The 54082-nt window shown below is 64.3% G+C and carries 60 protein-coding genes and 1 other RNA gene (1 of these 61 cut by a window edge); 27 read left to right on the top strand and 34 right to left on the bottom strand.

Annotated elements, in window-relative coordinates:
* The 6 genes from recJ to LGR44_RS20220 all read right to left on the bottom strand — a co-directional run.
* Positions 1-730 carry the 5' end (the start) of a single-stranded-DNA-specific exonuclease RecJ gene (gene recJ, locus LGR44_RS20245; RefSeq protein ID WP_226742531.1) on the bottom strand. The gene continues 1082 nt to the left of window position 1, outside the view, so the window shows 730 of its 1812 coding nt (coding positions 1-730); its start codon is at positions 728-730; its stop codon lies beyond the left edge, outside the window.
* Positions 731-755: 25 nt separating this feature from the next.
* Positions 756-1217, bottom strand: a complete 462-nt coding sequence (locus tag LGR44_RS20240) for a GNAT family N-acetyltransferase (RefSeq protein WP_226742530.1) — start codon at positions 1215-1217, stop codon at positions 756-758.
* Positions 1218-1311: 94 nt separating this feature from the next.
* Entirely contained in the window at positions 1312-2310 is a 999-nt protein-coding gene (glpX, locus tag LGR44_RS20235; RefSeq protein WP_226742529.1) for a class II fructose-bisphosphatase, read from the bottom strand.
* A gap of 57 nt (positions 2311-2367) precedes the next feature.
* On the bottom strand, positions 2368-3690 hold the full coding sequence (locus LGR44_RS20230; protein WP_226742528.1) for a homoserine dehydrogenase: 1323 nt from the start codon (positions 3688-3690) through the stop codon (positions 2368-2370).
* Between the two features lie 96 nt (positions 3691-3786).
* Positions 3787-5007: an LL-diaminopimelate aminotransferase gene (locus LGR44_RS20225; protein WP_226742527.1), complete on the bottom strand. Its 1221-nt coding sequence runs from the start codon at positions 5005-5007 to the stop codon at positions 3787-3789.
* Between the two features lie 41 nt (positions 5008-5048).
* Positions 5049-5426, bottom strand: a complete 378-nt coding sequence (locus LGR44_RS20220) for a hypothetical protein (protein WP_226742526.1) — start codon at positions 5424-5426, stop codon at positions 5049-5051.
* Between the two features lie 120 nt (positions 5427-5546).
* Between LGR44_RS20220 and LGR44_RS20215 the strand changes: the two genes are divergently transcribed.
* Positions 5547-7343, top strand: coding sequence for a PHA/PHB synthase family protein (locus LGR44_RS20215; protein ID WP_319004873.1), 1797 nt, complete (start codon positions 5547-5549; stop codon positions 7341-7343).
* A gap of 77 nt (positions 7344-7420) precedes the next feature.
* Here the strand turns inward: LGR44_RS20215 and LGR44_RS20210 are convergent, their stop codons facing one another.
* Positions 7421-8740, bottom strand: coding sequence for an OmpP1/FadL family transporter (locus LGR44_RS20210; RefSeq protein ID WP_226742524.1), 1320 nt, complete (start codon positions 8738-8740; stop codon positions 7421-7423).
* Between the two features lie 389 nt (positions 8741-9129).
* Here LGR44_RS20210 and LGR44_RS20205 point away from each other — a divergent pair, with 389 nt between their 5' ends.
* Positions 9130-10020, top strand: a complete 891-nt coding sequence (locus LGR44_RS20205; protein ID WP_226742523.1) for a fumarylacetoacetate hydrolase family protein — start codon at positions 9130-9132, stop codon at positions 10018-10020.
* 163 nt (positions 10021-10183) lie between these two features.
* Positions 10184-10861: a protein-L-isoaspartate(D-aspartate) O-methyltransferase gene (locus LGR44_RS20200; RefSeq protein ID WP_264196672.1), complete on the top strand. Its 678-nt coding sequence runs from the start codon at positions 10184-10186 to the stop codon at positions 10859-10861.
* Here the strand turns inward: LGR44_RS20200 and LGR44_RS20195 are convergent.
* The 7 genes from LGR44_RS20195 to rplM all read right to left on the bottom strand — a co-directional run bounded on the left by LGR44_RS20195 (position 10854) and on the right by rplM (position 15508).
* Positions 10854-11051, bottom strand: coding sequence for a hypothetical protein (locus tag LGR44_RS20195; protein ID WP_226742521.1), 198 nt, complete (start codon positions 11049-11051; stop codon positions 10854-10856). The two genes, LGR44_RS20200 and LGR44_RS20195, sit on opposite strands and share 8 nt — an antisense overlap.
* Positions 11052-11115: 64 nt before the next feature.
* The gene (gene argC, locus LGR44_RS20190) at positions 11116-12075 is read right to left on the bottom strand and encodes an N-acetyl-gamma-glutamyl-phosphate reductase (RefSeq protein WP_226742520.1); all 960 of its coding nucleotides are present in this window, start codon (positions 12073-12075) and stop codon (positions 11116-11118) included.
* 244 nt (positions 12076-12319) lie between these two features.
* Positions 12320-12832, bottom strand: a complete 513-nt coding sequence (locus LGR44_RS20185) for a hypothetical protein (RefSeq protein WP_226742519.1) — start codon at positions 12830-12832, stop codon at positions 12320-12322.
* Positions 12829-13647: a c-type heme family protein gene (locus tag LGR44_RS20180; RefSeq protein ID WP_226742518.1), complete on the bottom strand. Its 819-nt coding sequence runs from the start codon at positions 13645-13647 to the stop codon at positions 12829-12831. The genes LGR44_RS20185 and LGR44_RS20180 overlap by 4 nt, the downstream gene beginning before the upstream one ends.
* Positions 13644-14309 (bottom strand): cytochrome c3 family protein, encoded by a 666-nt coding sequence (locus tag LGR44_RS20175; protein WP_226742517.1) that lies wholly within the window; start codon positions 14307-14309, stop codon positions 13644-13646. Before LGR44_RS20175 ends, LGR44_RS20180 begins: the two co-directional genes overlap by 4 nt.
* A 253-nt stretch (positions 14310-14562) precedes the next feature.
* Positions 14563-15039: a 30S ribosomal protein S9 gene (rpsI, locus tag LGR44_RS20170; RefSeq protein WP_226742516.1), complete on the bottom strand. Its 477-nt coding sequence runs from the start codon at positions 15037-15039 to the stop codon at positions 14563-14565.
* A 4-nt stretch (positions 15040-15043) separates the two neighbouring features.
* The gene (gene rplM, locus LGR44_RS20165; RefSeq protein ID WP_226742515.1) at positions 15044-15508 is read right to left on the bottom strand and encodes a 50S ribosomal protein L13; all 465 of its coding nucleotides are present in this window, start codon (positions 15506-15508) and stop codon (positions 15044-15046) included.
* A gap of 284 nt (positions 15509-15792) precedes the next feature.
* Between rplM and LGR44_RS20160 the strand changes: the two genes are divergently transcribed.
* Positions 15793-16437 (top strand): glutathione S-transferase family protein, encoded by a 645-nt coding sequence (locus LGR44_RS20160; RefSeq protein WP_226742514.1) that lies wholly within the window; start codon positions 15793-15795, stop codon positions 16435-16437.
* Between the two features lie 35 nt (positions 16438-16472).
* On the opposite strand, the gene LGR44_RS20155 is transcribed toward LGR44_RS20160, so the two are convergent.
* Positions 16473-16910, bottom strand: a complete 438-nt coding sequence (locus tag LGR44_RS20155; protein ID WP_226742513.1) for a PaaI family thioesterase — start codon at positions 16908-16910, stop codon at positions 16473-16475.
* 51 nt (positions 16911-16961) lie between these two features.
* Between LGR44_RS20155 and LGR44_RS20150 the strand changes: the two genes are divergently transcribed.
* Entirely contained in the window at positions 16962-17489 is a 528-nt protein-coding gene (locus LGR44_RS20150; RefSeq protein ID WP_226742512.1) for a CoA-binding protein, read from the top strand.
* A 72-nt stretch (positions 17490-17561) separates the two neighbouring features.
* Complete coding sequence (locus tag LGR44_RS20145; RefSeq protein WP_226742511.1) at positions 17562-18845, top strand: O-acetylhomoserine aminocarboxypropyltransferase; 1284 nt, start codon at positions 17562-17564, stop codon at positions 18843-18845.
* A 38-nt stretch (positions 18846-18883) separates the two neighbouring features.
* Here LGR44_RS20145 and LGR44_RS20140 read toward each other — a convergent pair whose 3' ends face one another.
* Positions 18884-19558 carry a ParA family protein gene (locus LGR44_RS20140; RefSeq protein ID WP_226742510.1) on the bottom strand — a complete coding sequence of 225 codons (675 nt, stop codon included), beginning with the start codon at positions 19556-19558 and terminating at the stop codon, positions 18884-18886.
* Between the two features lie 471 nt (positions 19559-20029).
* On the opposite strand from LGR44_RS20140, the gene LGR44_RS20135 reads away from it, so the two are divergent.
* Positions 20030-20440, top strand: a complete 411-nt coding sequence (locus tag LGR44_RS20135; protein ID WP_226742509.1) for a DUF1236 domain-containing protein — start codon at positions 20030-20032, stop codon at positions 20438-20440.
* Between the two features lie 64 nt (positions 20441-20504).
* On the opposite strand, the gene LGR44_RS20130 is transcribed toward LGR44_RS20135, so the two are convergent.
* Complete coding sequence (locus tag LGR44_RS20130; protein WP_226742575.1) at positions 20505-21548, bottom strand: COX15/CtaA family protein; 1044 nt, start codon at positions 21546-21548, stop codon at positions 20505-20507.
* Positions 21549-21706: 158 nt separating this feature from the next.
* Here LGR44_RS20130 and LGR44_RS20125 point away from each other — a divergent pair, with 158 nt between their 5' ends.
* A complete protein-coding gene (locus LGR44_RS20125) occupies positions 21707-21916 on the top strand; it encodes a DUF2842 domain-containing protein (protein WP_226742508.1) in 210 nt (69 codons plus the stop codon).
* A 28-nt stretch (positions 21917-21944) separates the two neighbouring features.
* Here LGR44_RS20125 and LGR44_RS20120 read toward each other — a convergent pair whose 3' ends face one another.
* The 5 genes from LGR44_RS20120 to LGR44_RS20100 all read right to left on the bottom strand — a co-directional run bounded on the left by LGR44_RS20120 (position 21945) and on the right by LGR44_RS20100 (position 26504).
* The gene (locus LGR44_RS20120) at positions 21945-22133 is read right to left on the bottom strand and encodes a hypothetical protein (RefSeq protein ID WP_226742507.1); all 189 of its coding nucleotides are present in this window, start codon (positions 22131-22133) and stop codon (positions 21945-21947) included.
* A gap of 121 nt (positions 22134-22254) precedes the next feature.
* Positions 22255-22617: a hypothetical protein gene (locus LGR44_RS20115; protein ID WP_226742506.1), complete on the bottom strand. Its 363-nt coding sequence runs from the start codon at positions 22615-22617 to the stop codon at positions 22255-22257.
* Positions 22618-22794: 177 nt separating this feature from the next.
* On the bottom strand, positions 22795-23838 hold the full coding sequence (locus LGR44_RS20110) for a response regulator (RefSeq protein WP_226742505.1): 1044 nt from the start codon (positions 23836-23838) through the stop codon (positions 22795-22797).
* A 13-nt stretch (positions 23839-23851) separates the two neighbouring features.
* The gene (locus LGR44_RS20105; RefSeq protein ID WP_226742504.1) at positions 23852-25996 is read right to left on the bottom strand and encodes a sensor histidine kinase; all 2145 of its coding nucleotides are present in this window, start codon (positions 25994-25996) and stop codon (positions 23852-23854) included.
* A gap of 1 nt (position 25997) precedes the next feature.
* Positions 25998-26504: a molybdopterin-dependent oxidoreductase gene (locus LGR44_RS20100; protein ID WP_226742503.1), complete on the bottom strand. Its 507-nt coding sequence runs from the start codon at positions 26502-26504 to the stop codon at positions 25998-26000.
* A gap of 509 nt (positions 26505-27013) precedes the next feature.
* Here LGR44_RS20100 and LGR44_RS20095 point away from each other — a divergent pair.
* Positions 27014-27433, top strand: a complete 420-nt coding sequence (locus tag LGR44_RS20095; RefSeq protein WP_226742502.1) for a BA14K family protein — start codon at positions 27014-27016, stop codon at positions 27431-27433.
* Between the two features lie 163 nt (positions 27434-27596).
* On the opposite strand, the gene ssrA is transcribed toward LGR44_RS20095, so the two are convergent.
* From ssrA to LGR44_RS20080, 3 genes are all read right to left on the bottom strand, one after another.
* Positions 27597-27926, bottom strand: a transfer-messenger RNA (tmRNA) gene (gene ssrA / locus LGR44_RS20090).
* Between the two features lie 26 nt (positions 27927-27952).
* Positions 27953-28627, bottom strand: coding sequence for an RraA family protein (locus LGR44_RS20085; RefSeq protein WP_226742501.1), 675 nt, complete (start codon positions 28625-28627; stop codon positions 27953-27955).
* 9 nt (positions 28628-28636) lie between these two features.
* Complete coding sequence (locus LGR44_RS20080; RefSeq protein ID WP_226742500.1) at positions 28637-29860, bottom strand: aminotransferase-like domain-containing protein; 1224 nt, start codon at positions 29858-29860, stop codon at positions 28637-28639.
* Positions 29861-30094: 234 nt separating this feature from the next.
* Here LGR44_RS20080 and LGR44_RS20075 point away from each other — a divergent pair, with 234 nt between their 5' ends.
* On the top strand, positions 30095-31045 hold the full coding sequence (locus tag LGR44_RS20075) for a cyclase family protein (protein WP_226742499.1): 951 nt from the start codon (positions 30095-30097) through the stop codon (positions 31043-31045).
* Positions 31046-31109: 64 nt separating this feature from the next.
* Here the strand turns inward: LGR44_RS20075 and LGR44_RS20070 are convergent, their stop codons facing one another.
* The 3 genes from LGR44_RS20070 to LGR44_RS20060 are packed head-to-tail and all read right to left on the bottom strand — an operon-like array spanning position 31110 to position 33813.
* The gene (locus LGR44_RS20070; RefSeq protein WP_226742498.1) at positions 31110-32192 is read right to left on the bottom strand and encodes a D-TA family PLP-dependent enzyme; all 1083 of its coding nucleotides are present in this window, start codon (positions 32190-32192) and stop codon (positions 31110-31112) included.
* Positions 32193-32203: 11 nt separating this feature from the next.
* Positions 32204-32665 (bottom strand): RidA family protein, encoded by a 462-nt coding sequence (locus tag LGR44_RS20065; RefSeq protein WP_226742497.1) that lies wholly within the window; start codon positions 32663-32665, stop codon positions 32204-32206.
* A 14-nt stretch (positions 32666-32679) separates the two neighbouring features.
* Positions 32680-33813 carry an amidohydrolase/deacetylase family metallohydrolase gene (locus LGR44_RS20060; RefSeq protein ID WP_226742496.1) on the bottom strand — a complete coding sequence of 378 codons (1134 nt, stop codon included), beginning with the start codon at positions 33811-33813 and terminating at the stop codon, positions 32680-32682.
* A gap of 228 nt (positions 33814-34041) precedes the next feature.
* Here LGR44_RS20060 and LGR44_RS20055 point away from each other — a divergent pair, with 228 nt between their 5' ends.
* The 14 genes from LGR44_RS20055 to LGR44_RS19990 all read left to right on the top strand — a co-directional run bounded on the left by LGR44_RS20055 (position 34042) and on the right by LGR44_RS19990 (position 46835).
* Positions 34042-35607 carry an ABC transporter substrate-binding protein gene (locus tag LGR44_RS20055; RefSeq protein WP_226742495.1) on the top strand — a complete coding sequence of 522 codons (1566 nt, stop codon included), beginning with the start codon at positions 34042-34044 and terminating at the stop codon, positions 35605-35607.
* A 66-nt stretch (positions 35608-35673) separates the two neighbouring features.
* Entirely contained in the window at positions 35674-36615 is a 942-nt protein-coding gene (locus tag LGR44_RS20050) for an ABC transporter permease (RefSeq protein ID WP_226742494.1), read from the top strand.
* 2 nt (positions 36616-36617) lie between these two features.
* A complete protein-coding gene (locus tag LGR44_RS20045; RefSeq protein WP_226742493.1) occupies positions 36618-37466 on the top strand; it encodes an ABC transporter permease in 849 nt (282 codons plus the stop codon).
* A gap of 2 nt (positions 37467-37468) precedes the next feature.
* Positions 37469-38467, top strand: coding sequence for an ABC transporter ATP-binding protein (locus tag LGR44_RS20040; RefSeq protein ID WP_226742492.1), 999 nt, complete (start codon positions 37469-37471; stop codon positions 38465-38467).
* The gene (locus tag LGR44_RS20035) at positions 38464-39441 is read left to right on the top strand and encodes an ABC transporter ATP-binding protein (protein WP_226742491.1); all 978 of its coding nucleotides are present in this window, start codon (positions 38464-38466) and stop codon (positions 39439-39441) included. The genes LGR44_RS20040 and LGR44_RS20035 overlap by 4 nt, the downstream gene beginning before the upstream one ends.
* Entirely contained in the window at positions 39438-40406 is a 969-nt protein-coding gene (locus LGR44_RS20030) for a MurR/RpiR family transcriptional regulator (protein WP_226742490.1), read from the top strand. Before LGR44_RS20035 ends, LGR44_RS20030 begins: the two co-directional genes overlap by 4 nt.
* Before the next feature lie 40 nt (positions 40407-40446).
* On the top strand, positions 40447-40620 hold the full coding sequence (locus LGR44_RS20025) for a hypothetical protein (protein ID WP_226742489.1): 174 nt from the start codon (positions 40447-40449) through the stop codon (positions 40618-40620).
* Positions 40621-40743: 123 nt separating this feature from the next.
* Positions 40744-41106, top strand: coding sequence for a hypothetical protein (locus LGR44_RS20020; RefSeq protein WP_226742488.1), 363 nt, complete (start codon positions 40744-40746; stop codon positions 41104-41106).
* Positions 41107-41558: 452 nt separating this feature from the next.
* The gene (locus tag LGR44_RS20015; protein WP_226742487.1) at positions 41559-43151 is read left to right on the top strand and encodes a phospholipase D family protein; all 1593 of its coding nucleotides are present in this window, start codon (positions 41559-41561) and stop codon (positions 43149-43151) included.
* A gap of 387 nt (positions 43152-43538) precedes the next feature.
* Positions 43539-43979: a hypothetical protein gene (locus LGR44_RS20010; protein ID WP_226742486.1), complete on the top strand. Its 441-nt coding sequence runs from the start codon at positions 43539-43541 to the stop codon at positions 43977-43979.
* 216 nt (positions 43980-44195) lie between these two features.
* Positions 44196-44348, top strand: a complete 153-nt coding sequence (locus tag LGR44_RS20005) for a DUF3309 family protein (RefSeq protein ID WP_226742485.1) — start codon at positions 44196-44198, stop codon at positions 44346-44348.
* A 336-nt stretch (positions 44349-44684) separates the two neighbouring features.
* Positions 44685-45116: a superoxide dismutase family protein gene (locus LGR44_RS20000; protein WP_226742484.1), complete on the top strand. Its 432-nt coding sequence runs from the start codon at positions 44685-44687 to the stop codon at positions 45114-45116.
* Between the two features lie 291 nt (positions 45117-45407).
* Positions 45408-45641 (top strand): DUF6894 family protein, encoded by a 234-nt coding sequence (locus LGR44_RS19995; RefSeq protein ID WP_226742483.1) that lies wholly within the window; start codon positions 45408-45410, stop codon positions 45639-45641.
* 426 nt (positions 45642-46067) lie between these two features.
* A complete protein-coding gene (locus LGR44_RS19990; protein WP_226742482.1) occupies positions 46068-46835 on the top strand; it encodes a Crp/Fnr family transcriptional regulator in 768 nt (255 codons plus the stop codon).
* A gap of 21 nt (positions 46836-46856) precedes the next feature.
* Here LGR44_RS19990 and LGR44_RS19985 read toward each other — a convergent pair whose 3' ends face one another.
* Positions 46857-47648 (bottom strand): Crp/Fnr family transcriptional regulator, encoded by a 792-nt coding sequence (locus LGR44_RS19985; RefSeq protein ID WP_226742481.1) that lies wholly within the window; start codon positions 47646-47648, stop codon positions 46857-46859.
* 188 nt (positions 47649-47836) lie between these two features.
* Entirely contained in the window at positions 47837-49375 is a 1539-nt protein-coding gene (locus LGR44_RS19980) for a Do family serine endopeptidase (protein WP_226742480.1), read from the bottom strand.
* Positions 49376-49730: 355 nt separating this feature from the next.
* Between LGR44_RS19980 and LGR44_RS19975 the strand changes: the two genes are divergently transcribed.
* From LGR44_RS19975 to LGR44_RS19965, 3 genes are read left to right on the top strand one after another with little or no spacing between them, the layout of a single operon-like run.
* Positions 49731-50444 (top strand): PRC-barrel domain-containing protein, encoded by a 714-nt coding sequence (locus LGR44_RS19975; protein WP_226742479.1) that lies wholly within the window; start codon positions 49731-49733, stop codon positions 50442-50444.
* A 28-nt stretch (positions 50445-50472) separates the two neighbouring features.
* Entirely contained in the window at positions 50473-51261 is a 789-nt protein-coding gene (locus LGR44_RS19970) for a PRC-barrel domain-containing protein (RefSeq protein WP_226742478.1), read from the top strand.
* A gap of 56 nt (positions 51262-51317) precedes the next feature.
* The gene (locus LGR44_RS19965) at positions 51318-51764 is read left to right on the top strand and encodes a PRC-barrel domain-containing protein (RefSeq protein ID WP_226742477.1); all 447 of its coding nucleotides are present in this window, start codon (positions 51318-51320) and stop codon (positions 51762-51764) included.
* A 9-nt stretch (positions 51765-51773) separates the two neighbouring features.
* Here LGR44_RS19965 and LGR44_RS19960 read toward each other — a convergent pair whose 3' ends face one another.
* The 4 genes from LGR44_RS19960 to LGR44_RS19945 form a co-directional block, all read right to left on the bottom strand.
* Positions 51774-52133: a DUF1236 domain-containing protein gene (locus LGR44_RS19960; protein ID WP_226742476.1), complete on the bottom strand. Its 360-nt coding sequence runs from the start codon at positions 52131-52133 to the stop codon at positions 51774-51776.
* Between the two features lie 27 nt (positions 52134-52160).
* Positions 52161-52751 (bottom strand): PRC-barrel domain-containing protein, encoded by a 591-nt coding sequence (locus LGR44_RS19955; RefSeq protein WP_226742475.1) that lies wholly within the window; start codon positions 52749-52751, stop codon positions 52161-52163.
* Positions 52752-52916: 165 nt separating this feature from the next.
* On the bottom strand, positions 52917-53762 hold the full coding sequence (locus LGR44_RS19950) for a coiled-coil domain-containing protein (RefSeq protein ID WP_226742474.1): 846 nt from the start codon (positions 53760-53762) through the stop codon (positions 52917-52919).
* 120 nt (positions 53763-53882) lie between these two features.
* A partial coding sequence (locus LGR44_RS19945) for a hypothetical protein (protein ID WP_404809963.1) occupies positions 53883-54082 on the bottom strand: 200 nt, incomplete at its 5' end.

Genomic DNA, 54082 nt, shown 5'->3' with positions numbered 1-54082 from the left:
CTGGCCTGCCGTTGAAGAACCCCTTGGCGCGCAAGGAGCGATTCAGCGCAACCAGGAACAGGAAGACGACGCCGGCCGCGCAGAGGTGCCCGAGGCCGGAAAGGTCGTCCTGGCGGTTCGGATTGACGATGGCGAGGGCGTCCGGCAGTTCCGCAGGAGCCTGGTGGTGATCCAGAACGAGAGAATCGAGCCCGAGCCGCTTTGCCTCCGCCAGCGGTTCGATGCTGGCGGTGCCGCAATCGACCGTGACGAGAATTTCGGCCCCCTGCTCCTTCAGGCCCCGGATCGCGTCCACGTTGGGCCCGTAGCCTTCCGTGATCCGGTCGGGAATGTGGATCAGGTACGGAACGCCGCAGCTGCGCAGATATTCGGCCAGAAGAGCCGCGCTGCAGGCCCCATCCACGTCGTAATCGCCGAAGATCGCCACCTTCTCCCGGCGCATCACCGAGTCGGCCAGACGTGAGGCGGCCTTCTCCATGTCCGTGAGGACGTGAGGATCGGGCATGAGATCCCGCAGGCGGGGGTTCAGGAAGCCTTGCGTTTCGTGAATTCCGACGCCGCGCCCGGCCAGCACCCGGGCCAGCACGTCGGCCAGACCGTGGGTCTGGGCGATGGCGAGCGCTATGGTTCCTTGAGCGGCCGTGCATCGTTCGACCCAGGTGCGGCCCAGGGCGGAACTGCTCACGCCCAGGAACGGGCGCGGAAGATGAAGAGGAGCTGATTCGGTCACGCGCCGAGATTAACCCGAAATGTGGTCAAAACACCTTGCGGTATTGAATGAAGCCGCTGCGCGCCGCGACCTTCTCGTAAAGGGCCTGTGCGGATGTGTTCGTTTCGTGCGTCAGCCAGTAGACCCGGCTCGCCCCGTCCGCCTGCGCCTTCTCGTACACAGCCTCGATCAGGGCCCGCCCGACGCCCCGGCCCCTCGCCTCCTCGGAGGTGAAGAGATCCTGGAGATAGCAATAATTGCCGACCGTCCATGTGGAGCGATGATAGAGGTAATGGACGATGCCGACGACGCTGCCGTCGAGAACAGCGGCAAGCCCGTGCATTGGCTCGGCCTGGTCGAGAAGCCGCTGCCACGTCGTTTCCGTAACCTCGGGCGTCAGCGACGTCTTGTAGAAGGTAAGGTATCCCTGCCAGAGCGGCTCCCACGCCTGACGGTCCTCGGAACGGAAGGGACGTATATGGATTCCGTTCTGCTGTGTCTCGGCCATGGAAACTGCCCCCTTCGCGAATCGTGCCGGCTGCTTTTGTCCGGCCCAAGGCATAGAAGCAGGCTCCCCTGCGGAAGGGGAGCCTGTTCGCGGCTCAATCCAGATGGAACTTCGACAGCTCCCGGTGCTCGCCGTAGATGCGGCGGACGGTGCCGGTCGCGGAGCGGTACACGACGGTTTCGGTCGTGATCACGTCCTTGCCGAAATTCACGCCCTTGATGAGCGCGCCGTCCGTGACGCCGGTCGCCGCCACGATGACGTCGCCGCGGGCGAGATCGGTCATGTCGTATTTCCGGTCAGGATCCGTGACGCCCATCTGGAGTGCGCGGGACCGCTTCTCCTCCGTGTCGAGGATCAGGCGCGCCTGCATCTGGCCGCCGATGCAGCGCAGCGCGCCTGCCGCGAGAACGCCTTCCGGAGCGGCGCCGATGCCGAGATAGATGTCGATTCCGGTCTCGTCCGGCTTGGTCGTGAAGATCACGCCCGCCACGTCGCCGTCGGAGATGAGGCGGATGCCGGCGCCGGTCTTGCGGATGGCGGCGATCAGGTCGGCATGACGCGGACGATCGAGCACCAGCGCGGTGATCTGATTGGGCTTCACGCCCTTCGCCTTGGCGAGATTATGGATGTTTTCCTCGGGAGGGGCATCCAGATCCACGACGCCGGTCGGATAGCCCGGACCGACCGCGATCTTGTGCATGTAGACGTCGGGTGCGGCCAGGAGGGTTCCGGCCTCGGCCATGGCCATCACGGCGATGGAGCCCGGCATGTCCTTAGCGCAGAGCGTGGTGCCCTCGAGCGGGTCGACGGCGATGTCCACCTTCGGGCCCTGCTTGTTGCCCACCTTCTCGCCGATGAAGAGCATCGGCGCCTCGTCGCGCTCGCCCTCGCCGATCACCACCGTGCCGTCGATGGGCAGCTTGTTGAGCTCCCGGCGCATGGCGTCCACGGCAGCCTGGTCGGCGGCCTTTTCGTTGCCGCGTCCGCGCAGCCTTGCCGACGCGACGGCCGCGCGCTCGGTCACGCGGACAAGTTCCAGGGTCAGGATTCGCTCGATGATCTGGCCCGGTTGGACGGTAATGCCTTGCGACATGGACGTGTCGTCTCCCTTTGACGGTACTCTGCGAGCCTGAGGCTCTGCGTGATGGGGTTACTCTCGTTCGATGCGGATGACTTGGGGCGGCTCGGCAATAAGACCATCCCTGGAGATCTTATCCACAGCCGAACGTATCGAAGCCTCGGTGGCCGCATAGGTGATGAGAACGAGCGAGACGGGTGCGCCGGAGCGACCGTGCGGGTCCTTGGTCGCGGCCGTCTCGGAACGCTTCTGGAGAATGCTCTCCAGGGAGATGTCGGCCTCCGCCATCCGCGTCGCGACGCCGGCCGCCACGCCGGGACGGTCATGCACCGTGAAGCGGATGTAGTAGCCGCCCTCGTGACGCTGCATGGGCGCCCTGGGGGCCGCTTCGAGCGAAGCCACGGGCCGCCCGAAGGGAGCCCCGCCCTTCCCGAGGGCCACATCGGCGATGTCCGCGACCACGGCCGACGCGGTCGCGTCGCCGCCTGCGCCGGGGCCGATCAGGGTCAGCTCCTTCACCGCGTCCGCATCGATGGTGACGGCGTTGGTGACGCCCATCACCTGCGCAATGGACGAGGTCTTGGGCACCATCGTGGGATGGACGCGCTGCTCGATGCCCGTTTCCGTGCGCTCGGCGACGCCCAGGAGCTTGATGCGGAAGCCGAGTTCCTGGGCCATGGCGAGGTCGAGCGGCGTGATCGACGAGATGCCCTCCACGTAGATCGCCTCCGCGTCGATCTTCGAACCGAAGGCGAGGCTCGTCAGGACGGCGAGCTTGTGGGCCGTATCGAAGCCCTCCACGTCGAAGGTGGGATCGGCCTCGGCATAGCCCAGGCGCTGCGCATCCTTGAGGCACTCCGCAAAGGTCAGGCCTTCGAGCTCCATCCGCGAAAGGATGTAATTGCAGGTGCCGTTGAGAATGCCGTAGAGGCGCGAAACCTTGTTGCCGGGCAGGGCCTCCCGCAAGGTCTTGATGACCGGAATGCCGCCCGCGACGGAAGCCTCGAAGGCAAGGGACACGCCCTTGCCCTCCGCGAGTTCGGCGAGCGCCGAGCCGTGCTTGGCGAGCAGCGCCTTGTTGGCCGTGACCACGTGCTTACCATGGGACAGAGCAGTCTCGACGACCTGCCGGGCAGCGCCGTCCGCCCCGCCCACCAGTTCGACCACGCAATCCACGTCGCCGGACCTGGCGAGTTCCACCGGGTCGTCGAACCACGTGTATCGGGAGAGATCGAAGCCGCGATCCTTGGCCCTGTCCCTGGCGGAGACCGCCACCACCTCAACCGGGCGCCCGCCCCGCTCCGCCACGACCTGGTTCTGCCGGTCGAGGATCTGGATGACCGATGCGCCAACCGTGCCGAGGCCGGCAATACCCACCCGAAAAGGACGTGTCACGAACAGCAGCTCCCTCTGACAATCGCGTTGCTCTTTACGACTGCCAGGGTTGCATGTCCATGTGCGGACCGCTTTCGCGGCAAGGCAAAATCCCGCTCAGCGGGCCCGCACCATGGGTACGACGTTGTGGAGCGTCTGATCGGCCGAATCGAAGAACCGGCGGATGTTGCGCGCGGCCTGCCGGATGCGCTGCTCGTTCTCCACGAGAGCGATTCGGACGTAGTCGTCCCCGTGTTCGCCGAATCCGATGCCGGGAGCGACGGCGACGTCGGCCTTCTCCACCAGGAGCTTCGAGAACTCGAGGCTGCCCATGGACCTGAACTTTTCCGGGATCTGCACCCAGGCGAACATGGACGCGGTGGGGGCCGGAATGGACCACCCGGCCTTGGCGAAGGAATCCACCAGCACGTCGCGGCGGCGCTTGTAGACGGCACGCATCTCGCGAATGCAGTCCTCCGGCCCGTTCAGGGCTGCGGTGGCGGCCACCTGCACGGGCGTGAACGCGCCGTAATCGAGATAGGACTTCACCCGCGCCAGGGCGGCCAGGAGGCGCTCGTTGCCCACGGCGAAGCCGATGCGCCAGCCGGCCATGGAGAAGGTCTTCGACATGGAGGTGAACTCGACCGCCACGTCCATGGCTCCGGGAACCTGCAGGATCGAAGGCGGCGGGTTGCTCTCGTCGAAATAGACCTCGGAATAGGCGAGATCGGACAGCAGGATCAGCTCGTGCTTCTTCGCGAAGGCGACGAGGTCCCGGTAGAAATCGAGGGACGCAACGTAAGCGGTCGGATTCGACGGATAGCACACCACGAGGGCGACGGGCTTGGGGATCGAATGCGCGACTGCCCGCTCGGCCGCGGGAAAGAAGTCCGGCGTCGGCTCGGCAGGCACGGAGCGGATCACGCCGCCTGCCATGAGGAAGCCGAAGGCATGGATCGGGTAGCTGGGATTGGGCACGAGGATCACGTCGCCGGGGGCAGTAATCGCCTGCGCCATGTTGGCGAAGCCTTCCTTCGAGCCGAGGGTGGCGACGACCTGCGTGTCCGGGTTGAGCTTCACGCCGAAGCGGCGCTCGTAATAGGCGGCCTGCGCCTTGCGGAGGCCGGTGATGCCCTTGGAGGCCGAGTAACGGTCCGTGCGCGGCTTGCCGACCGTCTCCACCAGCTTGTCGATCACGTGCTGGGGCGCCTGCATGTCGGGATTGCCCATCCCGAGGTCGATGATATCGGCTCCATTGGCGCGGGCGGCGGCCTTGATGCGGTTGACCTGCTCGAAGACGTAAGGGGGAAGACGCTTGATACGGTAGAAATCCGTCATGGTTCTGGTCCTCGAGGGGAAAGGCTCGTTCGGGTATCGGGCTAGCGGGTTTTCGGGAGCGGAACAGGCTTCGGCGCCGGGGTGCCGCCCAGTTCGGCGGCGGCTGCGCCCTTGGCTTCGTTCTGGGCCCGCAGGGCGTCGAGCTCGGCCTCGGCGGCCTTGACCTCCTCCGCCGTTCTGGCGGGCGTGCTGCGTCCCGGCTGGGACGTGCCGACGGGCATGTAATCAAGTGTCTCTGGCCTGGAGCTTGCCACGAAATCCGGGGTCGGCGCGGTCTTCGGCCCGGCCCCCACCGCCGCGAAAAGGTCCCGGGTGGGGTTGGAACCGTCGGCACAGCCTGCAGCGTTGGCAACGAGAAGCGCCGTAAAACCCACCGCGGCGGCGCGACCGGTGAGTAAAGCTTTAGTCGTAAAACGCATTTTCAGGCTCAACAAAGATGACATAGCTCTGGCTTATCCGATGCTTCGAACGCTAAAATGTCGGAAATGCGGCTCATGAGCAATGGCGGTGGGACGCAGGGAGATCGCCTTATGAGCAAAATGCTCGACGAAGGAAAGGCAAAGACCCCAACTCCGGATTTCGAGGAGTTGTCCCGCAACGTTGCCCTCTTCATCGAAGGCGCCGGCAAGGCAACCGCCGCCTATCTCAAGCCTCTGGAGAACGGACAGCCCAAGCCGGGGCTCGCCGCCGACGCGCAGGAGATGGTCAAGGCGTTCGGCCCGGTGGCCGAAGCCTGGATGACCGACCCGCAGAAGGCGCTCGAGGCGCAGACACGTCTCGGCACCCAATTTCTCGACCTCTGGACCTCGACCCTCAAGCGCGCGCAGGGCGAACCCGCCGAGCCGGTCGCGGAGCCGGAGCCGAAGGACAACCGCTTCCGCGACCCGGAATGGTCCAACAATCCTCTCTTCGACTTCCTGAAGCAGGCCTACCTCATCACCTCCCGCTGGGCGGAGGATCTCGTGGAGGATGCGGAGGGCGTCGACGAGCGCACCCGTCATAAGGCGCAGTTCTACCTGAAGCAGATCTCCAGCGCCCTTTCGCCGTCGAATTTTCTCTTGACCAATCCCGAGCTCCTTCGGGAGACGCTTCAGCAGAACGGCGCCAATCTGGCCCGCGGCATGTCCATGCTGGCCGAGGATATCGAGGCAGGATCGGGGGAGCTGAAGATCCGGCAATCGGACCCGACCGGGTTCAAGGTCGGCGGCAACATCGCCACGACGCCGGGAAAGGTGATCTTCCGCAACGAGCTGATGGAGCTGATCCAGTACGCACCCACAACGGACAAGGTCCTCAAGCGCCCGCTTCTGATCGTGCCGCCCTGGATCAACAAGTTCTACATCCTCGACCTGAACCCGGAGAAGAGCTTCATCCGGTGGGCGGTCTCGCAGGGACTGACCGTCTTCTGCATTTCCTGGGTCAATCCCGCCGAGGTCCACGCGGAGAAGAGCTTCGAGCACTACATGCGCGAGGGCATCTTCGCCGCCCTCGACGCCGTCGAGGAAGCGACCGGCGAGAAGAAGGTGACGGCCATCGGCTATTGCGTCGGCGGAACGCTCCTGGCGGTCACCCTGGCCTATATGGCGGCCACCCGCGACAAGCGGATCGACAGCGCGACCTTCTTCACCGCGCAGGTCGATTTCACCCATGCGGGCGATCTGAAGGTCTTCGCGGACGAAGAGCAGATCAAGAGCCTCGAAGCGGACATGAAGGCGCGAGGCTATCTCGAGGGATCGCGCATGGCCAACGCCTTCAACATGCTGCGGCCGAACGATCTGATCTGGCCCTACGTGGTCAACGTCTACATGAAGGGGCAGTCGCCCTACCCGTTCGATCTGCTCTACTGGAACGCGGACTCGACCCGGATGCCGGCGGCGAATCATGCCTTCTACCTGCGCAACTGCTATCTCGACAACAAGCTCGCCAAGGGCGAGATGGAGATCGGCGGCATCAAGCTCGATCTGAAGAAGGTGAAGGTGCCGATCTTCAACCTTGCGACGAAAGAGGACCATATCGCCCCTGCCCGCTCCGTCTTCCTGGGCTCCAAGTCCTTCGGCGGGCCGGTCGATTTCGTGCTCGCCGGATCCGGTCATATTGCCGGCGTGGTCAACCCTACCAACAAGCCGAAGTATCAGTTCTGGACGGGCGGCCCTGTGGAAGGCGAGCTCGAGGATTGGATGAAGAACGCCTCCGAAACGCCCGGCACATGGTGGCCCTACTGGTTCTCGTGGATCAAGGAGCAGGCGCCCCGCATGGTGAAGGCCCGCGAGCCCGGCGGCGGCAAGCTCGCACCCCTCTGCGACGCGCCGGGCACCTACGTCCTGGCAAAATCCTGAAACCCAGGAGAACCTGACGTGCAAAAGAAAAGGCCGGCGTGAAGCCGGCCTTTTCGTTTCCGATGATCTGAAGGCTCTCAGTACTTGCGCACGATCGGAGCCGGAATGGCCACTGCCGGGTTGTCCCAGCGGTACTTGATCGAGGCCGAGACGATATCGACGCTGGACTGGACATCGGCCGCGAACACCACGCCGCGGGTCGGGAAGATGGGGTTGCCCGGAGCGATGTTGATGTCCGTGTTGCCCACCGAGAAGATGTGCGTGTAGCCCAGGTCGAAGGCGAGCTTGTCGCTCCAGTTGTAGGTGGCGCCCAGGGACAGCCACACGCGGTCGGAGTCGGGCAGGCGCGGGTTGCGGGTTTCGAGCTCGATGGGCGAGATCTCGTAGCCGACGCCGGCGCGCACGGTCCATGCCGGGTTGATGGCGTACTCGCCACCGACCGAGAAGTACCAGCCATCCTCGTAGGCGAGCGGCAGGTAAGGGGCCTGTGCGAGCAGGCCGCCGGTCAGGTTGTTGTAGACGCGCGGGAAGCCCAGTCGGCTCCAGTTCGTCCATTCCGCCGTGGCGTGCAGGGTGAACGCGCTGCCGATCTGCTGGCTGATGCCGACGGAAACGGATTCCGGCAGGACGAGGTTCGCCTTGATCGGAACGCCGAAATACTGGAACTCGCCTTCGAGCTGGTGCTCGACGGCGGAGCGGAAACCGATACCGATGGTGGTGCCGGCGAAAGGCGTCAGCGTGGCGCCGAGGGTGTAGCCGATGCCGAAGCTGTCGCCTTCCAGGCCGGCGCTCGGAACGAACGGGTTCGGGTTCGTGGCCGTCGGGCCCACGGCCGAGAAGTAGCGGACATCGAAGTACTGGGCGCGGATGCCGGCACCGACCGACAGCCAATCGTTCACCTTGAAGCCGATGGTGGGCTGAGCCTCGAGGGAGAAGACCTCGGTCGTGCGGGCGTAGAGCTGTCCGGCCCAGAACGGATCGGGCTTCGTGGAAAGGCCGTACGGCGCGCCGGTATAGAGGCCGACCCAGAGACGGTCGTTGACCTGATAGCTGGTGTAGCTGGCGGGCACCACGGCATCGAGACCGATGTCGCCGGAGGAGCCCAGCGCGGCAAGGCCGGCGGGCAGGGTGTAGGTCGGCGTGATTTCGACACGCGGGATGATGGCCGTGGCGTGCCACTCGCTCTGCCAGCCGGGATTCATCGTAATCGCGGCCGGGTTCCAGAAGATGGACGATACTCCACCCGAGCCGGCGGCGACGCCGGCGAAGGACAGCCCCTGCCCCGAGGCGCTCTGCTCGCGCAGAGCGAAGGCTCCGGCCTGAGCGCCGCCCTGAGCGGTAATGAGAGCTGCGAGGGAAACGGCAGCCAGGGTCAAAGAACGATTGAAACGGCTCATGGGAAGCTTCCTGCCCTTTATGGACTTGATTTGTGCACGGCGAATCCCGCGTTGCCGCCAATGTGCCAATGCTTTAATTCTGCCGCAATCGTTTAACGAAAACCTAAGCGGCGTTTTCTACTACGCTGATATAAAGATAATTCCGAAATATATATCATACATTACTTAACGTATCGCTCGCTCAATACAGAATAAAAAGAATGGTTCATATGTAAACGGATGTATTTGCATCCCACACTAATCCCGTTTCGATCATCCTTTCGGACAGGCCGGAATGCCGTTTTGTCCCCCTTCGTGGCAAAAGCGCAACATGTTTGCGGCCGGAAATTGCGTTGCCCAGGGGCGGGATGTGCCACATAAAAGCGGTACCGCTACGACAGGAGTGCTTGATGAAGCTGGTGAGGTTTGGGAACCCTGGACAGGAGAAGCCGGGGATCGTCGATGGAAATGGTCAGATTCGCGACGTATCGAGCATTCTTCCCGATTTTTCAGGGGAATCTCTCACGTCCGAGAGTCTGGCGCGTCTGAAGCAGGTGGATCCGAGCTCCCTCCCGAGCGCCCCCGCGGGACAGCGTCTGGGCCCCTGCGTCGGGAATGTCCGCAATTTCATCGCGATCGGCCTGAACTATGCCGACCATGCGGCTGAGACAGGGGCGGCGATTCCGGCGGAGCCCATCGTCTTCAACAAGGCGCCCTCCTGCATCGTCGGCCCCAACGACGACGTGATCATCCCCCGTGGGTCGCAGAAGACCGACTGGGAGGTCGAACTCGCCATCGTCATCGGCGACCGGGCCTCCTATGTGGGCGCCAACGAGGCGCTGGACTTCGTCGCCGGCTACTGCGTCTGCAACGACGTGTCGGAGCGGGAATACCAGCTCGAGCGCGGCGGCACCTGGACCAAGGGCAAGGGCTGCCCCACCTTCGGCCCCATCGGCCCGTGGCTGGTGACCAAGGACGAGATCGCCGACGTGCAGAACCTCTCCATGTGGCTCGACGTGAACGGCGAGCGCATGCAGACGGGCTCGACCAAGACCATGATCTTCAACGTGGCGCAGATCGTGTCCTACGTTTCCCACTTCATGATCCTGGAACCCGGCGACGTCATCACCACCGGCACTCCGCCGGGCGTCGGCATGGGCATGAAGCCTCAGCGCTTCCTCAAGGCGGGCGACGTGGTGACTCTCGGGATCGAAGGTCTGGGCGAACAGCGCCAGCAGGTCATCGCCTTCGAGGAGAACCCTCCGGACACCAGCCGGGCACCCCGGGTTCACCACGGCTAGCCCCACAGCCTTTGAGGACCAGAACAGCAGGAGGGCGGATGTGCAGGCATCCGCCCTCTTCTCGTTTGAGCCGGGGGCGCACTTCCGCCCATCCGCCAAACCGAAAGGCCTCGCCGGGCGTTACCTGTTCGGCGGCAGGCCGATCGCGGAGAAAAGGAACGTCATGAAGCCGATGAACGAGGGCCACCTGGCTATTCTGCGTCGGCACATGGTCGAGGTCGTTGCCATTCATACCGACCTCGCAAGCGACGAAATCGGAAAGGCGACCCTGGACGAGCGCGTGATGGAGGCGATGCGCAAGGTCCCGCGCCACCTCTTCGTCCCCGCCCCTCTGGCGCCTTATGCGTATCAGGACATGCCGCTGCCGATCGGCTTCGACAAGACGATCTCCCAGCCCTTCATCGTGGGGCTGATGACGGATCTCCTCTCGCCCCAGCCGCACGAGACGGTGCTCGAGGTCGGCACGGGCCTGGGCTACCAGACGGCCATCCTGGCGGAACTCTCGGGGCAGGTGTGGAGCATCGAAATCGTCGAGGAATTCGCCGGCGATGCGGGAGTGCTCCTCCACCATCTCGGCTATACGAATGTCGAGATCCGGGATGGAGACGGCTCCCGCGGGTGGCGCGAGCACGCCCCCTTCGACAAGATCCTGGTGACGGCCGCGGCCGAACGCCCGCCCCCGGCCCTCCTGGACCAGCTCAAGCCCGGCGGGCGTCTGGTCATGCCCATCGGGCCCGAGGGAATGCAGCGGCTCACCATCATCGACAAGGACGAGGCGGGGCAGACCGAGGCCAGGGACCTCATTCCCGTCCGTTTCAGCCGGCTCGAAACGATTACCTGACGGAGACGGGGTGCGGCGCCGGAGAGGACCGGGAGGCCCCTCTCGCGCTCTCCCGGTCCTGCACGTTGAGCAGGTTCACGAGAGAATCCGCATCCTCGAAACTGATGCCGATCAGGGCGACGTCGCCCAGGATCACGGGACGCCCGGTGGCGACGTCATAGACGGTCCAACCGGCTCTATCGGCTCGCATGTCGTATCGCATGGAGCCGAGTACAGTCGGACAGCGTGGCGGAATGTGGGCGCGGAGCGGGTTTTCAGATCAGCCCGAGCATCAGCTGGATGTTCTGGACCGCCGCTCCCGACGCTCCCTTGCCGAGATTGTCGAGGCGAGCCACCAGGACGGCATGGCCATAGGCGTCGTGGCGGAAGACACGGAGCTCCATCCGGTCCGTATCGTTGAGCGCCTCCGGCTCGATCCGCTCGACCTTCTTGCCCTCGGGCGCCGTCGGCACCACGGTGACGAGGCCGCCCTCGCGGTAGTGCTTCACGAGCGCGTCTTCGAGGTCCCCCGCACCTGGCCTGCCGGGCAGCATGTCGAGATGGAGCGGGACGCTGACGAGCATGCCCTGCCGGAAATTGCCGACCGAGGGAATGAAGATTGGACGCCGGGACAGGCCAGTATAGCGCTGCAGTTCCGGCACGTGCTTGTGCTCGAAACCGAGGCCGTAGAGTTCGAAGGCAGGGGCCGTGCCGGCCTCGTAGGACTCGATCATGGAACGCCCGCCGCCGCTATAGCCGCTGACCGCGTTCACGCTGATCGGATAGTCGGCCGGGACGATGCCGGCATCCACGAGGGGGCGGATGAGGGCGATGGCGCCGGTGGGATAGCAGCCCGGATTGGCCACCCGGTCGGCACCGGCAATCGCCGCCCGCTGGTTCGAATCGAGCTCCGCGAAGCCATAGACCCAGCCGGGGCTGACCCGGTGCGCGGTGCTGGCGTCGAGGATCCGGGGACCGTTGCCGCCCATGGCGTCCACCAGGCCGACCGTCTCGCGCGCGGCGTCGTCGTGCAGGCACAGGACCACCAGATCGACCTCGGCCAGAATGTCCCGCTTGGCGGCCGCATCCTTGCGCAGCTCGTGCGCGATGCTCTTGATGGCGATGCCGGGGACATGCTGCAGGCGCTCGCGGATGCCGAGCCCCGTCGTTCCCGCCTCTCCGTCGATGAAAACCGTCCGGGTCTTCTGCCCGAGGTCCGCTGTATTCGTGGTCATGGTGGTCATCGCCGATCCCATCCGCCTGTCAGGCCGCTGATATAGGACAAAAGGCGCTTGGCGCCAAAGAGTTCTCGGAAAACAAAAAAGCCGCGCTCCGGGCGCGGCTGCGATCAAGCCAGGGCGGCCGTCATCGCGCTCGCGCGTGCGGAGCGTCGGTTCGGCGTCGGCGGATGATCGGCAGGCATGTCATGGGACTTTTATGCGAGCGAAGCTCGGCCGTGTCAACGAGGACCTTTCGCGGTCAATGGACCCGGAACGCCAGAACGGCCCAGATGTGGAGGACCACCAGAGGCAGGATGAAGGCTGCCGACCCCACATGGGCGACGAGCCATGCCGTCCGCACCCAGCCCGCCCGCTGCCGGACGATCTCGTTGTTGAAGAGGCCGCTCAGGCAGGACACCAGCAACAGGCAGGTCATGGCCGAGAGAAGATTGGCTCCCGGCGGCCCCATGTGGACGACGAGCAGCCCCATCGGCACGAGACCGAGCCAGCGGTGTTGGCGGTATGCCCGCTGAAGCCTGCGGGCATCCCTGCTCCGGCGCACGAAATAGAGCCGCCACTGCCAGAGAAGGGACAGAACGAGCAGGGTACCCGTCGCGAGCTCGTAGGCGAAGAGAGCGGCCGTCGGCATGTCCTCGACGAAGCCCCGGCCACCCTGCCCGAGGCCGAGCGCGGCGAGCGCGATCGCGGCGAAGCACAGACCGACCGGGAGATAGGCGGTCTTCCGTTGCTGAAGCTTGAGGAGAACGCTCATCGCAACAGAACCGCGGCATCGAGGATCTGGGCTGCCGTCGCCTCCTTGACCGCACTCATGAACGTCTCGGCATCCGGAAGCCGCCTGCCCTCCCTGCCGGGCCAAGCTGAGCCGATGGACGGCGGGTCGGGAATGCGTCGAACCTTCTCGAGATAGGCGGCATAGGCTCTCTCGACCGCGGCATAGACCTGGGCGATGCCTTGGCGCAGCTCCCGGTCGGACACGGCGGCTCGGGGATGGGTCCAGGTCGTGGCACCCATCACGTCGCCCAGCCGCCAGTCGGTCTTCGGTGAGTTCGGGTGTTCGTTATGGCAACTCACACAGCCCGGAGCCGCGGCGATGTCGGGATAGAGGGCCACCTGAAGCCTGAGCGCGGGCATATCGAAATAGCGGGGCTTGCGGTCCTCCTTCAGAGCCGCGAAGTGGCGGACCTGCTCGCCCTTGAAGGCATTGGACGGCGAGATGGGCTGGTCCGACCCCAGGAATAGGGCGAGCGGCGCTCCTTGTGCCTGGAGTTCGGCCGCTACCTTGCGCAGGAACAGCGCCGGAAGAGGCCCTGTCTTCGAATGCGCCTCCTGCCAGTCTTCCCCAAAGACGAGGCCCACCTGCTGGCCGGGTGTCACGATCCGCTCGGTATAGATCTTCCGGGCAGCCGCATTGACGAGGTTCGCGGCGTCCAGCAGGACCTTCACCGGCAGGTCCGATGTTTGCGGAGCTTGTGCTCTCGCCGTTTCCGGCAGCGGCGGCGGGGCAGTGACGAACAGATAGATGGCCGCCACACCGAGCAGCAGCGCGATGATGACCTGGCGCATCATGGGCGCTCTCCCTTCGCCGGATGGCGTCTTGCCTCGCCGTAAGGGTCGGGCCCGTCGGAGAGGTAGGAGCGGATGGTTTGCACGTCGAAGGCGTCGGCCAACCGCTTCTGCGCCTCGCGGGCGCGATTGCCGTGATAGTCGTGGCAGCCGAGGCAGGTGGACCAGCGCTCCTCCGCAACGAGGATGCGGTGGGGGATGTCAACGGGGTCGTTCTTCACCACGAGATCATCGTGACAGGCGGCGCAGAACTCGGTGTTTGAAGAGACGCGCGTTCCCTGGTGTTCCCTGTGGCACCCCAGGCAGGTGGTGGCGCGGACCACCCTCACCGCTTCCACGAAACGCGGCTCGGCGAACCGATGCAGCGGATGAGCATCGTCGGGGCGTGCATGGCAGGCGCTGCAGTCGTTGCTGTCCGGCGTCTCGTAGCCGAAAGCCACGGGCGCTTTTCGGAAGCCTGTCAGGTAAGCGAGATTGGCCTGGATCTGCTGGCGTGCGGTTCCCGGAGCTTCCGTGTGGCAGGACGTGCAGGACAATGCCTCATGGCCCGGCGTCATCGGTCCGGGGTTGAGAGCCTGGAGATGGAGCGGCGACACTGCGACAAGAAGGAGAGTCGCCAGCCCGAGGAACAGACCGATGCCGGCAATTTTTGTTTTGGTGTTCAACGGCGGTTCCCGATCAGTCGAGGCTGAAGCAGGAGAACCCTGCGACGCGGAAACCCGATAGCGCGCTTCTACATATCGTTACAATATTGTGGTGGTTGAGCCACCCCGGAAACATCGCCGCAGCAGATACCAGCAATTGAGACAGCCGGTTTGCCGCACTCGCCGGCACGCGATGACGTGTCCGTCCAACCGCTGCCCGCAAAGAAAAAGGGCGGCCGGAGCCGCCCTTCGACATCTTGGATGCAGAGAAAGCTTAGCGCTTCGAGAACTGGAAGCTGCGGCGGGCTTTCTTCTTGCCGTACTTTTTGCGCTCGACGACGCGCGCGTCGCGGGTCAGGAAGCCTTCCTTCTTGAGCGGGGCGCGAAGCTCCGGCTCATAGTGGGTCAGCGCCTTGGCGAGGCCGTGACGGACTGCGCCGGCCTGGCCGGAGAGACCGCCGCCATCGACGTTGACGACGATGTCGTACTGGCCGTCGCGGTTCGCGATCTGCAGCGGCTGCGACAGGATCATGCGCAACACCGGACGGGCGAAGTACACCTCGACCGGACGGTCGTTGATGACGATCTTGCCGGAGCCGGGCTTGATCCAGACGCGGGCGACCGCGTCCTTGCGCTTGCCGGTGGCATAGGCGCGGCCCTGGGCGTCGAGCTTCTGGACGTGCTTCGGAGCTTCCGGAGCGGCGGGCTGGGCATTCTGGCCCAGATCGGCGAGAGACTGGAGGGTCGCCATATGATTAGACTCTCACGTTCTTGCTGTTGAGGGCAGCAACGTCCAGCGTTTCAGGCTGCTGAGCCGTATGCGGATGCTCAGCGCCGCCATAGACGCGCAGGTTGCCCATGATCTGGCGGAAGAGCGGGCCGCGGGGGAGCATGCGCTCCACAGCCTTCTCGACCACGCGCTCGGGGAAGCGGCCCTCGAGAATGAACCTCGCAGTGCGCTCCTTGATGCCGCCCGGATAACCGGTGTGGTGATAGTACACCTTCTGCTCGCGCTTGCGGCCGGTGAACACCACCTGATCGGCGTTGATGACGATGACGTTGTCGCCGCAATCGACGTGGGGGGTGTAGTTGGCCTTGTGCTTACCGCGCAGGCGCATCGCCACGATCGAAGCGAGACGGCCAACGACGAGGCCCTTCGCATCGATCACAACCCACTTCTTCTCGACCTCGGCGGGCTTCAGCGAAGTAGTAGTCTTCATCGCGCTGTTTCCCGTATGGACCTGTTGAGGGCCCTGGTTCTGAAAACGACAAACCGCCGCGAGATGCGGCGGCGAGTGGCGGCTAATTACGTCGTTCCGCCGGGCAAGTCAACAGGCTTTTGCATCCCGTCAGGAGCGAAAAACCCTTATAGTTCATGGCTTCTGGCGGTTGTGGTATCTAAATACCGCAATTAGGGTATCATATTACCACATCGGTCGCGGGTGGTGTTGAAACGCCCCTTCCGCGGCTCTACCCTTTCGGCGTCAACCAGAAGGGCGACGAGATGAGCAGCGAGATCGTCTTCTATACCAATCCCATGTCGCGGGGCCGCGTCGTCCGTTGGATGCTCGAGGAGGTCGGGCGCCCCTACCGCACCGAATTGCTCGGATTCGCAACCTCGATGAAGGATCCGGCCTATCTGGCGATAAACCCCATGGGGAAGGTCCCGGCCATCGTCCACGGCGGCACCGTGGTGACCGAGGGGGCTGCGATCTGCGCCTATCTGGCCGATGCCTTCCCGGAAGCCGGCCTGGCTCCGGCGCCCGGCGATCCCCGCAGGGGACCGTACTACCGCTGGATGTTCTTCGCCGCCGGCCCGCTCGAGGCGGCTCTGACCAACAGGTCCCTCGGCTTCGAGGTGCCTGCCGAGCGAAAGCGCATGATGGGCTACGGAAGCGTCGAGGATGCGGTCAATACCCTGGATTATGCGGTAACGCAGTCGGAATTCATCGCCGGCGACCGCTTCACCGCAGCCGACGTCTATGTGGGCTCGCATATCGGCTGGGCCATGATGTTCGGCACGCTGGAAAAGCGACCGTCCTTCGAGGCCTACTGGAATCGGATCAGCAGCCGGCCGGCTGCCATCCGGGCACGGGAGATCGACGACGCACTCGTTGCGCAGGAGCAGGCCAAGGCGGCTTCCTCATAGAAGCCACGGCTTCCGTTCACCGGAGACGGCCCGCCTTACCGGCGATCGGGGATCGAATATGTCCCCGTCGCGTGGCAGACCAGATCCTCGCCTCCTTCCGAATAGATCGAGGCCTCGCCCACCGCGAGGCGCTTGCCGAGCTTGAGGAGCCGGCATTCGGCAACCAGCGCCCGCTGCCCCGGCTTTCTCAGGAAATTGAAGTTCAGGCTGGTGGTCACCGCCAGTCCGACGGGTCCGATATGGGCCAGGATCACCGCGTAGAGCCCCAGATCCGCAAGGGCCATCATGGAGGGGCCGGAAAGGGTGCCGCCCGGCCGCAGGTGCCTCTCGTGATAATCCATCCGCACCTGCGCGGTCATGGGACCCACACCGGTCAGGTGATAGGTGCGTCCCCCGAAATGAAGCTGCGGGAATTCCCGGTCGAGGAAGTCCGACACCTCGTCCCTGGTCATGATCGGCTGGTGGGATGTCATTCTTGGTGGATGCTCATTGAACTGCCCTGCCCTATCCCATACGTTTCGCCCATGAACCACGACAATTATCCGAACGATTACATCCGCGGCATTCTCCAGAGCGTGAAGACGATCGCGCTCGTGGGCGCTTCGCAGAACCCTGCGCGGCCGAGCTGGATCGTGATGAAGTATCTGCTCGACCGCGGCTACGACGTGATTCCGATCAATCCGGGCCTCGCCGGCGGGGAGCTTCTCGGCAAGAAGGTCTATGCCAAGCTCTCGGACGTTCCGGGACCTGTCGACATGGTCGAGATCTTCCGCAACTCGGAAGCCGCAGGACCGATCACGGACGAGGCGCTGACCCTGGACCCGCTCCCGAAAGTGCTCTGGATGCAGCTCTCCGTCCGCAACGACGAGGCCGCAGGCCGCGCCGAGGCCAAGGGCGTTCAGGTGGTGATGGATCGCTGCCCCAAGATCGAGTTCGGCCGTCTCTCCGGCGAGATCTCCTGGCAGGGGGTGAACTCCCGGATGCTCAGCGCGAAGAAGCCCGTGCTCGCGGGCAAAGGCTTCCAGAAGCTCAGCCTGAACCGCCCGAAATAGGCTCCTTGACGGACGAACAGATCGTTCTTTAAATAGAACGATCTGCTCAGAAAACCTCGAAAGGTGCCTGCAATGACCGACCGTTTGCCCGGTTTCAACACGCTTGCCGTTCATGCAGGCGCCGCGCCGGATGCGGCGACCGGGGCTCGCGCGACCCCGATCTACCAGACCACGTCCTTCGTCTTCGACGACGTGGATCACGCCGCCTCCCTCTTCGGTCTCCAGGCCTTCGGCAACATCTATTCGCGCATCGGCAACCCGACCTGCGCCGTGCTGGAAGAGCGCGTCGCCGCCCTCGAGGGCGGCACGGCGGCCCTCGCCGTGGCCTCCGGCCATGCAGCGGAGTTCCTGGTGTTCCACACCCTGCTTCAGCCCGGCGACGAGTTCGTCGCGGCCCGGAAGCTCTATGGCGGCTCGATCAACCAGTTCAACCACGCCTACAAGAACTTCGGCTGGAACGTGGTCTGGGCCGATTCCGACGATCCTTCGTCCTTCGAGGCGGCGATCACGCCGAAGACCAAGGCGATTTTCGTGGAGTCGATCGCCAATCCCGGCGGCGTGATCGTCGATCTTCAGGCGATTTCAGCCATCGCGAAGAAGCACCGCATCCCGCTCATCGTCGACAACACCATGGCGACGCCCTACCTGATCCGCCCCTTCGAGCACGGCGCGGATATCATCGTGCATTCGGCGACGAAGTTCCTCGGCGGCCACGGCAACTCCATCGGGGGCCTGATCGTGGACGGCGGCTCGTTCAGTTTCGCCGGCGACGATCGCTATCCGATGCTCTCGAAGCCGCGCCCTGAATATGGCGGCATGGTGCTGGGCGAAACCTTCGGCAATTTCGGCTTCGCCATCGCCTGCCGCGTGCTCGGCCTTCGCGACCTCGGTCCCGCTTTGTCGCCGTTCAACGCCTTCATGCTGCTCACGGGAATCGAGACCCTGCCCCTGCGGATGCAGCGGCACTCGGACAATGCTCTGGCCGTGGCCGAGCACCTGTCTAACCACAGCAAGGTTTCCTGGGTCAGCTATCCGGGACTGCGCAACGACCGCTACCACAACCTCGCCAAGCAGTACTGCCCCAAGGGCGCAGGCGCCGTCTTCACCTTCGGGCTGAAGGGCGGCTACGAGGCAGGCGTGAAGCTGGTCTCGAACCTGAAGCTGTTCTCGCACCTGGCGAATATCGGCGATACCCGCTCGCTCATCATCCATCCGGCCTCGACGACTCACCGTCAGCTCACCGACGAGCAGAAGGTTCAAGCCGGCGCAGGTCCGGAGGTGGTGCGCCTGTCCATCGGCATCGAGGACACGGAAGACCTGATCGACGACCTCAACCAGGCCCTCGACGCGGCGTAAGCCGCCACGCCGAGCTTTTCGGAAAGGAAGCCCGTTCCTCAGGCCGCGGCCGAGGTGCGGGCTTTCTTGTAGGCGTTGTGAATGGCGCTCAGCGAGCGGTCGAGAGCCGTCCAGAGACGCTCGATCTCCTCACCGCCCTGCGACCCGGGCTCGTATTCCTGCGCGCCCTCGCCGGACGTCAGGGAGAGGGAAAGCTCCCCGCGATGGGTGATCTGGCCCGACCAGACCGGAACCTTCAGGGCATTCAGGGCGCCGCGGGCATCCGCCACCACCGCCGCCTCGGTCTCGCCGCGCTTGGGAGGGGCGGCATTGATCACGGCGGCATAGGGCTTGCGCAGTTCACGGGCGATGTGGACCGTGTCCTGCAGGGCAGCGATGTCGAACAGGCTCGGGCGCGTCGGGATGATCACGAGCGTCGCGTGCTTGATGGCTTCGGCCACGATGGGCGACTTGAGCGGAGGCGTGTCGATCAGCACCCATTCGACGCCGTCGCGCTTTGCTTCCTTCAGGGTCTCGGAAAGATTGCGAACACCCCGCTTCAGGATCAGTTCGTCTTGATTGCGCAGGCCGTGCCAGAGGGACAGCGAGCCCTGCGGATCCGCATCGATCAGAAGAGTGCGACGCGACGGCCCGGCGATATAGGTCGCTAGTTGAGCAGCGAGCGTGCTCTTACCCGAGCCACCTTTTCGCGAAGCAAAGACCAGCACGTTCATGCCTAACTCCTAATAGTTTGGGTCCCTCAGCTGGGTGCAACAGAGTGAATGCCACCCTAACATTGTTCCTATCTAACAGAACAACGCCGGACTTGCTAATTCGTCTTTCAATCCGTCTGTGCATATCCCCCTTAGGTATGGTCGCAAGGTCTTCCACCTCGGCGAAAGCCATCCCCCACGAGCCCCGTCGAGAATCGGACGAGGCGGAAAGGGACCTGATCGTTGCTCCATCTATTCATCCCCTTCGGCAGTCACCGCCACCCGGCTGCAACTCCTGATGCGCCGGTTTCGCAAAGTTCCCGCGCGGAGTGACGCGGAAACTACATTCGCTGCGCTTGGTCGAGTCTCTATACTTGGGGCTGAACGAATTGTTCATCGACTGTTCATAATGAAAATCACTGCAAAGACTCTGGGAACCTCTGTTTTTCTTGACCGTTTAAACCGCGACTTACTTGTCAAGGAGCAGTTAACATGTCGAAGAAGGTTCTTCTCGCTGGTGCGATTCTCGCCGTTCTGGCCCCTGCCGGTGCCTTTGCCCAGTCCAACGGCGGCGCTGCCGCCGGTGCTGCGACGGGCGCTGTCGGCGGCGCGATCGTCGGCGGTCCGGTCGGTGCCGCCGTCGGCGGCGTGACGGGTGCGATCGTAGGCGGCCTCGCCGGCCAGCAGCAGCAGCAGTTCCGTCAGTACGTCGTGACGCAGGACGTGCCGTCCTACCGCTACTCGGATGAGGTTCGCGTCGGCGCGGTCCTGCCTTCGTCCGGCATCGAGTACTATGAGGTTCCGGCCGAGTACGGCGTGCGCGGCTACCGCTACACCGTCGTCAACGAGACCCCGGTCCTCGTCGAGCCGGAGACCCGCCGGATCGTTCAGGTCATCCGTTAAGACGGAAGATCTTTCAAGCAGAGGCGGCCCCAGCGGGCCGCCTTTCGCTTGTCCGGAGCTCCGTTCAGGCCCTGCTCACCCGGGCGTGGACGACGGCCATGGCCAGAACGACCATAGCGAAGACCTGATGCGCCAGACCGGCCCAGAGAGGCACCGCGAGGAGCAGCGTGACGATGCCGAGCACCATCTGCGCGAGGGTCAGGCCAGCCAGGGCGGTAGCCCGCGCGGCATAACGTGAACCGGCGGCCTCGCGGCGAGCATTCCAGGCGTGCCAGAAGGCAAAGGCGACGAGCCCATAGGCCAGCATGCGGTGATTGAACTGCACCAGGGCGACATTATCGACGAAGTTCTCGATCCATGGGGTCACCACGAACAGGGCCGCCGCGGACGGAACGAGGGCGCCGTCCATCAGCGGCCAGGTGTTGTAGGTCAAGCCGGCCTTGGACCCGGCCACCAGTCCCCCGAGGGCGATCTGCAGCAGAACGAGGCCGACCAGGACCCGCGGAGACAGATTTCCCGCAGAGGCCTTGCGGGCGGGATCCGGACGCGGATCGAGGCCTGCCGCCACCCAGACGAGGCAGGCGAGAATGATGCTGGCGATGGTCAGATGCAGGGCGAGCTTGATCGGCGCGACGGCCGTCATGCCCGGCTCCAGGCCGGACGCCACCATGATCCAGCCGACGGCCCCCTGAAGGCCGCCGAGGGCGCCGATGCCGAGGAGCGTCAGCGCGAGTCTTCCCTTGATGGCCCCCCGCAGCCAGAACCAGATGAGCGGCACGAAGAAGACGAGCCCCAGCAGACGGCCGAGCTGCCGGTGCCCCCACTCCCAGGCATAGATGAACTTGAACTCGGACAGGCTCATGCCCTTGTTCACGAGCTCGTACTGGGGAATCTGCCGGTACTTTTCGAACTCCGCCAGCCAGGCCTGCTCCGTCAGGGGCGGAATCGCTCCGGTGACGGGGCGCCATTCGGTGATGGACAGGCCGGAGCCGGTCAGCCGGGTCGCCCCGCCGACGGCGACCATGGCGATGACCAAGGCGGCCAGGACGTATATCCAGGTGCGGACGGCGGTAACGGATCGCGTCTGGGGAAGGCGTGCCAGCGGCATGCCTTCGGGGGAGGCTGCGACAGCCATGCTCACTCTCGTCGTCGATTAGGGCTTGAAGCCGGAATGCTCCATGTCACATAGAGATTGCCTCAACCAGAGGCAATCAATGCCGGTGACGCACCCTGCAGGCGTCGAGGCCTTCAGCGAGGAGTCGGAACATGGGCATGCGAACCCGCAAGCTGATCGGGACGGTCGTGATGCTGCTCTTCATCGGCTTCTACGCACTCTTCGCCATGGCCGTGGCAGAAGGCCGGGTCAGGGATGCGTCGACCGCCGTCCAGACGATCGTCTACGTCGTCCTGGGGCTGATCTGGGTCATCCCCATGATGCCGCTCATCCGCTGGATGAACAAGCCCGACGAGGCTTAGCGCGCCTCGAGCCCGGCTCGCAGGCTCGCTAGGCGCCGCCGATGCCTTCCATGATGGTCCCGGTGCCGCTGCAGGTCGGGCAGGACGTCACGCCGATACGGCCCTTGCCCTTGCATTCGGGGCAGACGTTCTCGCCCACTCCCGGCGTACCCGCATCGCCCTGATCTCCGGGATTGAGCTTGGGCGTGTCCGTTTCGGTCTGCGATTTCTTGTTCATGGCTGGGCTCATCCTGACGCCTTTCACCCTCAACGCCCGAGCGAAAACCGGGTTGCATCGGAAATCCAGCTCTTTAGGTCGACGAAAAAGGCCCGCTCGATGCGGGCCTTTCCCTTTGATTCTAGCGGCAAACCCGGCGGCGGCGATGCTCCCAGCCCCAGCCCGGCACCCATTCGCTGTACCGTTCCGTGAAGCAGCGCTCCACGTAAACAGGACGCGGACGAGGGGCGTAGTAGACCGGAGCGGGTTCCACATAGACCGGCGGAGGCGGCGGGGGCGCCACGTAGACCGGAGCGGGTGCGGCATAGGCCGGCCCCTGGGACGCGGCGATTGCGCCGCCGATCGCGAGACCTCCCAGGACGCCGATGGCCGCTGCTGCGCCAGGCGACAGGCGGTCGCGTGCTGCGGCCGGCTCGACGGCAGCCAGGGTGGTCACCACCGCCAGAGCGGCGGCCGTACCGGATGCTAAACGGAAGATCCTCATGATCATCACCTTGTTTCTTGGAGAGGGTTGAGGCGCCTCTCTTCACGAGAAGCTATAGCGCCTCGAACCTCTCCGGAAGCTGAATGAAACATGGCAAAGCTTGGGCAGCGAGCGGCATCGGCGAACATAGTAACCGGCCGGTAAATCCACCCCCTGCCCTTCCGTTACGAGAAGAAGTCAGTCGGCCGTCGTCCGCAACGGCACCGAGAGCAGAACCCGGATCAGGTCCGCCTGACGATTCGTATCGGTCTTCCGGAACAGGTTCTTGAGGTGGAAGACGACCGTCGTCTGGGCGACCTCGAGCTCCTCCGCAATCTGGTCCAGCCGCTTGCCGTCGATCAGCATCAGCGCGACCCGGGTCTCTGATGGGGTCAGGTTGTAGAGGCGGACGAGGGTGTCGCCGGAAACCTTGGTCCGCTGCTCGGTATCGATCAGCAGGAGCACGACGGCCTCGGGCTTGTCCTCGGGGGAAAAACGCTGTCCGGGAATGAGCACGAGATAGGGCCGTCCGCCGGAGATCCGGGGGAAGGAGACGATCTCGTCCAGGAACTCCTCCTCGAAGGCCTTCTTGATGCCCTCGAGCAGTTTCGTGTTCTGCCGCGGCACGGATCCCCTCAGGGCGTCCTGGGCGATTCCGAGGCCGTCGTTCTCTCCAAGGATGCGCTCGGCCTCCTTGTTCATCAACCGCACCGTGGCATTCTCATCGACGATGACCACACCCACGAGGAAGCGGTCGAAGGCGAACGTCGCCTTGTACAGAGCCTCGACCGTGCGGCCGCGGGAGGATTTCAGGATTTCCTGCCAGGCCTCCTCGGCACGCTGCACGGCCCCCGACTTGACCCGCTCGACCTGGCTGAGACGCGCAGCAACGGTGGCGAGCAGGATCTCGTAGTCGATCGGCTTGACCAGATAGTCGTCGGCACCGGCCTGCTTGCCCACGAGCACGTCATTCCGCTCGGCCAAGGCGGTGAGGAAGATAAAGGGAATATCCGACAGTTCGCCCTGCTCCCGCATGGCGCGCAGGACATCGTATCCTCCGAGCCCCGGCATGGTGATGTCGCACAGGACGAGATCCGGCCGGTTCTGCTCCAGAAGGGACAGGGCCTCGCTCCCATTGGCGGCCTGCAGAACCCGATAATCGGCAGCCGTCAGCTCCTCGGCGAGATCGGTCCTCAGATCGTCCTCGTCCTCGATACACAAAATCGTCTTCTGAGCATTCATCGTTTCAAGCCACTCATGCTGCCTGCTGCGCCTCCCCGGCATTCGAGACAGGCAAATCGAAAGTAAAGAGAGACCCTGCGGCCTCGTAACTCTCAACCTGAATCTCACCACCGTGCAAGTGCATGATTTTCTGCGCGAAATTCAGGCCGATTCCCGTTCCTGCAATGCCGGTTGCCGTACGGGCGCGATAGAAACGGTCGAAAATCTTTGCGATTTCATCCGCCGGAATCCCGATTCCCCAATCTCGCACGGAGCAATAAGCCCGGGCGCCGTCGGCCCAGATCTTGACCTCTACGACAGGAGTATCGCCCGAGTATTTGACCGCGTTCGAGAGGAGGTTGATGACGACTTGCTCGATGAGAATGCTGTCGCAATAAACCTGGACCGTTTTCTCCGGCGCGACAAAGCGGATGTCCGCATGAGTGCTCAATTCGCGCTGCCGTTCACAGATTTCTGCGACGAGATCGACCAGATTGCAGGAGGCCGGATTGAGCTCGATCCGTCCCGCATCGAGCTTGGCCGCATTGAGAACGCTTTCCACCAGACGCGTAAGGCGGCTCGTGGCATTCCTGATCCGCTGCACGCGGGTGACGAGTTCGTCCTGCGTGATGTCCTGTCCGCGCCGGAGGATGCGCTGCGCGCTGGAATCCAGGATCGCCAGCGGGGTTCGGAACTGGTGGGACACCATGGAGACGAAGCTGCGATAGGCGTTCGTCGTCTCGCGTTCGCGGTCGAGAGCGGATTGCAGGGCCTGGGCGGCCTGCTTGTACCCGGTGATGTCCGTCAGCCGCACGAAGATCGTGCCGCCGTCCGCCTTGGTGACCGAAAGGTGCACCCAGACACCCTTCCTCATCAGAAGATCGAGTTCGATCTCCTCGAAGGCTTCGTTGCCCTGGAGAAGACGCTGGTCCGCGCCCTCGCACATGGCGAAGCATTGCAGGAAGACCGGCAGGGTCATCTCCTCCCGGCACCAGATCGCGATCGGATCGGCCGCCCAGATCTGTTCGTTGGCGAAGAGAAGCCTGCCCGTGGCATCGAAGGCGGCGAAGCCGTCCGGCGCCGATTCGATGGCGGCGATCAGGCGGCGCTCCGCCTGCCGCAGGGCGGCCGTCCGCTGCAGGACCTTGATCTCGAGGTCGAAATTCTGCCGCTCCGCCTGCTTGCGCGCCAGCCACTGCTCCGTCACGTCCCGAATGAAGGCGATGCCGAGCTTGCGTTCGGCCATGTTGAGGGGGAAGCAGTTGATCTCGAGGCAGCGTTCGTGCCCCGTCTGGGTGGGGCTGTCGTCCTCGAAGACGGAGCTTGCACCCTGGATCGCCTGTCCGAGCGACTGAACCGTATCCGGCTTGCTGAAGAGCGGGTCGAGCGCGGGCAGGTTCTGGCCCACCGTCTGTTCGGGCTTCAATCCCAGCAATGTCTCCATGCCCGGGTTCCAGAGCAGGCAGTTGAGCCGCTCGTCGAAAATGATGATGCCCTGGTTGCTGATGTTGTTGATCACCAGATCCGACAGCTCCTGCTCCTGGCGCAGGAGCCGCTTGGCCTGGTTCGCCTCCTGCATGCCCTTGAAGAGGCGCAGCAACAGGAAGGAGGCGCTGATGACGATGCCGATGATGAAGGCAAGGCTCTCGAACACGACCCGCAGATACATCGTGCGCGTCATGGCCCCCTGCTCCCGGTTGAGCAGCATGACCTTGTTGGCCGCGCTCCTCAGCTCGTAGGCGAGATCGCGCGCCTGGGACCGCATGTGAAATGCGCTTTGCGCATCGAGTCCCCTCGCAACGACCGGCTCGGCCAGTGTCAGCTGGAGATAGGCCCGCTTGAGGCCGCCCATCATCCCCACCTTCTCGATCACCTGACCCTGCGGCCCCTCCAGGAGCACGGCAAGACGGCTGATGAGGATGGCGAGCCGGAAATCCGGCTCCGATTGCGGGTCCGCGATGGTTTCGTTCGCCGCCTTGCGCGTCAGGCTTTCCGCGAACAGCGTCGCCTCGAACTGGGTCTGGGTGATCTGCCACAGATTGGTATGGGTGTCCTCGCTGCGGAGATCGCTCTCCACGTTGAGCAGCCGGGCGACCGTGAAGACAAGGCAAGCCACCAGCCCCGCGATGGCGACGAGGGTGACGAGGGAGGTCCGGTAGGTTTGGAGGCCGAGTTTCATGTCATTCGACCTGCAACCGGCTCAGGTGCCATATCCAGCGCGAATCGTATCGCTGATCCTGCAGAACCTTGTGATCGTCGCGCGGATATACGATCCAGAGCGGCCCCTTGTCCCTGAGGGTCAGATCCCGGCCGTTGGCCCGCAGGGCGATCAGAGGCTCGTACTGCAGATCGCTCAAGGGAATGGTGACCTCATAGGCATCCGAAGCGGTCGCGCGCAGGTGAGTGCCTTTGTACCCCACCCGGTCGAGAACGGCCCGGAGAGGAACTCCTTCGTAATGCTGGACCTCGTCCGCCCAGACCGTGAGTGTCGAGAGCGACGCCTCCTCCATCGCGTCGAGCATCGCCCGGTCGAACCGCGCCTCGCCAGGGGCGTTGGTCCGCTCGATCGCACCCGAAACCGTCAGAAGGACCGGTCCCGACGGCACGGGCAGGGACTCGGCTGCATGGGCGAGAAAGCCCCAACCCAGAAGGGCGGCCACGGCGGCAAACAGTCCAAGGCGGTGCATGGGTCGAGGTCCAGAGAGTTATAACAGAGCGAAATATACGCTTTGGAGAATTTTTCTTCGAAAATCTAGTGTGTCCCGTAAAGTTGATGCGGTCCACACGTGCTTGCACCGGCGGAGTTCGGCAAGACGCGTCGAAAACTGCCCCAAAAAGGTAGGATCCCGAAGTTGTTCCACCCGCGTTCCAGTTCCGCGAGGACAAACTGAGCTGTAAGGTCGCGCAATTTTCTATGACTGCAAGATCATCATCTCAAATGACGCGCATCTAAGGAAACTGAGAGTCGGTTTTTCTTGCAAGCGGTTGATCTTGTTCCTTGAATATATACCTCTCGACCCAATACTCATTTGGTTAAGAACCCGATGAAGGTTTTATTGCTTTCAGGTAACTATCATTTGTCATGACGTCAATTTTACCCTTGCAAATGTTTTGCAAGGGCATGATGACACGCTATATTGAACACATCATTTCACCGGCTGGTCTCTCAGCCGTTCTGCGACACGAGGAGTTCGAAATGCGCAAGTTCGTTGCGGTTCTGGTTGGCGCGGCCGTGCTGGCCCCTGCCCTGCCCGCTAGTGCGGATCCATTCCAGAGCCGTCCGCTCCCGGACGTGCAGAAGGTCTATCCCAACGAGTCGTACTCTCAGTACTACTACCGCCGTGGCTATTACGGCCGGCCTTACTATGGCCGCCCCTACTACCGTCGGGACAACGGGGCGGCTGTCGCGGCCGGTGTCGCGGGCCTTGCCGCTGGCGCCCTGATCGCCGGCGCCATCGCCAGCCAGGCCCAGGCACAGCCGGTCGCTCCTCCTCCTCCCGGCACCGTGAACCCCTCCGTAGCCGCCTACTGCGCCCGCAAGTACCGGTCCTACGATCCGGTTACCGGAACCTTCCTGGCTCATAACGGAATGCGTTACGTCTGCACCTATCCGTAATCCGCCCGCACCCTCTCGGGAGGCGCGAAAAAGCCCCGCTACGGCTCCGTAGCGGGGCTTTTTCATAGCCGTCCGGGACCGGCCAGCGAGCAGCGCGGCCGAGGCCGTCTTCCGGCGGTCTGGATTGTCGATGAAATGGCGCTGAAATGGGAACGGCACCCGAAGGTGCCGTTTCTGTTGCTAGGCTTTCCCGAGCCCCGGATGGTTACGCCGCGAGGCGAACCGCACCCATGTCAACGTTGTCGTTGGCATTTGTGAATGTGCACTATCAAGGCCGTAGCTCAGCCTAACCGCAGCCCTGTCTTTATTGCGCCCAGTCGAACCCAAGTCGCCCCCCTCAGAAACAGACCAGGATGCCCTCGTCTGCTCGTGGTGGAGGCGGCGGGAATTGAACCCGCGTCCTAAACGCCTATGCCACAAAGCCTCTACGGTCATAGCCGGGTCGAAACCCGACAAACCCCATATAGGAAATCGAAGCCTGGAACGCCAGACGTCGAGGCCCGAAAAAGGGTGGCATCCTCACTCGGCCTTTTCGGCCTTGGGTACGTTGAACACCTCGACGGTGCTCTTGCCGGTGGCGAGCACGGCCTCCCATTCCACCTCGGCCCGGACCCGCGCAAGAGCGGGCGCAAGCAGCTCCTCGGCCCTCCCGCGCGGCACGATCACGAGGCCGTCGTCGTCCCCGACGATCAGGTCGAAGGGCGAGACCGGTACGCCTCCGAATGAGATCGGCTCGTTGACCGAACCGCGCTCCATCGAGGAGGGTCCGCGGGGAGTTACCCAGCGGGAGAAAACCGCGAAATCCGGCCACTCGGACAGCATTCCGGCATCGCGCACGGCACCATCGACGCCGACGCCGGCGATTCCCTTGCGACGTGCGGATCCGCTCAGGAGCTCGCCGATCATCGCCGCATCGCTGCGCCCGCCCGCATCGACCACAACGACATCGCCGGTCTCGGCCACATCGATCGCGTGGTGGACGGCCCCGTAATCCACTCCGTCGCACCGAGCCGTGATCGCACTCCCGACGAGCCACGATTTCGTGCCGAAGCGGCGCAGCGGTCGGATCCCGGCATCGACGTGCCCCGTGCCGCGCAGCAGATCCGCCACCACGGCGGCAGGGATCTTGCGCCATTCATCGATGAGCGATGTCGGCAGGCGTGTGCCCTCAGGCTGGAAAAGTCGCGTCGGCATGTTCCACTCTTATTCTGCTGCCGCCTGAAGGGATGCGAACTCCCGGGCGGCCCGGCTCAGGCGACGGACGCCTTCCTGCAGGATATCGGGAGGGTTGGCGGTGAAGTTCAGGCGCAGGCTGGGACTGACCAGCCCACGGGGGTCGAAGACACTTCCGGGCACGAAGGACACGCCCGCCTCCAGCGCGAACGGAAGGAGAGCGTTCGTGTCGAGGCCCGGCCGGCGTGCCGTCATCCACACGAACATGCCGCCCTCCGGCACGCTCCAATCGAAGAGGTCGGCCAGATGCTCCTGCGCCGCCGCACACAGGGCGTCGCGGCGCTCACGATAGGCATCGACCAGGGCCGGGACGTGGCGGCGGTCTGCGTCCTTCCGGATGAGCTCCAGCGCGACCGTCTGGCAGAACGTGCTCGTGCTGAGGTCGGAACCCTGCTTCGCCTGCGCGAGCGCACGGATCATGTCGGGCGCACCGACTGCCCATCCGACACGGAGGCCGGGGGCGATGGTCTTGGACAACGTTCCGAGATGCACCACGGAACCTTCGTAGACGGCGGCTCCCGGCGTCGCGCTCATCTCCAGCAGGGAAGGCTGCACGGCTCCTTCATAGCGGAGCTCTCCATAAGGGTCGTCCTCGACCAGCCAGATGCCACTCTCCGCAGAACGGGAAAGCAGGGCTTCACGGGCCTCGCGCTTCAGGACCGCTCCCGTCGGATTGGAGAAGTTCGGCACCACATATGCGAATTTCGCCTCGGGCCATGTCCCGTCGTGGGGCAGTTCGGCATAACGCGGCAGGCGTGGGAGCCAGGCATCCAGGGCGCCCAGATAGGTTGGGTAATCGGCCAGGATCGCATCGCCCGGATCGATGAGAGCCTTGCCGATGAGCTCGACGGCCTGGAGCGAACCGGTCGTGATCAGAACGTTTTCAGGAGCGAGGGACAGGCGCTCGGTCGATAAGCGGCGCGCGACGGCCTCGCGCAGTTCGAACAGCCCCTCCACGGCTCCATAGCCGAGGGCGGCGCTCCCATGCTTCTCCAGGGCATCGCGCGCCGCCTCCTGCACATCGGAAACCGGATAGAGGTCCGGAGCCGGCAAGCCTCCCGAGAGCGCGATCAGGCCCGGACGGCGGCCGAAGGAGAGAAACTGCTGGGTAATGTCGTTACCCTGCTTCATCCAGGCTGCGAAATCAGGACGGCGCGGGCCGGCATCCGAGGCCGTGATGCGAGAGTTCGACATGGCGCTCCACAGGAAGGTTGTTCGCCCGAGAATGGGCAATCGGATAGTCGATCAGAGAGGCTCAGGAACGCGAAGTCAACCGATGCAGAGATCGCGTCCAATATTTCAACGCACTGCAAATTCCATCGTCAGGCGGATGCGATTCTTTGCGTCAGCACACGGCCGATTTGCGGTTGAATGGCGTCTTGCGACCATGAATGATTGCACCTGTCAGCCCAGAGAGGATGCATCACGATGTCGAAGTCTCTTCTAGCCGCGGTTCTGCTCACCGGCACTCTCTTTTCTCCGGCTGCCTTTGCGCAGCAACCCGCCCAGCAGCAAACCGGATTGTGGTCCGTCTACGAGCAAAGCCTCAAAGGCGCCAAGCACATCGACCTCACGCACGCCTTCGCGCCCGTTCAGCCAGTCTGGCCGGGCTTCGGTCAGGCCGAGTTCAAGCCTACAACGGCGGGAGCCGATATCCAGGGTTACGTGAAGAAGGGCGAGGAATACACCTACGACAAGCACGGCTTCGTCGCCACGAGCTACAACCTCACCACCGACCAGTATGGCACCCAGCTCGATCCGCCGGCCCACTGGGACGAGTACGGAGCAACGATCAGCGACCTTCCGCCCACCTATGCCGTGCGCCCTCTCGTCGTGATTCCCATCCACGAGAAAGTGGCCGCCGATCCGAATTATCACCTGAGCGTGCAGGACATCCGGGATTGGGAGAGCCGCAACGGACGCATTCCGGAGGGCTCCGTCGTGATGGTGCGCTCCGACTGGTACAAGGGCTGGAACGACACGGCGCGCTTCGCGGCGAAGCCCCATCCGGGGGTGAGCCTCGACGCGCTCAAGTTCCTGCATCTCGAGCGCAAGATCCTGTTCCACGGCCATGAACCGCTCGACACCGATACAACGCCGACGCTCGAAGGGGAGTCCTGGCTGCTGCACAATCACTTCGCCCAGGCCGAAGGCGTGGCCAATCTCGACAAGGTTCCGGAGGCGGGCGCTCTGATCACCATCGGCTTCGCCAAACCCCTCGGAGGCACAGGAGGCTATGCTCGCTATGTGGCGATTGCGCCATCGGACTGGCCGCATGGCGTCACTGTCGCCGAGGCTCCCGGCGCTCCCCTGCCCAAGCAGCCGGGCCCGTTGCGGCGGGATGAAAAAGGCGTGATGCGGCCGCAAGGAGCCAAGTAACAGCCTTCCCCGGCGCGTCGCATTACAGCAGCGCGCCGGGGAAGGGATCGCATCGGAGAACCGATCAGGTCAGACGGCCGCGAGCCGCGACGGGCAGCTCGCCCACGATCTCGCCCCCGCGCACCGTGACGAGACGATCGACCATGTTGACCACGACGCAGACATGGTTCGGCACCACCCGCACGATGTCGCCCACCTTCGGACGATCGTTGCAGGCGGACAGGTCGAGGAAGCCGTGCTCCTCGGCGAAGCGCGCGATCTTTGCCTGCGGATGCTCGATGATCAGGCCGTGCCCTTCGAGGCCGCCCGTGTCGCTGGTAAGGGTCTTCGAACCGGAATCGAGAATTCCGCGCTCCGGCCCTGCCCTGCTGACCACGGTCGCATAGACCGTCAGAGCACAATCCTCGAGCTCCGCCACCCCGGCCGCCATCATCATGCGGTCGTTGAAGATCGACGTTCCGGCGCGGTGTTCGGTCACGCCCTTGATCTTGCCCAGATTGACCAGGTTCGGCGTGCCTCCGGACGACACCATGCGCGGCTCAAGGCCTAGTTCCCGGACACCGGCCGTGGCCGCATCCAGGAAGGCCTGCGTTTCGGCCATGGCATTTTCCGGCGGATAGAGCATGAATCCCGCAAAGGAGAGTCCGGGACGGGAGGAGATGTCCTTGGCGAGGGCGACGGCCTCGGCCACGGTTTCGACGCCGGCCCGCTTTCGCCCGGTGTCGCATTCCACGACCACGTCGAGATCGCGCCCGGCAATCGCCGCCGCCTGCGGCAGTCCCGCGACGACGGTCGGGTTGTCGGCCGCAACCGTCACCTTCGCCCGCGACAGGAGCCTGCCGAGGCGATTGAGCTTCTCCTCGCCCAGGATGTTGTAGGAGATGAGGATGTCGTCGTGGCCGCCTTCCGCCATGACCTCGGCTTCGCCGATCTTCTGGCACGTGATTCCACGGGCACCCGCGTCGCGCTGCATGGAAGCGATGACCGGGCTCTTGTGCGTCTTGATGTGCGGCCGGTTCGCGATGCCGGCCGCGTCGCACATTGCCTGAACGCGGGCGATGTTGCGTTCGACCACATCCAGATCGATCACCACGGCGGGCGTTCCGAACTGGCGCGCGACTTCTTCCTTGAGAGCCTGGATGCTCATGTCTTCCTCACTCAATCCCGCACAAGGAGAATGGCTTCGACCTCGACGGTCATGCGGTTCGGCAGCGAACCCATTCCAACGGCCGAGCGGGCATGCCGCCCGGCATCGCCCAGGACCTCGACCAGCAGGTCGGAACAGCCGTTGATGACCTTGGGATGGTCGGAAAAGTCCGGCTCCGCATTGACCATGCCGAGCAGCTTGACCACCGCCTCGATGCGGCTGAGCTCGCCGAGTGCCGTCTTTGCGACGGCCAGGAGGTTGAGGCCCGTCAGCCGGGCATCCTCGTAGCCCTCCTCAATGGTCGCATCGCGGCCGAGACGGCCGGGCCGATAGGTGCCGTCGGCCCTCTTGGGGCCTTGACCGGACAGGTAGAGGAGATTTCCAGCGAACCGGAAAGGCACATAGTTCGCCACCGGCACAGGCGCCTCCGGCAACACGAGGCCAAGCGAAGCGAGTTTCTCTTCAGGCGTCATCTCTTCTTCTCCTCTCAAGCTTCGTGCCACATCTGGCCGTTGATGACCACGCCCTTCGCGGCGAGGCGCATTTTTCCGGCAAGAGGAACACCCGTCGAGTCCACGTAGTCGAACTCGCCGTCCTGGAGTTCGAGGATCGAGGCGTCGCCGACGCTGCCCGGCCTGAACGTGCCGAGCTCCGGCCGCTTGAGGGCCTTGGCGGGGTTGTCGGTCGCCGCCCGGACCACATCGCCCAGCGGCATTCCGAGGCAGAGGAACTTCGACATCGTCGTCAGCAGGTCGAAAGCCGGGCCGTCGATGCACAGGGCGTGCACGTCGCTGGAGATGCAGTCGGGCAGGAAGCCGTTGTCCAGCATCACGCGCGCCGTCTCGAAGGAGAAGGAGCCCATGCCATGCCCGATATCGAAGATGACGCCGCGCTGCCTGGCATCGAGAACGGCGGGATGCACCTTGCCGTCCGCCGTCGCAGGGGAATTGGGGAAGGGCCTGAAGCAGTGGGTCAGGACATCGCCTTCCCGCATCCGTGCGAGGACTTCCGGCAGCGTGGGCGGCGGATAGTCGATATGCACCATCATGGGCATGTTCACGCGATCGGCCACCTGACGGCCGATATCCAGCGGTACGATTCCCGAATTGCCGGAGGCGTTGAAGCCGACGCGGACCTTGATGCCGGCCAGGGTATCCCGGTTGGCATCGGCGACCTCGGCGGCATCGATGGGGGCCATGAGGCGCAGATCCCCGCTCTCCCCGACCATCACACGCTTGGAGAAGCCGTAGATTCCCGCGAAGGAGACGTTGAGATAGGCGACGATGCGCACGGGCGATGGCTTGATCACGTGCTCGAGGAAGCCCGGATAATTGCCCGGTCCGGCGCTTCCCGTGTCGACGAGCGTCGTGCACCCGCCCCGCGCCAGGATCAGGGGGTCCACGCCGAGCGACGTGCCGCCCCAGTAGACGTGCGTATGAAGATCGATCAGGCCCGGCGTCACGATCTTGCCGGCAGCATCCCACACGGTGCGGGCGCTCCCCGAGAGATCGTCGCCCGTGGCGACGACCTGTCCATTCGAGAACGCGACGTCGGTTACCCGGTCGAGGGACTGGGACGGATCGATCACGCGTCCGCCTCGAAGAACGAGATCATAACTCATTGTGAACAGGTCCCCTTCAGCCTGATCATCATACGATGAAAATAAATTACACGGCACGTTCGACAGATTACTAAATCACGCCCAATTTGCCATACCCAATGCGTAGAACCGGCGCTATTTCGGGTCAAGGGAATTGACAGCCGACGAAATGGCTTAATAAACTTTCATATCTGCCCGCCTGGAGCATAAGGGAACCCTCGCGGGGCAGCATCATCGATGGAGGACTGCATGAAGGACCGTTGGGATCGCGCCGGCACGCTGACGCGCAGGGGACTCGGCTTTGCCGCAACAGGATTGGCCGCGGCCGCACTGCTCGGCCCGAGCCTCGCATGGGCGCAAGGGACGACCAGCGCCAACCTGGCCATGGTCGGCGAGCCGCAATCGCTCGACCCGATGGCCTCGACGGCCGATCTCGTCGGCCTCATCATGCAACACGTCTATGAGCCGCTTTACACCTTCGACGCGAACTGGAACATCCAGCCCATGCTGGCTGCCGACATGCCGAAGGTGTCCGAGGACGGCAAGACCTATACCATCGAGCTGCGAAAGGGCGTGAAGCTCCATAACGGGCGCGATCTCGATGCGGAGGACGTCGTCGCCTCGCTGAAGCGCTGGGTGGACATGACGCCCCGCGGCAAGGCGCTCGCCAAGAGCATCTCCTCCATCACAGCAAAGGGGCCCTCGACGGTCGAAATCGCCCTGTCGGAGGTTCAGCCTGCCCTGCTGGCGCATCTCGCCCTGCCCTCGGGCTTCGCCGCGATCATGGCGAAGGAATCCATCGCCAACCCGCTGGTCGAGTTCGTCGGCACCGGCCCCTACAAGTTCCGCGAGCGCAAGCCGGATCAATTCGTCGTCCTGGTGAAGAACGATGCCTATTCATCCCGTAGCGAACCGGCGAGCGGCTATGCCGGCAAGCGCGAGGCGAAGATCGACGAGCTGCGTTTCATTCCCGTCCCGAACGCCAATACCCGCGTCGAGGGCGTGATCGCGGGCCAATACCAATTCGCCGACCAGCTTCCCGTAGAGAGCAGCAAGAAGGTCTCCACGGCTCCCGGCGTGACGGCCGTGCTGACCATGCCCTACGGCTTCCCCTACTTCCCGACGAACACGAAGCAGGGGCCGATGGCGAATCAGAAGATCCGCCAGGCTTTTCAGATGGCGCTCAACACCGAGGAGCTCCTTCTCGCAGGCTTCGGCGATCCCAAGTTCTACTCCGTGGCCGGAGAGCACTTCCCGAAGGGCTCTCCCTTCTACTCCGATGCGGGCACGGACAAGTACAACAAGGGCGATGCGGAAGGCGCGAAGAAGCTGCTGGAGGAAGCCAAGTACGACGGCACGCCGATCCGGATCCTCAACTCCAAGCAGTACGACTTCCACAACCGCATGGCTCTCGTCATGGCGGAGCAGCTGAAGGCCGCCGGGTTCAAGGTCGAGCTCGACGTGGTCGACTGGGCCACGCTGATCCAGCGCCGCGGCGACCCGGCCCTGTGGGACGTCTACATCACCCACTCGGCGTTCCTGCCCGAGCCCATGCTTTCCCCGCCGCAGCTCGGCGACGGCGCTCCCGGCTGGTGGAAGACGCCCGCCAAGGACGCAGCGCTTGCGGCCTTCAACAGCGAGCCCGATCCTGCGAAGCGTGGTGCGCTCTGGGGCAAGGTGCAGGAGGTCGTCTACGACGAAGTCCCGTACGTTCGCGCCGGCAACTTCGCCTCGCTGAGCGGCGTCTCGAACAAGATGAAGGGCTACACGCCGATGCCGTGGCCGTCCTTCTGGAATGTCGAGATCGCCAAGTAAGCCGACATTCTCCCCTCGGCAGAGGCGGAATGCGCCGCCTCTGCCCTTTACCGGAGACGAACACCAATGTGGCTTAAGCTCGGGCGCCGCCTTGGCAGCCTCCTCATCGTCATGTTCCTGGTCGCTGCGATGGTCTTCTTCTTGACACGCCTCGCACCGGGCGATCCGGCCGCACTCATGCTGGGCGATCAGGCGACGGCCGAGGACATCGCGCGCCTGCGCCAGGTCTACGGCCTCGACAAGCCGATTCTGGTGCAGTTCGTGCTGTGGCTCAAGGAGATCGCCACGGGCAATCTGGGCCAGTCGATCTTCCTGCAGCGCCCTGTCGTCCAGGCCATTGCGGAACGTGCGGAACCCACCTTCTTCCTTGCGCTCTTCTCCGTCTCCGTCGCGGCCCTGGTGGGAATTCCGGCGGGAATCGTCTCGGCCGTATGGCGCGGCCGTCTCGTCGATCAGATCGTCAGCGGGCTTGCCATGCTGGCCGCCAATATCCCGAGCTTCTGGCTCGGTCTCATCTTCATTCAGCTCTTCGCCGTCCGCCTCGGCTGGTTTCCCGTGGCCGGTTACGGCGAGCCGGGCGCTCCGTTCCTCGACCGCCTCATGCATCTGGCCCTGCCCGCCACCGTTCTCGGGATCGTCAATTCCGCGCTGATCGTGCGCTTTACGCGGGCGAGCATGCTCGACGTCCTGAGCGACGACTACGTGCGCACCGCCCGTTCGAAGGGGGTGTCCGAGGTCCGGGTGGTGCTGCGCCATGCCTTCGGCAACGCCCTCGTGCCGATCATCACGGTCGTGGGCCTCACGGCCGCCCTTCTGGTCGGCGGCGCCATCGTCACCGAAACCGTCTTCGGCCTTCCCGGCATCGGCAACCTCGTCGTGTCCGCCGTCCTGCGGCGCGACTACCCGGTCATTCAGGGGGCGCTGATCGTGGTGGCGGCGATCTACGTGCTGATCAATCTGCTGATCGACATCATCTACACCTTCGTCGATCCCCGTGTGCGGTACTGACCATGGATCGATCTCCCATCCTCCTGTTCTTCCGCCGCATGTTCCGGCGCAAGCTCGTGCTCGTCGCCTTTGTCGTGCTGTTCGTCATCATGCTGATGGCGCTCCTGGCTCCCTGGGTCGCTCCCTACGAGCCGACCGCCATCAAGGTCATTCGTCGCCTGAAACCACCCGGGGAACTCAACTGGCTGGGCACGGACGAATTCGGCCGGGACGTCTTTTCCCGCATCATCTACGGCGCCCGCGCCTCGCTCGGGATCGGCTTCGCCGTGGTGGTGGTCTCGATGACGGTCGGGACGCTCTTCGGGCTGCTGGCCGGCTATTTCCGCTCGCTCGACGGCGTCGTCATGCGGGTGGTCGACGCGCTGATGGCGCTCCCCGACATCCTGCTCGCCATCTTCCTGGTGGCCGTGCTCGGCGCCTCCGCCTTCAATGTCGTGCTCGCACTCTCCATCGTCTACACCCCGAGGGTTGTCCGGGTAGTGCGCGCATCGACCCTCGTCATCCGTGAGCTTCCCTTCGTCGAGGCCGCCCGCGCCCTGGGCGTCTCGACGCGGCGGATTCTTTCGGTCCATATCCTCCTCAACGTCGCCTCCCCCGTGCTGGTCCAGGCGACGTTCATCTTCGCCTATGCGGTTCTGGCCGAGGCGGGCCTGTCGTTCCTGGGAGCTGGCGTCCCGCCGGAACTGCCGACGTGGGGCACGATGATTGCTTCCGGCCAGCAATACGCGGACGACGCCTTCTGGGTGGTGCTGTTTCCGGGACTTGCCATCGTGCTTGCGGCCCTTTCGCTGCAGATCGTCGGCGACGGGTTGCGCGACATGCTCGACCCCAAATTGCGGAAGGCGCTGTGAGCATGGACAAGAGCCCTCTTCTCTCCATCAGGGATCTCGAGGTCCGCTTCCGTACCGAGGAGGGGGAAGTAACCCCTGTTCGCGGCGTCACGCTTTCCGTGGGCGCCGGAGAGACCGTTGCCCTGGTCGGGGAGTCCGGCTCGGGCAAGTCCGTCACGAGCCTCGCCACCATGGGCCTCCTGCCGCGCCCGGCCGGGCGGGTCTCCGGAGGGCAGATCCTGTTCCGCAAGCGGTCGGGCGAGACGGTGGATCTCGCCACCCTGCCCTCTTCGGACCTGCGGAAACTGCGCGGCTCGGAAATCGCGATGATCTTCCAGGAGCCCATGACCAGCCTCAATCCGGTCCTGACGGTCGGAGAGCAGATCGCGGAATCGGTTCGGCTGCACATGAGCCTCGGTCATGCCGCCGCCTTGAAACGCGCGGAGGAGATGCTCGAACTCGTGGAGATTCCGAACGCACGGCGCCGCGTGCACGAATATCCGCACCAGATGTCCGGCGGCATGCGCCAGCGGGTGATGATCGCCCTTGCCATGTCCTGCAACCCGTCCCTGCTGATCGCGGACGAGCCGACCACGGCGCTGGACGTGACCATCCAGGCACAGATTCTCGTGCTGATCGAACGGCTCCAGAAGGAGCTTGGCATGGGGGTGCTGTTCATCACCCACAATCTCGGCGTGGTTGCGGAGATCGCCGACAGGGTGACCGTCATGTATGCCGGTCAGGTGGTCGAAACCGGCACCGTAGGCGCCATCTTCCGGACGCCCCGCCACCCCTACACGAGTGCGCTTCTGAACTGCCTTCCAGCCCGCGCGCAACGGGGAGAGGATGGCCGCCGGGTGGTGCAGTCGATTCCCGGCTCCATCGGTCCGGTCGGCGACGGTTGCGCCTTCGCGCCGCGCTGCTCGCAGGCAGCCGATGTCTGCCGTACCGGCTCGATCATGCTGGAAGCTGAAATGGAACGTAGCGTGCGCTGCGTGAGATGGAGGGAGGCCTTCGCATGAGCGCTTCGCCGCTTCTGGCCGTAGAAGGCCTGACGAAACATTTCGGACGGGCACCGCACCTGGTTCGCGCCGTCGAGGATGTGAGTTTTCATATCGCGCCGGGCGAGGTTCTGGGGCTGGTCGGGGAATCCGGCTCGGGAAAGAGCACCATCGGTCGCCTCGTCCTGCGGCTGATCGAGTCCACGGCCGGCACGATCCGGTTCGAAGGCCAGGACATCTCCAAACTTCCGGAGCGGCAGCTCAAGTTCCTCCGCCGCAATGCGCAGATGGTCTTCCAGGACCCTTACGCCAGCCTGAACCCACGGCTCCGCGTGCGTGACATCATCGGCGAGGCGATCGATGCCCATCGGCTCGCCAGCGGCGCAAAGCGCACGGAGCGGATCGGGGAACTGCTCGAAACCGTGGGCCTCCCGGCTTCGCACATGTCGCGTTTTCCGCACGAGTTTTCGGGCGGCCAACGCCAGCGCATCGGCGTAGCGCGCGCCCTTGCCGTCGAACCGAAGCTGATCGTTGCGGACGAGCCGGTTTCCGCGCTCGACGTCTCCGTGCAGGCCCAGGTCATCAATCTGATGCAGGATCTGCGGCAGCGCTTCGGGCTTGCGATGCTGTTCATCTCCCACGATCTGGACGTAGTCGAACTGATGTGCGACCGCATCGCCGTACTCTATCTCGGGCGGGTCATGGAAATCGGCTCTTCCGAGGAGATTTCGCAACGGCCGCGCCATCCCTATACGCGGGCCCTGCTCGCAGCCTCGCCGAAGGCTGATCCGGACGCGCCGAAGATCCGCCGGATGCTGACGGGCGACATTCCCTCGCCCATGGCCCCACCCTCCGGCTGCGTCTTCCGGACGAGGTGCCCGATGGCGACCGACGAATGCGCCCGAAGCGTTCCAAAGTTGCGCTCCGCGGGAGACGGCCATAAGTTCGCCTGCCACTACGACACGGCGAACGACGAAAGGCCTGCCGCGGCATGACCCAAGCCGATGCCCTCCCCGGTCTGTTGCCGGACGCCGGATCGGATGTCCTCCGGTCCATCAGCGCGAACCTGGAATCCATGTCCGCGGGGCAGCAGCGCATCGCTGCGATGATTCTCGACAATCCCCATTGGGCCATGCAGGCCAATGTGGAGGAGTTGGCCCTTCGAGCGGGGGTGAGCGCACCCACGATCGTTCGGTTCGCCCGTGTCGTCGGCTGCGACGGCCTGCGGGATCTGAAGCTGAAGCTGGCCGCAGCGCTCGCGGTCGGCGCGCCCTATCTGCACCGCAGCGTGACCCCGGGCGACAACACGGCGGACGTGGTCCGCAACGTCGTCGGCAGCGTCACCTCCGTTCTGGCCGATTGGCAGCACCAGCTGGTACCGGGCGACATCGAGCGGGCTGCGGAAGCCATGCACCGGGCCAAACGGGTGGATTGCTTCGGGACGGGCGCGACGTCGAACTTCCTCGCCCAGGATATGCAGGCCCGCCTCTTCCGGCTCGGGATTACGACGAACGCATTCTCCGATGCCCATCTCCAGCTCGTGGCGGCTGCGACCCAGACCTCGGAGGATGTGCTGTTCGCCATATCCTTCGTCGGCCGGATGCCGGCCCTGCTCGAAGCCGTCGCGGTCGCCAAGGAGCACGGCGCGACGGTGATCGCCCTGACTCAGACGAAAGCTCCGCTCGCCTCGATGGCCGATATCGTGCTCGGCATCGACGTTCCTCACGATGCGACCATGCGGGTCGGCACCGATGCCTATGTGGTCCAGCTTTTGATGATCGAAATCCTCATGGTCATCATCGGCCTCAAGCGGGGGCCCGCGACGATTACGCGTCTCGGGGAGATTCACGATATCCTGCTCACGCGCGGCGTCGACAGCGATGATCCTTCCTTGCTCCATTGGGGCTGGAAGCAGGTTCTGCGGGACGAGGCCGAGGGGCACGAGCCGGACGCAGGCTGACCAGTCGCCTTCTTACGCTGACAAGGGTTTTTGCGCGAGTTTGCGGCAGAACCGGGCGATCCAGCTCACCGCTCTTGCGTTTACGGTAGGCCTTCTTATTCTCGTGGCGGTCGAGGAGACGTTGGGCGAGGTTCCCGTAGTGTCCGAGGAGAGCCGGACCGCCGCTGCCTTCTTCATCGCTGGCTTCGCCCTGCTCACCCTTGTTGCCTCCTAGACGGAGCCTGAGCGGTGAGCGATGCCGAAATCCCATTCTATGCCGCCGTCGCCCTCGCCGGGGCTCAAGCCCGACCATCTACCGGTAATCGTGATCTCGTACCTTTTGGGTGGACTGACACGGTTGTCTGCGGACAAAGCCATGGGGCCGGACCGCTTCCCGGAAGCGGCCCTGACCACGCTCCTGCTCGGCCCGACGATGAGCTTCGTGCTCACCTACGCGATCATGAGCATTCCGCTGCACAAGATCACGGCGATCACCCCCATGATGGGGTTGGCAGGCGCGCTCGCCATCATGACCAGTGTGGCCTTCGGCTGGCTCCTGTTTCCGCTCTTCGCCAAGGTCGTGGGGCGCTATTACGGTGCGGTGATCGCCACCGCTTTCATTGCAGTCACGACGGGCTGGGACCGGTGGCGATGGCGTTCCTGCGTCGCTCGACGGATCAGCAGGGCGAGGTCGAGCCCATGCCGGCCATCCTGCCGCTGAATGCCTTCTACATCTTTCCCTGGATGGTGATCCTCACGACGAAAGCCCTCTTCGCAATCCTAGGCCCGAGCTGAATCGCACTTCCAGCCGTTCACGATCGTTCCCGGCGCAACTCCGACGGAGGTCGCGGACACATAGGGGCCGGACCGAACCCCAGGGACCCGTGTGCATTTTCTCCATTGCGAGCCGAGTGGCAGGGTCCATACCTGCCAGCCGCAGACCGCGAGCGGCTAGGTTCGGCAAAAACAATCCGTCGGGATGCAATCAATGGTTTCCGTTTTCCAAGGTTCGATCCGCTTGCCGTCCATGCGCTCCTACGCAATCGTCAGGTGGCCTGCGCACCGGGATCTCTGCGCCGAGGGCCCGACTTCCCCGACCATGTGCCAGCGTGCCCGTTGCGCGATGCAGCGTTGTCCGGCGCGTCACACTCGGCAGGCGTGGCAGTGACTGCCATGCTCAAGCTTGCGGCGCGTTGGACCATCGGCGTCCTGGCCGGGATCCTCTCCGTTGGGCTGCTCGTGGCTCTGGCGGAGCGGCGTTTCAGGCGGGTTCGCGAGCAACTGGTCAATCGGGGCGACGAGTTCCGGCCGGAGCGGCCCATGCGCCTCTCACGCATAGCCGAAGCCGCACGGGCCGGGGCGGGCGGGCATGGGGACAAGAGCGGTCACCGCCTCCTCCCCGACGGCCCCCAGGCGCTTGGAGCGCGCCTTGCCCTTGTGCGGGCCGCAGCCAACACCCTCGATCTGCAATACTACGCCTGGCACGACGACCTGGCCGGCCGCCTCATGGCGCTGGCGGTACTGCATGCTGCCGAGCGGGGCGTGCGCGTGCGCATTCTGCTCGACGACCTCCATGCCCACTCGACCAGGCGACTTCTGCACCTCCTCGCAGCTCATCCGCACATCACCGTGCGGGTTTACAACCCGTCGGTGACACGCCGCGCCTATTTCCTGAACTGGCTGTTCTCCTTCCACCGCCTGAACCGTCGCATGCACAACAAGGCGCTGGTCGTGGATGGCGCCGCCGCGATTCTCGGCGGCCGCAACATCGGGGACGTTTACTTCGGCCTGGCGGCAAACATGAACTTTCGCGACATCGACGTGCTGACCGTCGGACCGGCCGCGCAGGCGGTGGAGGCCTCCTTCGAGCGGTTCTGGGACAGCGAGTTCGCCATGCCGTCTGCGGCCTTCGGGGTGAAGGAGCGCGCGAAGGAGGCGGAGGTCGATGCCATCCTCGATCGTCTGGAGCGCAGCATCGACGAGCACATGAGCCGGCGCCGCGAGCAAGGGAAGCCGCAATCCTCGCAAAGTGACCAGTCCCTGCTCGGTGAAATGCTCGCCGGGCGCGGGATCGATCTGGACGCGCTCCTGCGGGATCTGATCTGGGCACCCGCGACCGTGCTGGACGATGTGCCGGGATATGCTGCAGGCGCGGGCCGGCTCCAGCAGAGGCTCTGGGATACTCTCAACGACATCAGGAGCTCGCTCGACATCGAGGCCGGCTATCTGATCCCAGACGACGAGGATCTGGCGCGTTTCCGAAAGCTGACCGCGCACGGGGTGGCAGTTCGGATCGTCACCAATTCCCTTGGCACCAACGACGTGCTGCCGGCTCAGATCGGGTACTCGCGCCACCGCCGCGCCCTGCTCGCGGCCGGTGTCGAATTGTACGAACTGCAGCCGGATGCCAGGGTGAGGCGCGCCCTGTCCCTGCTGGGGAGTTCCGGCGGCGCAGGCCTCCACGCCAAGGTAATGCTCGCGGACCAGCGCCTGTCGGTGATCGGCTCCTATAATCTCGATCCGCGCTCGGCGGACCACAACACGGAGCTGGTGCTGCTGATTGAGGGCGAGGCCTTCGCCCGGGAGCTTGCGGCAACGATGAAGCAGGTGCGGTCACCGTCCCAGAGCTACCGGGTTGAAATCCGCCGCGGCAGGCTGGTCTGGATCGATGACGGCTCGGTACGGACCCAGGAGCCGGGTGCCACGCTGCCTGCGCGAATTCTGGCCGGTTGCATGCGTATCCTTCCTGTCGAATGGTTGTTGTAAGCGACCGCTCTCGGGCGATGCGGAACCCGTCGCCTCCGCGCTGCCTTCGGTGTTCCCGGTCACGTCGTCCTGCCCAGCGCGCCACGCCGGCGCTGTCGGCGCCATTCCATGCTCCCTTTCAGTTCAGTTCGGTAACGTACTCAGTACGCACAGATGCCAGGAACTCCTCAAGATCGCTTCTGTTGTCCGTGCAGGCACCGTGGGCGGCCGCAATCCTTCGGGATCGCGACCGTGTTCCTCACAAGGGGGCGCGGAGGCGGGCAACCTCGATCATCAAGCTCGCATTGAGTTGCGCCATGCGGCGCGGCAACCCAGCGGCATGTCCTGAACGGTCCTCCCGGCGCAAAGCGCGCAGCTTGGAAGATCATTGAGAGAAGGGAAAACGACATGCGTAATACGCTTCTTACGATTTCTGCCATCGCAGGCCTGGCCCTGGGCTCCTCAGCGGCCGTAGCCCAGACGCAGCAGAACCAGCAGTCCGGCTCCGGCTCTGCCGGCTCGACCTCTGCGTCCCAGTCCGCTTCGATGCCGAAGGCCATGTCGCAGGACAAGGTCCGTCAGGTGATGCGGGATGCTGGCTTCACGAATGTCCAGATCCTCGACGCCACCTATCTGGTGCAGGCTTCCACGAAGGACGGCGATCGCATCCTGGTGGTTCTCAACCCGCCGGTGATGGGCGGCAACAACGCGGCTGCGACGACGGGTTCGACGGGCGGAACGTCCGGTTCCGGATCGAGCACCAGCGGTGCAGCTGCCTCGCCGAGCTCGGGCGGCTCGTCCGGGTCCTCGACCGGCGGCAGCACCATCATGCCCAAGCCGCAGCAGTAAGATTAGCCGGGGCGGGGAAACCCGCCCCTCTTCCCTCCCGACCGGCTCCTTTCAGCGACGAGACGAGGCCCCTGCCCCATCGACGCACGGGACCGGGCAGCGCATTTCCAAATGCTAGAAACCCTGATCAAAACGGCAGGAGCGGCGGCCTACGACCGGCAGCGCCCTATATGAGGCAAATCCTCTCCGTCCTCCGCGTCAAAAGGGTCGAGTCGTATGCCTTATAGTGCCATCCTCATCAGCGTCGTCATTCTCTTCATCATCGCGACGGTGCCTGTGTGGCCATACAGCCGGACCTGGGGGTTCTGGCCCAGCGGATTGCTCGCCTTGGCCCTGATTGCCCTGATAGGCCTGCTCGTCCTGGGATAGTCGCTCCCGACGCCGGTCTCATCCCAGTACCCATCCGCACCTTCTGAATCAGTGCGCCAGCGTACTGAATATGGCCGCGTATCATCGATACGGCGGAACGCCGAGCCTGACAGGTTTGTTGTCGTCCCAAGTCCTCGACCGGCGGGGAAATGGCGGACTGACCGTGGACGTCGCCGACCCTCCTACGCGATGCAGAGGACGTTGCTCCAGCGATACTCGGAGGTGACTACCGCTATGAAAAGAATTCTCCTCTGCCTGGCATTCGTCGCCGGCGCAACTCCCGGCTGGGCGCAACAGCCGACATCCTCGACCCCGTTGAGCGCGAGAGCGGTCTTCATGGACAAGGAAGGCAAAACCATCGGAACGGCCACGTTGATCGAGACGCCCAACGGCGTGCTGGTCAGAGCCGACGTCGCCAACCTGCCGCCCGGCGTTCATGGCTTCCACATTCATGAGGTTGGGCGCTGCGACGCGTCGGGTGGGTTCGAATCCGCGGGTGGCCACTACAATCCCGGAGGCAAGCCCCACGGCTATTGGCAGGAAGGCGGCCCGCATGCAGGCGATATGCCGAACCAGACGGTGGGCCAGGATGGCAAGCTGCTTGCCGAGGTCTTCAACCCCAATGTCGGGTTCAGCGGAGACGCAACGCTGTTCGACCAGGACGGCTCCGCGCTCGTGATCCATGCCACCGCCGACGACTACAGAAGCCAGCCATCAGGGGCAGCCGGCGATCGAATTGCATGCGGCGTCATCCAACGCGACCGCTAAAAGGCGAAATCGCTCCGCCAGAAAAGTCGTCCCGCTGGATGGGCGGACTGCAAGAGTGAGGTTAGCGTTGTCCGGCGCGTCGGAAAGATGGATCGCCAGCGCGGCTGGCGGCGGCTGCCCGCGCCGGATGACCCGATCGATCCCTTGGAGACGCTGGAGGAAAGACAGGGTACAGCACATGCGCGCATCTCGGGCAGCCGAGAGACCCGGCTCTTCGTGCGTGGGGTTCCGTGAGATGTGAGGCCGAGGTCAGAAGGCGCCGTCATCGCGAGGTGACGTTGTGGAGCGGATATGCCTCTCTATTACGTTAACATCGTCAGGAAGGATGCGAAGACCCTCGACCTGGAGGGCGTGAATTTACGCGATGACGCTGCGGCCATGAAGTATGCCCTCGCCGATGCGGTCGATCTCATCGCCCAGGGCATCTTGGATCAAGACAGCATCAAGCACTATCACCTTGAAGTCGTGGATGGTACCGGCCGCATGGTCACCATGATCTCCCTGAAGGATGTCGCCGGCCGATAGGAACGGCCCGGAAGATCCGAAACCGCCTCCCGTCATCAGGCCCCGAGGCGCAAAGAAAACCCCGCTCCAGGGAGGGGGTCTGGAGCGGGGTAGTTCCGGAAACGCACCTGGTCAGGAGTCTTAGGGTACCTGCGACGGTTCTCCTCCCGCCCATCGGCCCACCGAACTGGTTAAGATCGGAGATCCGGCTTCGGGGCAGGACACCCTCGAGGCGTCCCATGCAAAGAAAAGCGTCCACGACATGAAAGGTTCTCGCGATATGAAGAAGCTCAGTGCGGCATCGTACCGTTTGAGGGGAAGACAGGATCGTGAGCTCGATTTCGCGAAATCATGCGGCACCGCGGTTCGAAGACGAGCCTCACGTGGACGAACCGACAGGACCTGTCCTAGACTTCGCCTCCCTCGCATCGGCCATGGAGCGATGTCTTGACTGAGCTGGCCAAGCGGTCACCTTTCCTTCGCGGTTTCGAGCAGTTGTTCGCTCTGAGCTCGGACGAACTCGATTTCCTGCACCGCCTCGAATCGCAGAGCAAGGAGGTCCCGGCCCGGCGACCGCTTCTGGGAGACGGCAAGAGCTATGATTATGCTCTCATCGTGCTGCAGGGGTGGCTGATCGAATACAAGATCCTCCGCGATGGGCGGCGACAGGTTCTCAATTTTCGGCTGCCCGGCGAGATTGCCGGCATCGATAGTCTGGCCTACGCGGCCATTCCGCATTCGGTCGCTCCGCTCGTGACGAGCAAGGTCGCGGTACTGCCCCTCGAGACCTTCCACGACCTGCAACGGGAATATCCGCGGCTCGGATCGGTTCTATTCCTGATGACGTTGCGCGAGGAAGCCATCCTCCACCAGTGGGAGGTGAGATTGGGGCGCCGAGACGCCTATGCCCGTATCGCCCACCTTTTCATGGAACTGTACCGGCGACTGCATCTGCGCGGCCTGACCGACGGACCATCCTTTCACCTGCCTGCAACTCAGGAAGATATCGCGGACTGCACCGGCCTCACCACACCCTATGTCAACCGCATTCTGCAGCGCATGCGCCGTGACGGACTTCTGCGGTTCGACGGGCAGGTCATCGAATTGCTGGATGCACCGCACCTCGCGGAGGTCAGCGGGTTCAAGCCCGGATACATCGAGGACTGGGGAAACGGTATTCAGCCGCAGAGAATGGAGCAGGCCCATCAGGCGTGAGCTTGCCCGCTCCAGCCGGCTCTATGGGACATCTTCGAGACCTATTGCCGACGGCTGCTCGGCTCTTTCGCCGGCGGCCTTGGGAGATGACACAGCCTCGGGAGGAGTCGTGAACCGGTCGAACTCGGCTCTGATCGTGAAATAGCAGCCGCAGGAGAGGCCCTCGAGCTTGCCGCGGTCGAGGACATGGATGTGTCCGCGCTCGCCTGCGCAGATCGCGTCCGCACGGGCAAGGACGTGAACGGCCTCCGTCACGCTGGCGCGGCGAACGCCGAGCATCTTCGACAGGATGTCGTGGGTCAGCGGCAGATCGCTGCGATTCAACCGGTCCTGCGCCATGAGCAGCCATCGCGCGAGGCGCTGCGGAAGAGAGTGACGCGCATTGCAGGCTCCGGACTGACTGGCCTGCACCAGGATCCCATGCACATACCGGAGGAGAATCCCCCGAAGCGCCGGCATCTCGTTCACCGCATCGAGCAAATCCGGGGTCCGCAGGCGCAGTGCGCTGCCTTCGGCCTGAACGACCCTTCGATGAGGAGAACTCTCGGCGCCCAGGATGACGGTGATGCCCGCCATACCCTCGCACCCGATCAGCCAAGCCTCGACCCCATGGTTGTCGCCGTCCGTGTTGGCCACAACCGACACCAGCCCGTCCTCGACGAAGTAGACGTGCTCGATGGGAAGCTTTGCGTGATGCAGGATCCGCCGAGCCTTGAGCGGTACGGCTTCCAGCTTAGGGCTCAGCCGCCGAAAATCCTCCGCAGGCAGCGATGCCAGGAGCTTGTTGCGCGGCGGGACCGCGACGGTCATCATGGGGCGACCCTTTGGTATGATGTTGCTTTCCGCCTAGCATCAACCCTGACAATCCGCCATCCGCAAACGGGCTAAGGCGTCGGACAATCGCTATGCACTAGTATAATGCGCGGGATAATCGAAACCATGTTTCGGATATTCAATGCCCGGCAGGCTGGAGATCCAGCCTGCCGGAAGTCGAGAGAAGTTTAGGCGGCAGGAATTTGGAGTGCGATGAAGCGGGTCCCTTCCTTCGCCTCGACGAGGAACAGCACGCTCTTCTTTCCGTCCTTGCGGCTCGCCTCGAGAGCGTTCTTCACGTCCGCCGGGGTCTGCACCGGCTGGCCTGCGACCTGCGCGATGACATCGCCCGTCTTGAAGCCTTTCTCGGCGGCCGGGCTGCCGGGCTCCACACCGACGACGGCAACGCCTGCCTTGTCGTTGTCGCCCGTAGCGGATGCCGGTGCCAGGTTCAGCCCGAGCTTGCCCACCTCGGTACCAGCCTTCGAATCCGCGGCAGCCGTGGTGGTCGAGGGCATCTTGCCGATGGTGACGGACACATCCTGCTGCTTCCCGTCGCGCCAGACCTGCAGGGTGGCCGTCGTTCCGGCGTTCAGGGAAGCGACGGTCCTGGACAGGTCGCGCGCATCGCTGACCGGCTTTCCGTTGACGGAGAGAACGACGTCGCCCGCCTTCAGTCCGGCCTTTGCCGCCGGGCCGTTATCCTCGACACGGGCGACGATGGCACCCTCGCTCTTCGGAAGTCCGATGCTTGCGGCGATGTCCTTGGTCACGGGCTGGATCTGCACGCCCAAGAAGCCGCGCTCGACGGTGCCCTTTTCCCTGAGCTGGGTTACGACGTTCTGAACCGTCTCCGAGGGAATGGCGAAGGCGATACCGACATTGCCGCCGGACGGCGAGGCGATTGCCGTGTTCACGCCGACCACCTGACCGCGCTGATTGAAGGTCGGTCCGCCGGAATTGCCACGGTTGACCGGCGCGTCGATCTGCAGGAAGTCGTCATAGGGGCCAGCGCCGATGTCACGCGCCCGAGCCGAAACGATGCCCGCGGTCACCGTTCCGCCGAGGCCGAACGGGTTGCCGACGGCGAGCACCCAGTCTCCGACGCGCGGAGCGTCGGGAGCCAGCTCGACGAACTTGAACGGCCCACCCTCTTTCACCTTCAGCAGCGCCAGATCGGTCTTCGGATCGGTTCCGACGATCTCGGCCGGCAGCGTGCGGCCGTCGTCCATGAGAACCTCGACCTCGGAGCTCTTGTCGATGACGTGGTTATTGGTCACGAGATAGCCGTCGGCCGAGATGAAGAAGCCCGAACCCTGCGAGGCGCCCTGCCGCGGACGCGGCTGGCTGAAACGCGGGCCCTCGTTGTTCTGCCCGCCTTGGCCGCGGAACCTCTTGAAGAACTCCTGGAAGGGGTGATCGTCCGGCAGTCCGAAATCGGGAAGGTTCGAATCCGGCCGGGCCGACGGGCTGGCCGCGCTCTGGGTCGCCTCGGCCTTCGCCCGTACGGACACGACGGCCGGCTTCACGCGGTCGACGACATCGGCGAACGAAGGGACCGTCGCTGCCGGAGCCGTGGCTGTCTGCGGCGCCTGGGCGAAGGCCGGCAGGGCGGCACCGCCGCCAACCGCGGCGACGGTCGCCAGAGCAACGGCGCCAAGGAGAGCGGATCGCGTTTTCCCGGCGCGGCGCGGCGCGTCGCTGGATCTCGAGTACAGGTAGGTCATGCTGTGTTCTCCATCAGCGCAATGAGGTCTTGCCTCGGATGCAATTCAGATGGGGTCAGGCGCGTGAAAACGTGCTTACGGCAAGATGAAGTGTTCGTAACGTTCATCTGCGCTCGCAGGCCAGTTCGGCCGATCATCTTGACGCGCAGCCTCTCAGGCCCCGTGAAGTGCCTGTGGCCCCTATGAACTAGTTAAATAAGATTCCGCTTTCTCTTTGCGACAGTCATGGCCGCGGCGGGACATTACTGTCGGTACGCTGCCGGACCGAACCCCGAACCCGTTGCTCGCTGCTGCATTGCTTCTTCAGCCACGTGGCCGCGATCGACTCGCGCCGACTTCATGAGGGAGACTGATCATGATGCTGTCCCGGATCGGAATCTCGGCGGTTATCGTAACCGTGCTAGCGACGCCTGCCTTCTCGCAGGGCCAGAACCCGGCCGTGGCCCCGGCCCTCCCGGGTCAGGTCAGCCAGCTTGCTCCGGACGCGCTGTACCAGGGCTGGCGCTCCCGGCAGTTGATCGGCCAAGGTGTGACCCGGAAAGGCGGGGAGCAGATCGGCACGGTACGCGACCTCATCATCGATGCCGACGGGCGTCTCGCAGCCCTGGTCATCGAGGGCGGCGGAGCTCTCGGCATACCCGATGCGGTCTACCGCATTCCATGGAACGAGGTGAATCTCACGCCAGGACAGAACGGCGTGACGGTCAGCCTGGCGGACAACAGCGAGAAGCCGCAATACGGCCTGTTTCCAGGCACCGAAGGCGTTTCGACGTTACCGCGGGAGTTCCGGCTGACGGAGGTCATCGGCGACTACGCCCGCCTGCAGACAGGTTACGGCTACGGATACGTCACCGACGCCGTCTTCAGTCAGGAAGGGCGTCTGATAGCCGTGCTCGTCAGCCGGGATGCGGCATCGGGCGGCGGCACGTTCGCTTTCCCCTATCCCGGCACGACCGGGCGCTGGGACCCGGGAGCGAGCTATTACGGCCTGCCTTTCGTCACCGAATCCCAGGCAGAGACCGCCGGTCTCCGGATCGATCCGCAGCGCTTCCAGAAGAGCGCCCTGTAGCCGCGCGGCACCATTCAGAAGTCAGGGGATGATCGTGCTTCAAAAGACCTCAAATCTCATCGGCCATTCCATCCGCGCAAAGGATGGCGAGATCGGCAGCGTCGCGGATCTTCTGTTCGAGGACGACACTTGGGCCGTTCGCTGGCTCGTGGTCGACACGGGAGGTTGGCTGCTGGGCAGGAAGGTGCTTCTGCCGGCCGACCATCTTGGCTCGGTAGACGTGGAAGCCCGCGCGGTCAGCGTCGATTTCACCAAGGAACAGGTCGAAGAAAGCCCAGGCACCGGCATCGACCTGCCCGTATCCCGCCAGATGGAAACGTCCATCTACGATCACTATGGGATGCCGCCTTATTGGCCGGTCGGCGCCGGTGCCGCTTGGGTGCCGCCGACCGTATACACTCCCGCGGCGGGACACGCCGCCCCCACCTCTCCTCCGACCCCGCTGACAGGGCATGTCCCCGACGATGCTCAGACGGGAGATCCGCACCTGCGCAGCGCCAGCGAGGTGACGGGCTATGACATCCACGGGAGCGACGATCAGGTCGGCCACGTCGAGGATTTTCTCGTCGACACCGACGAATGGATCGTTCGCTATGTCATCGTCGACACGAAGAACTGGTGGCCGGGCAAGCAGGTCATCGTCCCGCCGAAATGGGTCGAGGCGATCAACTGGGAGAAGCACGCGATGCGCGTCGCCCGAACCCGCGACGAGATCAAGAACGCGCCTGAATACGACCCCTGGAGCCCCGTGGACCGGGACTACGAGACGCGGCTCTACAGCTACTACCGAATGCCCGTCTACTGGACTCAAACCTGACGTCCGGTCCGAAGCGTCTCCTTCGCCTCGGGCCGAACGGGTTTCTGGAGGAACCTATGCGAAGCTTCATCGCCGGCAGTCTGCTGACCATTGCGGCTGTGACGCCGGCCGCCGCCCAGAATGTACCTGCTCCAGCACAAGCCGCTCAGCAGATGATGCCGGGCGACGTCGCATCCGCGGCAGCCAGTGCGGCCCAGACGCTGACGTCGAGCGCCAAGGATCGCCTGCTCGTCAAGGACCTGCTCGGCGCCCAGGTGACAGGGCCCGGCGGCGGCACCGTCGGAACGGTCGAAGATCTTGTGGTGATCCCCGGCGGGCGTGTCGTCGCGGCCATCATCTCGACGAAGGACAAGAACACCGGTCGCATTCCGGTCCCGTTCGCGGCCGTCAAACTTTCCAGGACATCGGGCAAGATCGCGATGTCGCTCCCCGTCGCGCTGTCCGATCTGAAGAACATGAAAGAGGTGCAGCAGCTCAGCAAAGCCGTGCCGGGAGTGAAATAGGCTCGAGCCTCACCTGATGATTTGGACGATCCTGCGGCTGCTCGGCTCCACGATGGCAATGCCGTCGTCCATCACCACGTAGCGATAGCTGGTGACCTCCGGAATTTCCGTGATCATATCGCGGGGCAGCCCTCGCAGCGGTATCGTGGACGGCAGAATCGCGCCGGCCTCCAGGCTCTTGCCCGCAGTGACCGGCGCGATGTTCTGCGCTTCCACGTAGCTCTTGATCCGATCCCGCTTGTATTGCGGCAGCTTGTTCAAATCCGATGCCGTGCTGCCGCCGGCCGGGGTCTGTGGCTCCTGCGCCTGCCCGGTATGCGGCAGCACCAGCAAAAGCATAGTGAAAGCAGTCGCAAGTGCCCTGTTCATTTGATGCTCCTCTGCCGCGACGGGTGACTACCGGGTGGATCCCGTCTCGCTGGGTGTGTCGGCCGGACGCCTGACGCTGACGGTACCGGTGTCCTGCAGCGTAGTGTACCGCCGTCCGTCGTCCTGCGCCGCAGGCATCAGCCGGAGTTCGTCCTCCCCAATGCCGGAGATCTGCAGGCGGCCGTCTCTCAGCGTCATGTCGTTCAGCGGCAGGGCGACCTGCTTGTTTCCGGGCCAGCGGGGGCCACGGTAGGTCACGAGGACGTAGGTCTGCTGGTCGTTCCCGACCACGACACGGTCCACATCGCCGAGATGCATTCCCTTGTCGTTGTACACGTCGATGCCGGCGATCCGTTCGACCTGTACGTCGCTCAGGCTCGCAGCCCCGCTCTGCGCGGTCCGGGCCGTGTCGAGACAGGCCTGGTACTGGTTGCCGTCCCGATAGATGCGCATCTGCTGGAGAGCCTCGTGAGCCGCTGTCGGAGACCGCTGCTCCAGCACTTGAATGAGCCGGTCGCATTCCGCGCTCGCCGTATTGGATTGAGGGCTGCTCTGGCTCGCAAAAGCTCCAGCGGGAATGGCTGCCAGCAGCAGCCCGGTCAGTGCTTTACGTTTCATGGACATCACCCTGTTTTCCGACCGACACGGTTGTCCCGTGTCGGATACCATCTCGTCTATCGAACCCTTCGCGCATTTCGCCGTTCCGGCCTCGCCCCAGGAGAGGAGCGGAACATTGTACGCTGGCGCTCCAAAGAGGGACCGAACCGCTCCTGGCATCGAATCCTACCGAGCGGGGGTTCGCGAGCAGTCCCAACCTGTCGCGGTTCTGCTGCACCTCAGCTCCGATCCGGTGCTGCTGCTCGTCTGGGAAGGCTCGGCCGCCGGATCGGCGGTGGGATTCCGGCGCGCATTGGTCATCTCCTGACGAGCCGTTCCGAGCTGCTGTTCGAGGATCGCCAGCTGCTGCTGCAGGTTGGCGAGCTGCGACTGAGCGGCGGCTTCGGCTTCCCGAGCCTGCTGGATCCGCTGCTCCGCCTCGGCGGCTTGCGCCGCACGGCCCGAAGCCTCCTGGGACAGCCGTGCCAGTTCTTCGCGCGCCCTCGCCTCTTCCTGCCGAGCCTCCTGAAGCCGCCCTCCGACCTGGGCCAGTTCCTGGCTGCGTTGGGCAATGGATTGCTCCGTCGCCGTCAACTCATTGCGCGCGCGGGCGACACGCTCCTCGATCGACCGGACCTGCGTTCCGGCTTCCGTCAATCGCTGTGTTTGCGCCTCGATCTGCTGATTGAGCTGGGTCGAGCGCTCTTCCAGCGCCCGCAATTCCTGCTGCGTGGTGCCGACGGTCTGCTGCACCTGATCGCGCTCGCGGGTCAGCCTTGCCAGTTCCTCCTCGGCGGTTGCGATGCGGCCGCGCAATTCCTCGAGGGTTCCCGCGGCTTGTCGCTGCTCCTCGAGCTGCGTGACGGCCGTATTGCGGGCCGCGTCGAGTTCGGCCAGCCGCGCCTCATAATCGCGTTCGGAAGAGGAACCCGATACCAGCGCAAAGATGGCCAGCAGCCAGCCGACGGCCGCCAAGATCGCGAGACTGAGCGGGATGGGTCGCTTCAATTCGGTTTTGTAATCGACGGCCACGTACTTGTCTCCTCATGGGGATATGGATCCTGCCTGTCTCCGCGAACGGGACCGCGAGGCTCGAAAAGCCGGCGGATTTCTCCGCCGGCTCGTTGTTTTGGTGTGGGGCGAGGTGTGGGATTACTCCCAGACCCGCAGCTCGGCCTGCTGGTTGCGCGGCAGACGCTGGAAGCTGTCGATCTGATCGCGATAATCGTCCATCGCCTCGATGTCCTGCTCCGTCACTCCGCGGATGAACAGCTGATCGCCCCGAAGCCAGAACCGCTCCAGCGGAAACGCCACACGGTCCGCCCCGATCCCGAGAAAGCCGCCCGACTCCA

It is taken from the genome of Microvirga lenta, assembly GCF_020532555.1.
Lineage (GTDB): Bacteria > Pseudomonadota > Alphaproteobacteria > Rhizobiales > Beijerinckiaceae > Microvirga > Microvirga lenta.
This window is presented reverse-complemented; position numbering and strand designations above follow the sequence as displayed.

Coding starts and splice junctions, on each gene's coding strand:
- argC (WP_226742520.1), bottom strand. CDS start 12,075: ATGACCACGAATACAGCGGACCTCGGGCAGAAGACCCGGACGGTTTTC.
- LGR44_RS19995 (WP_226742483.1), top strand. CDS start 45,408: ATGCCTCTCTATTACGTTAACATCGTCAGGAAGGATGCGAAGACCCTC.
- LGR44_RS20140 (WP_226742510.1), bottom strand. CDS start 19,558: ATGAACGTGCTGGTCTTTGCTTCGCGAAAAGGTGGCTCGGGTAAGAGC.
- LGR44_RS20200 (WP_264196672.1), top strand. CDS start 10,184: ATGAAGCCGATGAACGAGGGCCACCTGGCTATTCTGCGTCGGCACATG.
- LGR44_RS20015 (WP_226742487.1), top strand. CDS start 41,559: ATGCTCAAGCTTGCGGCGCGTTGGACCATCGGCGTCCTGGCCGGGATC.
- LGR44_RS19960 (WP_226742476.1), bottom strand. CDS start 52,133: ATGAACAGGGCACTTGCGACTGCTTTCACTATGCTTTTGCTGGTGCTG.
- LGR44_RS19985 (WP_226742481.1), bottom strand. CDS start 47,648: ATGATGACCGTCGCGGTCCCGCCGCGCAACAAGCTCCTGGCATCGCTG.
- LGR44_RS20195 (WP_226742521.1), bottom strand. CDS start 11,051: ATGCGAGCCGATAGAGCCGGTTGGACCGTCTATGACGTCGCCACCGGG.
- LGR44_RS20125 (WP_226742508.1), top strand. CDS start 21,707: ATGGGCATGCGAACCCGCAAGCTGATCGGGACGGTCGTGATGCTGCTC.
- LGR44_RS20055 (WP_226742495.1), top strand. CDS start 34,042: ATGAAGGACCGTTGGGATCGCGCCGGCACGCTGACGCGCAGGGGACTC.
- LGR44_RS19975 (WP_226742479.1), top strand. CDS start 49,731: ATGATGCTGTCCCGGATCGGAATCTCGGCGGTTATCGTAACCGTGCTA.
- LGR44_RS20005 (WP_226742485.1), top strand. CDS start 44,196: ATGCCTTATAGTGCCATCCTCATCAGCGTCGTCATTCTCTTCATCATC.
- LGR44_RS20060 (WP_226742496.1), bottom strand. CDS start 33,813: ATGAGTTATGATCTCGTTCTTCGAGGCGGACGCGTGATCGATCCGTCC.
- LGR44_RS20045 (WP_226742493.1), top strand. CDS start 36,618: ATGGATCGATCTCCCATCCTCCTGTTCTTCCGCCGCATGTTCCGGCGC.
- LGR44_RS20065 (WP_226742497.1), bottom strand. CDS start 32,665: ATGACGCCTGAAGAGAAACTCGCTTCGCTTGGCCTCGTGTTGCCGGAG.
- LGR44_RS20050 (WP_226742494.1), top strand. CDS start 35,674: ATGTGGCTTAAGCTCGGGCGCCGCCTTGGCAGCCTCCTCATCGTCATG.
- glpX (WP_226742529.1), bottom strand. CDS start 2,310: ATGTCGCAAGGCATTACCGTCCAACCGGGCCAGATCATCGAGCGAATC.
- LGR44_RS20095 (WP_226742502.1), top strand. CDS start 27,014: ATGCGCAAGTTCGTTGCGGTTCTGGTTGGCGCGGCCGTGCTGGCCCCT.
- LGR44_RS20085 (WP_226742501.1), bottom strand. CDS start 28,627: ATGCCGACGCGACTTTTCCAGCCTGAGGGCACACGCCTGCCGACATCG.
- LGR44_RS20115 (WP_226742506.1), bottom strand. CDS start 22,617: ATGAGGATCTTCCGTTTAGCATCCGGTACGGCCGCCGCTCTGGCGGTG.
- LGR44_RS20210 (WP_226742524.1), bottom strand. CDS start 8,740: ATGAGCCGTTTCAATCGTTCTTTGACCCTGGCTGCCGTTTCCCTCGCA.
- LGR44_RS20205 (WP_226742523.1), top strand. CDS start 9,130: ATGAAGCTGGTGAGGTTTGGGAACCCTGGACAGGAGAAGCCGGGGATC.
- LGR44_RS20110 (WP_226742505.1), bottom strand. CDS start 23,838: ATGAATGCTCAGAAGACGATTTTGTGTATCGAGGACGAGGACGATCTG.
- LGR44_RS20030 (WP_226742490.1), top strand. CDS start 39,438: ATGACCCAAGCCGATGCCCTCCCCGGTCTGTTGCCGGACGCCGGATCG.
- LGR44_RS20070 (WP_226742498.1), bottom strand. CDS start 32,192: ATGAGCATCCAGGCTCTCAAGGAAGAAGTCGCGCGCCAGTTCGGAACG.
- LGR44_RS20120 (WP_226742507.1), bottom strand. CDS start 22,133: ATGAACAAGAAATCGCAGACCGAAACGGACACGCCCAAGCTCAATCCC.
- LGR44_RS20075 (WP_226742499.1), top strand. CDS start 30,095: ATGTCGAAGTCTCTTCTAGCCGCGGTTCTGCTCACCGGCACTCTCTTT.
- LGR44_RS20035 (WP_226742491.1), top strand. CDS start 38,464: ATGAGCGCTTCGCCGCTTCTGGCCGTAGAAGGCCTGACGAAACATTTC.
- LGR44_RS20010 (WP_226742486.1), top strand. CDS start 43,539: ATGCGTAATACGCTTCTTACGATTTCTGCCATCGCAGGCCTGGCCCTG.
- LGR44_RS20080 (WP_226742500.1), bottom strand. CDS start 29,860: ATGTCGAACTCTCGCATCACGGCCTCGGATGCCGGCCCGCGCCGTCCT.
- rplM (WP_226742515.1), bottom strand. CDS start 15,508: ATGAAGACTACTACTTCGCTGAAGCCCGCCGAGGTCGAGAAGAAGTGG.
- LGR44_RS20225 (WP_226742527.1), bottom strand. CDS start 5,007: ATGACGGATTTCTACCGTATCAAGCGTCTTCCCCCTTACGTCTTCGAG.
- rpsI (WP_226742516.1), bottom strand. CDS start 15,039: ATGGCGACCCTCCAGTCTCTCGCCGATCTGGGCCAGAATGCCCAGCCC.
- LGR44_RS20145 (WP_226742511.1), top strand. CDS start 17,562: ATGACCGACCGTTTGCCCGGTTTCAACACGCTTGCCGTTCATGCAGGC.
- LGR44_RS20240 (WP_226742530.1), bottom strand. CDS start 1,217: ATGGCCGAGACACAGCAGAACGGAATCCATATACGTCCCTTCCGTTCC.
- LGR44_RS20180 (WP_226742518.1), bottom strand. CDS start 13,647: ATGATGCGCCAGGTCATCATCGCGCTGCTGCTCGGTGTGGCGGCCATC.
- LGR44_RS20130 (WP_226742575.1), bottom strand. CDS start 21,548: ATGCCGCTGGCACGCCTTCCCCAGACGCGATCCGTTACCGCCGTCCGC.
- LGR44_RS20215 (WP_319004873.1), top strand. CDS start 5,547: ATGCTCGACGAAGGAAAGGCAAAGACCCCAACTCCGGATTTCGAGGAG.
- LGR44_RS19965 (WP_226742477.1), top strand. CDS start 51,318: ATGCGAAGCTTCATCGCCGGCAGTCTGCTGACCATTGCGGCTGTGACG.
- LGR44_RS20135 (WP_226742509.1), top strand. CDS start 20,030: ATGTCGAAGAAGGTTCTTCTCGCTGGTGCGATTCTCGCCGTTCTGGCC.
- LGR44_RS19980 (WP_226742480.1), bottom strand. CDS start 49,375: ATGACCTACCTGTACTCGAGATCCAGCGACGCGCCGCGCCGCGCCGGG.
- LGR44_RS20185 (WP_226742519.1), bottom strand. CDS start 12,832: ATGAGCGTTCTCCTCAAGCTTCAGCAACGGAAGACCGCCTATCTCCCG.
- LGR44_RS19955 (WP_226742475.1), bottom strand. CDS start 52,751: ATGAAACGTAAAGCACTGACCGGGCTGCTGCTGGCAGCCATTCCCGCT.
- LGR44_RS20160 (WP_226742514.1), top strand. CDS start 15,793: ATGAGCAGCGAGATCGTCTTCTATACCAATCCCATGTCGCGGGGCCGC.
- LGR44_RS20105 (WP_226742504.1), bottom strand. CDS start 25,996: ATGAAACTCGGCCTCCAAACCTACCGGACCTCCCTCGTCACCCTCGTC.
- LGR44_RS19970 (WP_226742478.1), top strand. CDS start 50,473: ATGATCGTGCTTCAAAAGACCTCAAATCTCATCGGCCATTCCATCCGC.
- LGR44_RS20040 (WP_226742492.1), top strand. CDS start 37,469: ATGGACAAGAGCCCTCTTCTCTCCATCAGGGATCTCGAGGTCCGCTTC.
- LGR44_RS20220 (WP_226742526.1), bottom strand. CDS start 5,426: ATGCGTTTTACGACTAAAGCTTTACTCACCGGTCGCGCCGCCGCGGTG.
- LGR44_RS20155 (WP_226742513.1), bottom strand. CDS start 16,910: ATGACATCCCACCAGCCGATCATGACCAGGGACGAGGTGTCGGACTTC.
- LGR44_RS20100 (WP_226742503.1), bottom strand. CDS start 26,504: ATGCACCGCCTTGGACTGTTTGCCGCCGTGGCCGCCCTTCTGGGTTGG.
- LGR44_RS20150 (WP_226742512.1), top strand. CDS start 16,962: ATGAACCACGACAATTATCCGAACGATTACATCCGCGGCATTCTCCAG.
- LGR44_RS20000 (WP_226742484.1), top strand. CDS start 44,685: ATGGACAAGGAAGGCAAAACCATCGGAACGGCCACGTTGATCGAGACG.